Source organism: Nocardia carnea NBRC 14403 (assembly GCF_000308515.1).
Classification (GTDB): Bacteria; Actinomycetota; Actinomycetes; order Mycobacteriales; family Mycobacteriaceae; genus Nocardia; species Nocardia carnea.
This window is the reverse complement of sequence record NZ_BAFV01000057.1, coordinates 1-57671: the sequence shown is the minus strand read 5'-3', so window position 1 is coordinate 57671 and position 57671 is coordinate 1. Positions and strand designations below refer to the sequence as shown.

Sequence of the window (57671 nt, the reverse complement as noted above, 5' to 3'; positions counted from 1 at the left end):
ACGTCCTCATCGCGGCAACGGCCGAGCGGCACCGGGCCACGGTTCTGCACTACGATGGCGACTTCGACATGATCTCCTCGGTGAGCGGGTTGCAAGCCGAGTGGGTCGTCGAACCCGGCACCGCCGACTGAGCGACGTAGACCGCTCAGCACGCCGACCAGTTCAGTTGTTTGGTCGGCGCCGCGCGATGGCCGATTCGGTCAGCGCAGAAACCGGCACAAACCCTGCCAGGCACTTTCGCACTCGGATTCAGCTGGGATGGTGCAGCCGGCGCCGGGATTGCCGTGGTTTGCTTGTCGCCGTGAGCGACTGGAGGGGCGATCGCGTTCGGTCCGCGATCGAGGGCCGGAATCCGACCGTTTTCGCTGAGCTCGACACGGCGTTCGCGGAAGTCGGTGATACGCAGTTTTTGCCTGGTTACTCGCTTGCGCTGCCAAAAAGCCCGGTGTCGGCCGGCTCACCGATCTTCCGCGGTACCGCTTCGGCATCTAGCGGATCGGGATCTGCGAGGCGGTGGTTCAGCAGTGCACCGCTGAACCACATGAGGCCGTGCCGGCGGTGAATACGCGGTTGACTCAGGAGCAATCGCCTGGTTCGCCGATTTTTACGACGGACAGGACCGCATCGGCCTCACCGATGGGTACGCCGGCGGCGGGTGTCTGTGCGACGACCACCCAGTTGCGATCCATCACCTGTCTCCGGCCCGCGCCTGTCGCGTCTTCGCTGCGGGAGAAGAACACGCCTGCGGCCTGGATGCGGTCCTGGGCGTCCTGCAGGTTCATGCAGACAACGTCCGGCATCGGGACGGTTTCGGACTCGGTGGCTGTGCTCGGCTCGGTCGACGGCGGTTCGGCGGGGGCGGTCATCTGCGGCGGCATCGAGGTGCTGGCCGGTACGAGTGTCGCGACGGAATTATTGGTTTCTTGTTCGATGGCGGGCGTTTCCGTTGCTGCGCATGCGGTGGCGGCAGCCGCAGCGGCGATGGCCAGGTAGGCCGCGATTGTCTTCATGATGATGGTTGTCCTCACCCTGGGATCGACTGTGGCTCCGATCACTGGCAATCGCTTCGCGATGAGCGCGGCGTTACAGGGGGCTGTCGGTCCGTGGGCGGTGGCGGCTGATCGTGGTCAGGCCCGTACCGCCGCCACTGCCTCGTCGTAGAGTTCGGCGAGATCGTCGGCGCCGTCCGATGCGATCCATGCTTCGGAGGCCGTGTCCAGGCAGGAGAGTGCCGCCGCGACGATAGCTGTGGCGCGTAGCGTCGCCCGTTCGGCGGGGCCGTCCATTCGTGCTGCGAGCAACGGTACGAACATTTCCTGCCAGCGCAGCCGTTTCTCCATCAGTCGCGCCCGCAGTGACGGGGTATCGAAGAGCATTTTTCCCAGCGCGAGGTCGGCGCTCGTATCGGCGACGGTGGTTTCGTGGGCGGCGTGGAGGGCGGCCAGGAGGGCTTCCCACGGGGTTTCGCCGGCGGGCCGGGCGGCCAATTCGCCGGCGATCATCTGGCCGCGGGAGATCAGGCCGCCGAGGACGATGTCCTCTTTGGTGCCGAAGTAGCGGAAGAAGGTGCGCCGGGAAACGCCGACTGATTCCACGATGCGGTCGATCGGGGTCTCGTCGAAGCCGTCGGTCAGGAACATCTCGAGGGCGGTCTCGACGATTTCGTTCCGGACGGCCGCGCGCTGGCGGTCCCACACGGTTTCCTTCGCCATACGAGGAGCATAGCCCGTGCCAAACTGGCACTTGGTGCCAACCTGCCCTACGGTGGCAGTCATGTCGATTGCATATTCAGGTCAGACCGTGTTGATCACCGGAGCCAGTTCCGGAATCGGGCAGGAATTCGCGCGGGCGCTCGCCGCGCGTGGGGCAGCGGTGGTGCTGGTGGCCCGGCGTAGTGACCGGTTGGAGGGACTCGCCGCGGAATTGCGGTCCGCGCACAATGCGGTGGTCGAGGTGATTTCCTACGATCTCGCGTCGCCGTCTGCCGGACCGGATCTGCGGGCGGCGGTCGCCGAGCGGAATATGCGAATTACGAGCTTGATCAACAACGCGGGGTTCGGCACCTTCGGGAACTTCCGCGACGAGGATCCCGAACGGCTCGCGCAGGAGGTCGCGGTGGACGTATCCGCGCCCGTGCAGCTCAGTTCGGCATTCCTGCCGGATCTGGTCGCGGCGGGGAACGGATTCCTGATCAATGTGGCGAGTATGGCGGCCTATGCGCCGACGCCGCGGATGGCGGTCTACGGCGCGTCGAAGGCGTTCGTGCTCAACTTCACCGAGGCATTATGGGCGGAACTGCGCGGTAGTGGTGTCGCGGTTTTCGCGTTGTCACCGGGGGCGACCGATACCGAGTTCAATGCGGTCGTCGGTACCGATGACGCTACCGCGGGCGCACGAATGCGGTCGGCGGCCGAGGTGGTGGCGACTGCGCTGGCACATCTCGACCGCCGGTCGCCGGGACCGAGTGTCGTCGACGGAGTGAGCAATCGGTTCGCCGCGGCGATGAGCAGACTGCTGGGCCGGCGGACCGCGGTCGTCCTGATGGATCGGTTGTCGGACCCGAGCCGCCGGCGTCCGTCATGATGGGTGCGATGACAGTCGATGGATCCCGACCTACGCTTGGATGACCTCGACCCGCACCAGTGCGCCCGGTGCGTCGCAACTGGCCCAGGACTGATTCTGTCCGTAGTGCACCGGCCCGTACTTCCAATAGGTGAACGGGACGGGCCATGCGACACAGGTGAGCTTCACCTGGTGCCAGGCCGGTAGCTCGCAGTGGGCCATCCCTCCGGTGTTGAAGATGTTGTAGACGTGACAGTTGGCCTGCCACACCGGGACATCGGCCTGAGCTACACCGCCCCCTGCAAGTACAGTCCCGGCGGTTGCGGTGGCGACGATGGCGCCGGCGGCAAGCCGTTTCGCAGACAACATATCGGACCTCCTGAATCGATGTTGTATGGATCACATCGCTGAGAAGTCGCTCTTGTTACCTGGATCGGTCGTGACGTGCGCGGAGAGCGGTTGCTGCGCGGGCCCGTGCGGTAGCGCAGATCATGTCCGGTGCGGGAGCGCGAAGAGGGCTCGGCGCTTCAGTGTCTCCGCGCCGCTGGTCTCGGATATGCCGTACGACGCATCACGCCCCAGGCGGCGCTTCGCCGGTGCCGGTCCGGCGGCGTGACCCACGCAAGGCGGCGAGCAGGAGTTGCTTCGTTGTGGGGTGCTGTGGATTGCGCAGGACCTGCGCGGTCGGGCCCTGTTCGACGATTGCGCCGTCGGCCATCACGAGGACGCGGTCGCAGGTGTGGGCGGCGAGGGCGAGGTCGTGGGTGATGTGCAGGATCGCGGTGCCGTGGTCGCGGGCGAGGTCGCCCATGAGCTGGGAGACCTCGGCGCGGAGGGTGGCGTCGAGCATGCCGGTCGGTTCGTCGGCGAGGATGACCGCGGGCCGGGTCACGATCGCGCGGGAGAAGGCGACGCGCTGGCGTTCGCCCCCGGACAATTGGTGCGGGAACCGGCGGGCGTAGTGCGCGGGGTCGAGGCCGACCGCGTGCAGTGCCGATCGGGCGGCTTCCGTTCGGGTCGCGGTATCGCCGATGCGGTGGATGACGAGGGGTTCGGCGACGATATCCAGGATCCGGCGATGCGGCGGCAGGGACGCGTAGGGATCCTGCATGACGAGGTGCACGGCGCGGCGGGCCGCGCGGCGGACAGAGGTGGAGGCGGCGAGCAGATCGACGCGCTCGTATCGGTCGCCGCTGTTCGCCGAGATATCGAGCAGCGCGGACCCTTTCGACGGGATGACCAGCCCGGCAATTGCTTTGGCGATGGTGGATTTGCCCGCTCCCGAGCCGCCGACGAGGGCTACGGTCTCGCCGGCCTGGAGTTCGACGTGCACATCGCGGACGGTGACGGTTTCGCCGTACCGCACTGTCAGGTCGGCCACGCGGAGAACCGGCTCCTGCCGATGGGCCGGGTGGTCGTCACGTGCCGCCGCTGTCCGGATCATTTCGGTCGTCATCGTCACAGGGCCCTCTCGAACTCGCTCATATCGGGCATCGCGCCCATCAGGTCGCGGGTGTAGGGATGCTGCGGGTCGGTCAGCACGCTGCCGGCCTCGCCCTGTTCGACCACCGTGCCCGCCCGCATGACGGCGACGCGGTCGGCGGTCTGCGCGACGACCGGCAGGTCGTGCGTGACGATCAGCACGGTCAGGTGCAGCCGGGCCCGTAGTTCGTCGAGCAGGTCGAGGATCTCCTGCTGGACGAGTACGTCGAGGCCGCTGGTGGGTTCGTCGGCGACCAGTAGTTCGGGTTCGTTGGCCAGTGCGATCGCGATGACGACGCGCTGCCGTTGCCCGCCCGACAGTTCGTGAGGGAACGCCCGGTATCTTTCCGCCGGCAGGCCCACCATCCGCAGCAGTTCACGGGCACGTTCCAGGGCGCGATCGTGGGTCATCTCGCTGTGGACGAGGACCGCCTCGCAGATCTGGTCGCCGATGCGGTGTACGGGGTTCAGTGCCGACTGTGCTTCCTGTGGCACGAGACCGATACGTGAGCCGAGCAGCGCACGACGCTCGCGGTCGCCGAGGGCCGGCAGATCGAGGCCGCCGAGCCGGATTCGTCCCGAGATGATTCGGGCGGCCGCGGGCATGAGACCCACGATCGCGGCCGCGACCGTCGACTTACCCGACCCCGATTCCCCGACCAGACCGAGGACCTGCCCCCGCGGTATTGCCAGTTCGACGTCGGTGCACCCGCCACCTGCGTTCTCACCTTCGCCGTAGCGCACGGTGAGGCCCTCGATGCGGAGCAGGGTGTCGTCGGCACCACTATCCGGGACAGCGGCGGCCACCGGTGGGCGGCCGGGTTTGCTGCGCCGGACGAACTGGCGGGTGACCCCGGCCGTGGTGCGTTCCACGGCGCCACCGGCGAGCGCGAAACCCAGCACGGTCAGCCCGATGAGGACCCCCGGTGGTACGACCCACCAGAGCCAGGCGTCGGTGAGGAAAGCGCTGCGGCCGCCTGCGACACTCAGCATCATGCCCCAGCTCATGGAGGTGATATCGCCGAGACCGAGGAATGCGAGCGAGGCCTCCAGCAATACCGCGTTCTTGACCGCGAGCACGAGTTGCGGCACGACGAGTACGCCGACCGCCGGAACGATATGGCGGGCCAGGACGTAGCTGTGGCGGGCGCCCATGGCGCGCAACGCGTGGATATGGTCGCGTTCGCGCACACTCAGTACCTGGGCGCGCAGTTCGCGAGCCATCGGAGCCCAGAGGGCGATGGAGATGACGAAGATCTGCGTGACGATCCCGGGTCCGGCCAGGACACCGATCACCAGAGTGAGCGGTACGACGGGCAGCGACAGGACCACGTCGACTATGCGCATGAGCACGGTATCGGTGGCTCCGCGCAGGTAGCCGGCTGTGATGCCGACGGCCGTCCCGACCAGGGTCGCCGCGATGGCGGCAATGAATCCGACCAGCAGCGAAGGTCGCGCGCCGTAGATGAGAATGCTGAGCAGATCGTGGCCGACATCGTCGGCGCCGAGCAGATGCGCTGCCGACGGCGCGGCGAACGGCCGGGTAACGCGTTCGCCGGGGTCGTACGGAGCGAGCCACGGAGCGAAAATCGCGACCGCGCACAGCGTGAGCACGATGGCGATCCCGATACGGCTCGTGATCGACAGTGATCGCCAACCGGTGCGCAGGCGCGTCATGCGGGGACCACCTGACGTGCGTGCCGAACCCGTGGGTCGAGCAGGGGGTAGAGCAGATCGGCGACGATATTCGCCAGGATCACGCCGACCGTGGCGAGCAGGAACGCGCCCTGCAGCATCGGGTAGTCGCGGGCGGCGACCGCATCGGCGATGACCTTCCCCAGACCCGGATACGAGAACACGGTTTCGACCACGACGGCGCCGGAGACGAGGGCGCCGGCTGCCATCGTGGCGTTGGTCGCGATGGGCAGCAGCGCGGTGCGCAGGGCATGTCCGGTGGCGACGCGGCGTTCGGGCAGGCCTTTGGCGCGGGCGAGCCGGATGAACGGTTCGCCCAGCACGGTGGTCATCGATGCCCGGGCGAGCAGGTAATAGGTGCCGATCGAGGTGATGATCATCGTCAGCAGCGGCATGATCAGCCGGCGGCCGGATTCGACCAGCCAGGCGAAGGTTTCGTCGGGCAGCTCCGCCGACGCGTACGACGGCAGCCAGCCGAGCTGTGCGGAGAAGACCGTGATCAGCAGCATCCCGATCCAGAACCCCGGCATCGAATCGACGGCCAGGACCCCGACGAGTGTGCCCTTGTCCTGGCCGGGACGGCCGGCTTCGCGCCGCCATGCCGACCACGCCCCGAGCAGGGATCCCACGATGATCGCGCCGATGAGCCCCAGCCCCACCAGAGTCAGCGACCAGGGCAGTCGTTCCATGAGGACATCGGCCACCGGCCGGTTGTGGACGGTCGAGAGACCGAGATCGCCGTGCAGTAGATCCGTCCAGAACCGCCAGTACTGGACGAGAACCGGATCGTCTAGCCCGTACAGCGCGCCGAGCTCGGCGAGCTCTTCCGGGCTGGGATCACCCTCGCCGGTGAACATGACCAGGGCGGGGTGGCCCGGAGCCAGCCGCGGCAGCGCGAAGTTGAGGGTGACGGCGACCCACAGCACTACGGCGTACTGCCCGAGCCGCGAGAGCCAGGATCTGTCCGGCCTCTTCATCTTCGGTCCTCTCGATGAGCGCAGACGACCGGCCGCCCTCATCGCGGCCGGTCGCCCGATCGTCAGTGCCCGTGCTCTTCCGAGGCCGGGGGCTCGGTGACATCCGTGGCCGGAGCGGTACCGCTGAGCTCGGTGATCGCGTCGATGGTGCTCGAATGAGCCGCTTCGACAACCTCTTCCGGCAGGAACGACCATTTGTGGACGATGCCGTAGCCGGGGCTCTCGGCCCACCCGCCGTACGTATGCGAGACGGCCCAATGCTCTTCGGGGTAGAACAGCGGAACGGTTGTCGGTGCCGCGTTGTGGACGGTCTGCAGACCCTGCATCACGCGGATACGGTCCTCATGGGTGGTCTGCGCCAGCCATTCGGCGTATTTCGTGTCCCACTCGCCCCAGGCGACCTTCGTCGCCCAGAGATAGCCCGAGCGATGCGACATGATGAACTGGTCCGGATCGGCGACACCGTGCGCGCCGATCGAGCCGACGAGCAGGTCGTAGGTCTTCTCGGCCGACCGCTCCGACAGCGCCGCGGCGTCCATCCCCTCGATCTCGACTTCGATACCGACCTTGCCGAGGTCTTCGGCAACCAGTTCGGCGGCCCGGACATCCTGGGGAAGGCCCGAATCCACGTACATCCTGAGCACGAGCGGTTTGCCGTCGATCTCGCGGACACCGTCACCGTCGGTATCGGTATAGCCGAGTTCGTCGAGTGCGCTGCCGGCGGCCGCGCGATCGGTCGGCGTCGAGTTGCCGGGGTTCGCGAAGGGCGCGTCGGGATGGGGGTAGCCCTGGGTCGCGGCCCGGCCCTGGCCGAGCGCGACCACATCGAGCATCTGTTCCTTGTCGACCGCATCCGACAGGGCGCGCCGGAACTTCGGCGTGTCCAGCGGTTTCCGCAGGAAGTTCATTTTGATCTCGGGGAAGCTCAATGCCTGCGTCGTGAGCGAGTCGAGGTTGCCCGACTGCTCGAACTGTGCGACGAGCTCGGGGCTGAGTGCGCGGGTGGTCGCATCGATCTCGCCGGACTGCAGCGCGGTGAAGGTTGCCGACTGATCGGTGATCACCGGCATTTCGATCGTATCGACCGTGGGTTTTCCGGCGAAGTATTTCTCGTTCGCGGTGAGCGTGTACCCCTCGGTGGGGCTGTAGGCCGTCAACTGGTACGGGCCGGTGCCGATCGGCAGGTCCTGCACCGTTTTCGCCTCGGCCGGGTCGATATCGGCCCAGATGTGCTCGGCGACGATCGGGAGATCGGCGAGCGTGACGCGGGCGAGTGAGGGGCAGGCGTCGCGGCATTCGAAACGCACGGTGTCGTCGTCGACCTGCACCACACGGTCGACGTACGGGGTGTCGTTGACATGGTGCGTATAGCGGCCGGTGGGTGCGTTGTGCATGTACTGGAACGAGAAGACGACGTCTTCCGGCGTGAACCGCTCACCGTCCTGCCAGGTGACATCCGTGCGCAGATCGGCTTCCCAGACGGCCGGGTCGAGCTGGCGCACCTCGGTGGCCAGCCACGGCTGCGGATCGTCGACATAGGGCGAGGGGGCCAGCAACTTGTCGTAGACGAGTTCGACGAGCTGATCGCTCGCTCCGGCGAACAGGTTGATGGGGCCGGAATCCTTGTCGAGCGCGATGGTCAGCTGCTCGGCGGTGGCGGGACCGCTCAGGTCGCCGAACGCCGCGGTCCCGGAGCCGGAGTCGGAGCCGGCGGTGCAGCCACTCAGGGCGACCGTGAGTGCGACCGCGGCGCCGACGCCGGTGGCGGCGCGGCTCGGACGGTTGATCATGGATCCTCAATTCGGGGAGTCAAGGACGGCCGGGGTGCGGGCGGTGGGGGTGCCGTCACCCCGCCGGTGACTGGAGGTTAGCCTAACCTCATGTCAATTGTGAAGTTTCTGCGGTTCAGAAACTCGATCCCGTGCTGCGCAGTGGCCTGGCTCCTCGGCTAGGTTAGCCTAACCTTTATATCTCGTGCCGTTCCGTTACCGGTGAAGGAGTCTTGATGCCCCCGGTTCTGCAACTCGTCCAACGTCGCACCTCACCATCGGAAGACACGCCCCGTATCGCCGTCCGCGATGTGTACGACCTCGACGGGATCGACCTCGACGCCTACGTCGGCATCATGGTCAGCGGAGCCTGCGATCAGCGCTTTCTCGCCGCCCGCACCGACCGGCTGTCGGCCTGGGTGCGCGCCGGCGGGCGCATTCTCGTCAACGGCCATCCGCTGGAGCGGTTCGTCGAGAACATGCCCGAATACCGCAAACTCGACTTCCATACGACCCGCGACCTATGGCTCACCGAAATGGGATCGCACCCGATCTGGGACGGAGTCGACCGCCGCGACGTGCTCTTCAATACCGGGGTGCCCGGCACGCACACTTTCGAAGATCTCGAACATATCGGCGTCGCGGGGTTCTATGCCCACGCCTACCTCGTCGACCTGCCCGAAGGGGCTGTCGTGATCACCGGGATCGGCCAGGGTCGCCTACCGGTCGACGTGGCCTACCCGCTCGGAACCGGCGAGGTCATCCTGCATCTCGGCAACGATATGCAGGCTTTCAGTCGCCCCGGCACCTCCGCCGCCGACCTCGGCGAACGTACACTCACCTACCTCGAGGGCGCCGCGGCGCTACAGGAGACGGCCCGATGACCCGCGTCGCTTTCGTCCACACCGCCAGCTTCTTCCACCTCGCGGACCTGCGCGATCCCGCCGTACGCGCCATGGACCCGGTCGATGTCTACGCACCCGATCTCGAACCGGGCGGGCTCGACGGTTTCGACGCCGTCTACGTTGCGGCCAGACTGCATCCGGGTGTGCTGGCCCGTATCGCCCCGATCCTCGTCGGCTTCCTCGATACCCCCGGCGCGCGGATGTACATCGACGGCGAGAACACCGTCGGCGACTGGCTACCCGGCACCACCGAAACCGGCCGCGGCACGAACTTCTGGGCCTGGCGGATCGGCGAGGATGTCGGACGCCGCTCGGTCAACCGGGAACACCCGTTCTGGGACGGCCTCGCCGACGACGCCGTGCACTGGCATTATCACGGGGTTCTCACCCACCCCGCCACGGCCGTACCGCTCGTCCGGCTCGAAGAACTGCCGGACCATGCGGATACCGAGATCGAAGACCCCTGGGGCACCCCGTACCGGGCCATTCCCGGGCACAGCAACACCGTGATGTACTACGACGCAGGCACATTCGCCGCAGAAATCGTCGTCAGCACCATGGACGCCTCCTATCACCACGGCTCGGGTTTCATGCCCGGCGCCACGCAGCTGATGTACCGGATGATGCACTGGCTGCGCGGCGCACACGCTGTCCCCCGTGAAACGGTGGAGGCCCGCTGAAGTCGCGGTGACAGCTGTATCCGTGCCGATCTCATCCCGGAACCGGACGCACATCGGGCTCGCTTCGGCCGCATGCTGTCCGCCGTCTCACTACTCGAACCGAGTGATGAGGATGCGCATCGGCTCGGCTACGACGTGGAGAGCCGGCCGGCCGCCGTTGTGGTGCCCCGGGGCGGAGCCGGCCGCGGACTGTCCCACACTTCGCGCACACCGCTGGGCCCCTTGCCGCGATCTGTCGCGATGATCAGTACCGCGCAACCGAGACCGGACAGGACCAGGCTCGACCCGAACAGGGCCGGGTAGCCGAGGAGTTCGCCGACCGTCCCCGCCGCGAAACCCGCGATCCCCTGCACCGTCACGACCGCGCAGGCCAGCAGGGTGTAGTCGCTACCGGCGTGGTCGCGGTCCGAGGCGTCCATCATGAGGGTGAACACCGCGACGGTCGCGGCGCCGCCGAGGATGTGCTCGGCGAGGCTCGCGGTGACGATCAGGCCGAAACCGCCGGTTCCGAGTGAGGCGATCAGATAGAGAGCCAGGCCGGCTGTCTGGGTGACCCCGCCGATCAGCAGGGCGCGGCGGCGGCCGTACCGGAAGCACAGCCAGCCACCCAGCGCCGCGCCCGCGAGCGCGCCGGCCGATGACAGCGCGCCCTTCACGAGGGCTATCTGGCCGAGGGTGAGTCCGGCATCGGACATGAACGGGCCGACCATTGCCGAGCCCATCGAATCCCCGAATTTGAAACCGCCGATGAGCAGGATGAACGTGAGCATCCCCGGTCGTCGTAACCGTTTCCACCACCCGGTCGTCAAAGCGGTCGGGCGGGGCGGTGTCTTCTGTTCAGTGCGTTCCGGGGTCCGCGGTAACCACCACACCGGGATAGTGGTCAGCAGAAGCAGAATCGCCATCGCGGCGAACAGGCTCCGCCAGCCCGCGAGCGCGAACAACCAGAGCAGCGCGCCGCCGCCGACGATCATGCCGATCCGGTAGGCGCCGACCTGGATCCCGTTCCCCAGACCGCGTTCCTGCGGACCCAGCAGCTGGACGGCGAGTCCGTCGGTGGCGACATCCTGGGTCGCGGATACGGCGTTCACCACGGCGATCCCGATGAGGAGCCAGCGCAACGACGAGGAGAGGTCCAGGCAGGCGAGCCCGAAAGCGATCGCCGAACTGGTGAGTTGCAACGTCAGCAGCCATTGCCGCCGGGTGCCGTAGCTGTCGACATAGGGCGCCCACAGGAATTTCAATGCCCACGGCGCGAACAGAACACCGGTGGCACTGATCTCGATCAGGGAAAACCCGGATTCGCGGAGCACCACGGGCAGCGCCTGGGTGAAGAACCCGTACGGCAGCCCCTGCGCGAAGTAGAGAGCGGTCAGCAGAACCAGAGTCCCGGCGGAGATCGTGCCGGGTCGCGCCATGGTTCTCATGCGGTCATCCTGGCAGACACCGGTGCGGTGCCGGATATCCTGCAGGCCGGTGGCGATGGAAGGTCGGGATGAGCTCGAGCGGCGGAGAGAGGTTGCCGGTGGCCGGTGGTGCCGCGGCGAGGATGTGGGTCGCCTTCGCGGCGCTGGCCGGCGTCACCGGCGTGCATCTGGTTGCTCAGATCGCGGCGCCGGAGGGGGTCGTCTCCGATATCACGCAGGTGCTCCTCATGCCATTACTCGCCGCGGCACTGTTCGCGGGGACGAACGGACCCCGTAGCCGGCTGGTCCGGCTGGTCCTGGTCGCGCTGTTCTTCTCGTGGCTCGGCGATACGGTGCCGCGTTTCGTTGCCGGGGACGGCGGATTCCTGGCCTTGGTGGGCTGCTTCCTGGTGGCGCAACTGTTCTACGCCGCGGCTTTCTGGCCTTACCACCGGCAATCACTACTGGCCCGGCCCGCCGCGGTCGCGGTGTACGCCGTCGCGCTCGTGATTCTGGTGGCGCTCTGTCGGGAGCAGGCCGGCACGCTTCTGGTGCCGGTCATCGTGTACGGCCTGGCATTGGTGACCATGGCGGTGCTGGCGACCGGGCTCGGCCGGACGGCCGGGGTGGGCGGCGCGATCTTCCTGATCTCCGATTCCCTGATCGCCCTGCGCGCATTCACCGATATGGAACTACCCGGGCACGGCTTCTGGGTGATGCTCACCTATGTGGTCGGGCAGGTTCTGCTCGTGATCGCTGTCGTGACCGTCGATCGGGCACCGGCCGGGAAGTGACGCGGCCGCCGGCGGCCCCGGGACCCGAAAGTGCGGTAGCGTCCACGGAGTTCGCCGGACAGAAGGAGTGACAGTGCTGGGGGTGGGTGCGACCTTCGCCGGATACCAGGTCGAGGGGGTCCTCGGCCGTGGTGGGATGGGGACGGTCTACCTCGCCCGGCATCCGCGGCTGCCGCGCAGTGTCGCATTGAAACTGCTGAACCGGGAGGTGTCCACCGATCCCGAACTGTCCCGTCGCTTCGAACGCGAGGCCGATGTCGTCGCCCGGCTGGAACATCCGGGGATCGTGGGGGTGTTCGATCGCGGAACCGACGACGGGCATCTGTGGATCGCTATGCAATACATCCGCGGAACCGACGCCGCATCCTGGGATGCCAGGGCGTATCCGCCCGCGACGGCGGTGCGGTTGCTCGGCGAAACCGCGGCGGCGCTGGACTACGCGCACAGCTGCGGAGTGCTGCACCGTGATGTGAAGCCGGCCAACATTCTGATCGCGGGAGCGGACGCATTCCGCGAATCCCACGCGGTGCTCACCGATTTCGGTATCGCCCGGCTCACCGATGCCACGAATACGAAACTCACTGCCACCGGGACCTTCACCGCAACACTGGCCTACGGGTCGCCCGAACAGTTGACCGGGGAGCCGGTGGACCACCGTAGCGACCAGTATTCGCTGGCCTGCACGCTTTTCACCATCTTGGCCGGGCGGTCGCCGTATGCGGCGACGAACCCGGGGCAGGTGGTGATGGGACATATTTCGCAGCCGGTGCCACGGCTCACTGCCGCTCGCCCCGATCTTCCTCCGGCCATCGACGCGGTCCTCGAACGCGGGATGGCCAAAAAGCGTGAGGACCGGTTCGTCAGTTGCGCCGAGTTCACCACGGCAGCCCGCGACACGCTGGAAGGCCGGCATATCGCGGCGCCTGTTTCCCGGTCCGTGCCGACTGTGGTGAACCGGCCACCGCACGTGCCGAGGACCCCGCCCGCCGCTGAGCCTGCCCCGCCGCCATCCGCTCCATCCGCCTGGCCGCTGCCCGGGCCCGAGATAGGCCGACATCCCTACCCATATCGGCCTGACATGGGCGGCCGGCAGGAATGGGCAGGGCCGAAGCCATCCAGGGTTGCACCCTTCACCGCGGCAATCATCACCTTGCTCGCCGGACTGGCTCCCACCGGTCTGTTCTTCGTTCTCCTGGTGTTTTCTATTGATCTCGCTACCGGCGATGATCCTTTTCGCGAGCTGGATACGGCGATTATCGGGTTGCTGGGGGCGGCGATGGCGATGCTGCTGTGGACCGCCGCCGGAATGTATCTGTTGTCGGGTAACCGTATCGGGCGCATTCTGACGATCATCTGCTCTGTCATCGGAATGCTCATCCCGGCGATCGGTCTCGTCGGGCTCACCTTCGACGGAGAACTGGTTCCGATAGCCGTCGTAGTGTTCGGGAGTCTCATGATCATTACCGGGCTTGCATTGGTGTGTGCTTCGTCCAGTTCGACCGGGCGCTGGATCCAGTACCGCACCGCCATCCGGAACGCGCGCATTCGGCGCTGACCGCGTTTCAACTGCGGCGATGCGGGCGGCGGGCACCCAACCGGATCCGGCGTAACCGGGTGCCTTCGACCATCGCGTCACTCCCCGGGCTGCCTCGTATCCGACCTGTTTATTGCGTCGCCGATGAACGTGTCACCGCCGACTGCCGGCCGATGGCGCCGTCCTCATCGCCGGCACCGGTGCGCCGGCTCGCGCTCGGCCGCGTGAGCATGAACAGGCCGCTGCCGAGGAGCACGACGAGCGGCGCGAGTGGCAGGTAGGACACCCACATCGGTCCCTGCAACGCCAAGGTGGCGGTCGTGACGGCAATGCTCACCACGAAGAAAGCGGCCGCCGAACGGTGCAGCGCCCGCACTCCGGTCGAACGAACTCGAGCACGGCGAGGCCCGGTCTCTGCGGTCGGCTTGCCGACGTACGGCCGCACGTACAGATACAGGCCGGAGAACAGGAGCAGGGCGAGTGGGGGCAGTGGGAGATAGGAGACCCGGACCGGTCCCTGCGCGGCCATGACCGCGACCGTGACGACGACGGTCGCCACGAATGCGATCGCCACCACCCGGTGCGTCTGCCGGGTTCGTTTGTTCCAGTTCATCTCGTCCTCCTCGGCCGGTTCGCGTCCGGCTGGGTGCCCCGCGATCTCGATGAGGACGACGTTAATGACGGTGCGGTGACCGGTGCTTCTCGATTCCTGACCACTCTCGCGGGCGGTGCCGGCGGGTGCGCAGACCTCTTATCAACAGCCCGACCATTCGCCGCGCGTGGTAGCGGGGATCACCACCGGCGCCGACACAGAGGTTGCCCACGCCGCGCATCAATTCGTAGGGCTCGATATCGGCCACGATCTCGCCGGCGTCCACGGCCGCGTCGAGCAGTTCGGTGCAGACCGGAAGCAGCCGGTCGATGAAGTAGGCGTGCAGGGATTCGAAGGCGGCGTTGTCGGATTGGAGTGCCTCGGCGAGACCGTGTTTGGTGACCAGGAAGTCGACGAACAGGTCGATCCAGCGGGTCAGGGCGGCGTGCGGAGTGGGGCCTTCGGCCAGTAGTTCGGGGCCTGCTGCGGCGCAGGCTTCCACCTGGTGGCGGTAGACCGCGACGATGAGGTCGGCGCGGGTGGGGAAGTGGCGGTAGATGGTGCCGACGCCGACACCGGCGCGGGCGGCGATATCGCGGACGGGTACGCCGACTCCGGATTCGACGAATGCGGTGGCGGCCGCGTCGAGCAGGGTTTGCTCGTTGCGCCGGGCATCGGCCCGTTTACGTGGGGCCGGTTCGGGGGTGTCTTTTTCGGCCACTGGGCAGCGACCTCCGTCCTTCCGGTTGGCAAACGGAACATTGTTCCGTATGTTGGTTATCGGAACGTTGTTCCGCTTTCAGGATGCCAGGGTCGCACCGCCGGAGTCGAGCGGGTCGCGTTCCCACTCTCATGGAGGAAAAAATATGCAGTACCGCAGCTTGGGCCGGACCGGCGTACAGGTGAGCACCCTCGTACTCGGTGCCATGAACTTCGGGGGTATCGGGAAAACGACTCAGGACGAGGTCACGGCCATGATCGACGTCGCGCTGGACGGCGGTATCAACCTCATCGACACCGCGGATATGTACAGCCAGGGCGAATCGGAGCGGATGGTCGGCAAAGCCATCGCCGGGCGTCGCGACGATATCGTGCTGGCCACGAAAGCGACCATGCCGATGGGCGACGAACGCAACCATCGAGGCAGTTCACGGCGCTGGCTGATGACGGCCGTGGACGACAGCCTGCGCCGGCTGAACGTCGACCATATCGACCTCTACCAGATGCACCGGTGGGATCCGGACACCGGCGACGACGAGACCCTGTCGGCGCTGACCGACCTGCAACGCGCGGGCAAGATCCGCTACTTCGGTTCCTCGACGTTCCCCGCCTACCGGATCGTCCAGGCGCAATGGGCGGCGCGGGAGAACCGGCTGAGTCGCTACGTTACCGAACAACCTGCCTACTCGATCCTGCAACGCGGGATCGAAGCCCACGTACTGCCCGTCGCCGAGGAGTACGGGCTCGGGGTACTGGCCTGGAGCCCACTGGCCTCGGGCTGGCTGTCGGGCGCCATCCGGGCGGACCGGAAAATCTCGACCAGCCGGTCGGCGATGCTCCCGGACCGTTTCGATACCACGATTCCCGCCAACCGTGCGAAGTTGGATGCCGTCGAGAAACTGGCCGTTCTCGCCGCCGACGCCGGGTTGTCCCTGATCCGGCTGGCACTCGGTTTCGTGACCGCGCACCCGGGCGTGACCAGCGCGATCATCGGCCCACGCACCCTGGATCATCTGCAATCCCAGCCGGCAGCGGTCGATACTGTGCTCTCCGCCGATGTCCTCGACGCGATCGACACCATCGTTGCCCCCGGTATCGACCTCGCCCCCGGCGAAAAGTTCGATACGCCACCCGCATTGCTCGATCCGGCGCTGCGCCGCCGGTGAGCTCCGCGCTCCGGCCGGTCTCTGCGTTCGGCCGAAAGGACTGATCCCATGCCGCAAACAACGCCGACCTTCGGCATCATGACCGCGCCCATGCAGGTCGACTACCAGGACATTGTGCGTGTCTGGCAGGAAGCCGACGCAATCCCGGAAATCCGGCACGCCTGGCTGTTCGACCATCTCTTCCCGATCGCGGGTGAAATGACGGGACCGATCTTCGAAGGCTGGACCCTGCTTTCGGCCCTTGCCGCGCAGACCTGCCGCCTGCGCCTCGGGCTGCTCGTCACCAGCAACCGTTTCCGGCCCCCGGCGATGCTGGCCAAGATCGCCACAACCGTCGATATCGTCTCGGGTGGCCGGCTCGATTTCGGGATCGGCGCGGGCTCCCGGCCCGGCCTGCCCATGGCTCGCCGCGAATACGATGCGCACGGCCTGCCCTATCACGGCTTCGGAAGCTCGGTGGAAAACCTGGACGAGGCCTGCACGGTGATCCGGCGGCTGTGGACCGAACCGGAACCGTTCGATTTCCAGGGAAAACACCTCCGGCTCGCCGGTGCGTTCGGCAACCCCAAACCGGTTCAGCGGCCGTATCCGCCGATCATGATCGGCGGTCGCTCGGACGCGGTGTTGCGGGTGATCGCCGAACATGCCGACCTGTGGAACATTCCCGGCGGCGATACCGCCGAGATCGTCGAACGCGGCGCCCGGCTGGACCGCTACTGCGTCGCCATCGGCCGCGACCCGGATTCGATCGTCCGGTCGACTTTCCTTCCGGTCTCCTACGACCGGCCCGGCGCCGTCCGTGCGGCGATCGCCGAAGCCTTCGAGGCCGGTATCCGGCATTTCGTCCTCGGTCTCGAATCGCCGTATCCGGCGGGTGTCGCGCAGTGGGTCGCCGACGAACTCATCGCGCCGTCGTCGTAATGGCGGACCCGCGTGTGCTTTCGACGCGGCGGTCCCGGCGCTAGGGTTCTCGCGATGTCCGAGTACATCCGTTTCCAGAGCGCGGTTCCCAACCGCCACGGGCGATACCCGGGAGTTTTCGCCATGGCGAACGGTCTCGCCCGCAACGGTCTGCTCGGCCCCGCCGACGGTGAATGGTTACGGGTGGCGAACGCGTATATGGAGATCGCGTATCCGGATCCGACCACCATCACGCCCGATTGCTATGACCCGCACGAAAATCCAGGCGCCCGAGCGTGGTTCAAGGGTGATGCGTCGGACCTGCTCGAGGCAACCCGGGGCTATCTGGACTTGCTCGACCGTTCCGGAGTCCGGTGGGTCGAGTTGCGTACGGCCCACCCTGGGCGAGTCGTCCACGAGGACGCGGTGCAGGTCGTCGCCGTGCCCTACACCTACTCCGGCGACTGGCCGTTGGTTTCGCCGTGATCCGGGCGAAGCGAACTGTCGGCAAGCGCTGCGGGTGTCAACCGTCCGCAGCGGCGTCCGGTCGTGCCGGCTCCCTATTGACCTGAACTTATGTTCAGGTCTTAGCGTTTCCGGCGGAAGGGAGCTGACAGTGACGATATTGGTAACGGGCGCAACAGGAAATACGGGACGGCATGTGGTGGCCGAGCTGCTGAGACGAGGGTATTCGGCTCGGGCGCTGACCCGGGATCCGCAGCGGGCGGAGGCCCTGCTACCTGCGGGTGCGGAAATAGTGGCGGGCACCCACACCGAGCCGGGCACGCTGGATGCCGCGTTGGACGGTGTCACCGGGATGCATATCACCGTGACCGCCGGAGTGGCCGAGACCGGGCCGGAACTGGTGCGCCGGGCTGTCGCCGCGGGGGTCGAGCGGATCACCATCCTGTGGGGTGGATACGTCGGGCCCGCCGAAACCGCGGTCGCAGAATCCGGTGTGGCCTGGACCCGGCTCGAACCCCAGGAGTTCATGTCGAATGCGCTGACCTGGCGGGAATCCATCCGAGCGGAGGGGGTGGTGCGGGAGCCGTTCGATCTGCCGAGTGCGGTGGTGCACGAAGGCGATCTCGGTGCGGTGGCCGCGCTCGCCCTCACCGAGGAAGGACATGCGGGTCGCGTATACAACCTCAACGGGCCGGAGGCGCTGACCACGCAAGCACGGGTGGATATCCTTTCCGCCGCGCTGGGCCGGGAGATCGCTTTCGAGCAGATCGGCGGCGCAGCGGCCGTCGAAAGATTGCTGAGCGAAGGGGTCTCCCGTGCAGATGCCGAGTATGTCGTCGGATGGCATGCGGATCCGCCGGCGGCGGCGCGGATTCCGGACGGCACTGTCGAACGGCTTCTGCGGCGCCCCGCCCGGACGTTCGCCGATTGGGTGATCGAGCACAAGGATCGTTACTGAGCTGTAGGTTCCGAGCTCGCTGCCGTCGTCGCCAGGCCGGACGGCAGTAGCGGGCCGGGCTCGACTCTGTGCGCCTTCGACCCTCCGCGATCGGACTGGGTAACGTCGGAACCGATCCGACCAGCACAGAAAGGTGGAGCGTGTTCGATATCGCGAACCTGGCCGTTCCGATCATCGCGGCGCCGATGGCGGGCGGACCGTCCACGCCGGACCTGGTGGTGAGTGTCGGCGAAGCCGGTGGTCTCGGCTTTCTGGCGGGTGGATACAAGACCCCGGACGCGCTGGAAGAACAGATCCGGGAAGTGCGGGCACGCACGGATGTGGCGTTCGGGGTGAATCTGTTCGTTCCACAGCAGCCTGCTTACGATGCGGCCGCCGTCCATGAATACCGCGACCGGTTACGGGCGGCTGCTCAGCGGTACGGGATCGAACTGCCGCCCATCCGGGAACGGGACGACGACTGGTTCGCGGCAAAGGTCGAGCTGCTGATCGAACAGCGGGTACCCGTGGTTTCGCTGACGTTCGGCCTGCCGCCGGTAGCTGCCGTCGGTCGGCTGCACGCAGCCGGAGCATTGGTGATCGCGACGGTCACCACGGTCGCGGAGGCTCGTGCCGCAATGGACGCGGGAGCCGGAGCGCTGTGCGTCCAAGGACCGGAGGGTGGCGGGCATCGTGGAACGTTCCGGGTCGAGGACGAACCGGAGTCGACGCCCCTGCCGGTCCTGCTCGATGAGATAACGGCGTGGTGCCCGCTGCCGGTGGTGGCCGCCGGTGGAATCGGTGACGGGGCCCGGATCGCGGAACTGCTCGCCCGCGGGCCGGCGGCCGTACAGCTCGGTACCGCGTTCCTCCGGAGCCCTGAATCGGGCGCGAAAACGGCGTACAAAGAGGCACTGAGCGATCCGCGGTTCACCCGCACAGTCGTGACGCGCGCGTTCTCCGGACGAGCGGCCCGCGGCCTGGACAACAAGTTCATCGCCACCTACGGCCCGGCCGCCCCGGCGGCATATCCCCAGGTCCATCACCTCACCAGCCCGGTTCGTGCGGCCGCGGCCGAGCAGAACGCGCCGGACGATATGGCGCTGTGGGCCGGCACCGAATATAGGTCGACATCCGCGGACCCGGCCGCGACGATCCTGCGGCGGCTCTGGAGCGAGGCAGTTGCACACGGGGCCGGTGGCGGTGACGGCGCCGATCAGGTGAAGCGCTGATCCGAGGAATCCTCGGGGCCGCCCGAATCACCGGCATCGGCCGGTCACCTTGCTGTGCCCGCAAACATCTGCCGCTCGGGGGCAACACTCCCGGCCCGCCCTACGGATGCCTGCACCGAACCGCCGATACGCTGTGCAAACGGTGGCGAACCCCTATCGAGGTAGGGACAACCCTGGCTCTGACGGGCGGTCTCGGCGGCGGTTGTGATCGCCGAACTGTCGACCGATGACGGAAATCGTCGTAGCGTCGGTGTGGTGACCATGCCAACAGACCTGCCCGCCACCGCGGGCGCGTTGCGGGCGGCCGGGTATGTGCCGCGAAGCGTGAAGGCCGAGATCCGGGAGAACCTGCTGGCCCGGCTGGGGTCGGGAGAGGACCCGTGGCCGGGGATCGTGGGATTCGAGCGGACCGTGCTGCCGCAGCTGGAGCGGGCGCTGCTGGCCGGTCACGATGTGGTGCTGCTGGGGGAGCGCGGGCAGGGCAAGACCCGCCTGCTGCGGACACTGCTCGGGTTGCTCGACGAATGGACCCCGGTGATCGAGGGCCTGGAACTGGGCGAACACCCACTCGAACCGATCAGCCCACAGGGGTTGCGGCTGGCGGCCGAACTCGGCGACGATCTGCCGGTCACCTGGCGGCATCGATCGCAACGGTATGCGGAGAAACTCGCCACCCCGGATACATCCGTGGGTGACCTGATCGGCGATGTGGATCCGGTGAAGGTGGCCCAGGGGCGCAGTCTCGGCGATCCGGAGACCATCCATTTCGGGCTGGTGCCGCGGGCGCATCGCGGCGTCGTCGCCGTGAACGAACTGCCCGATCTGGCCGAACGGATCCAGGTTGCACTGTTGAATGTCATGGAGGAGCGCGATATCCAGGTCCGCGGTTATACGCTGCGATTACCGCTGGATGTGCTGCTGGTGGCCACGGCCAACCCCGAGGACTACACCAACCGCGGCCGGATCATCACCCCGTTGAAAGACCGTTTCGGCGCGGAGATCCGGACCCACTACCCGCTGACCGTGCCCGCCGAGATGGCACTGGTGCGGCAGGAAGCCGACCTCGTCGCCGAGGTGGGCGATCCGCTGATCGAGGTGCTGGCCCGGTTCGTGCGACGGTTGCGGGAATCGCCCGCCATCGATCAACGTTCGGGTGTGTCGGCGCGTTTCGCGGTGGCGGCGGCCGAAACGGTGGCCGCGGCGGCGTTGCGCCGGGCCGCGCTCACCGGGGAGAATCCCGCCGTCGCCCGGCCGGTCGATCTGGAATCGGTACCGGCCGTCCTGCGCGGCAAACTGGAATTCGAATCCGGTGAGGAAGGGCGGGAGCAGGAGCATCTCACCCATATGCTGCGGCGCGCGTTCGCCGAGACCGCACGGGAACGGCTCGGCGGGCTGGATCTGCGGCCGCTGGCGGAAGCTGTCGAACAGGGACATCTGGTGACCACCGGTGAGCGGGTGCCCGGGGCGCAGGTACTGGCCGGTCTTCCGGAGCTGCCGGTACTGCACGAGGTGGCCGCCCGACTCGGCGTGGACGCCGGGGAGGCGCCTGCGCGGATCGCGGCCGCGGTCGAATTCGCCTTGGAATCTCTGTATCTGGCGCGCCGGGTGGCCAAGGATTCCGATGATGAGGGTACAGCGGTGTACGGCGCGTGAACGTTGTACCGGCCGGAGAAGAGGCGGCATGACAGCGGCGGACAGCTATTCCTACGGGCCATATCACGACGGGCCGGATCCGCTCGCGCCTCCGCTCGACCTGCGTGAAGCGTTGGCCGATATCGGCCGTGAGGTGATGGAGGGCTCCTCCCCGCGGTCGGCCCTCGAGGAACTGTTGCGGCGTGGAACGACCGGATTGCCGGGGCTCGAGGAGCTCACCCGGCGGTTGTGGGAACGGCGGGCCGAGATCTCCCGTAACCATCGGCTGGACGGGACGCTGCAAGAGGTTCGGGAGCTGCTGGACAAGGCGCTGGAAGCCGAACGCCGGGCACTGTTCCCCGACCCCTCCGACGACGCCCGGTTCGCCGAAATGCAGCTGGATGCCCTGCCGTCGAGTACCGCGGGTGCGGTCCGCGAACTCGGTGAGTACCAGTGGCGTTCGGAAACCGGACGCGAGAACTACCGGCAGATTCGTGATCTGCTGGGCCGGGAATTACTGGAATCCCGCTTCCAAGGTATGAAACAGGCGTTGCAGAGCACGACCCCCCAGGATGTCGAGCAGGTCCGGCAGATGATGTCGGATCTCAACGACCTACTGGCCGCGCACGGCCGCGGCGAGGACACCACCGCGCAGTTCGCCGAGTTCATGGCCGAACACGGCGAATTCTTCCCCGAGAACCCTCGCAATACCGAGGAATTGATCGACAGCCTGGCCGCCCGCGCCGCCGCCGCGCAGCGGATGCTGAATTCGATGTCGGATCAACAGCGGTCGGAGCTGAACGAACTGCTCGGGCAGGCGTTCGGCGATCCCGCACTGGCGCAGCAGATCGCGGCATTGGACGCCAATCTGCGCGATCTGCGCCCGGGCGAGGACTGGGAATCGGGCCGGCGGTTCCGCGGCGAGGATCCGCTGGGTATGGGGGACGCTGTGGAGGCGATGCAGGACCTCGGTGAACTCGACGAACTCGCCGCGCAGCTCGCGCAGTCGTATCCGGGTGCGCGGCTCGAGGATATCGACCTGGAAATGCTGGAACGACAGCTCGGCGCCGACGCCCGGGTCGATGCCGCCCGCCTGGCGGAACTGGAACGTGAGCTGCGCCGCCAAGGCCTGTTCGAGCGGGCGCCCGATGGATCGTTACGTTTGACCCCCAAGGCTTTACGGCGGCTCGGTGAGGTGGCGTTGCGAGATGTCGTCGGCCAGTTGCGCTCCCGCAAAGGCGAGCGGGAAACGGCCCGAGCCGGGGCCTCCGGGGAACCGACCGGGGCGAGCCGGCCGTGGCAGTTCGGCGATACCGAACCGTGGGACGTCTCACGGACAGTGCGCAACGCGGTGCTGCGGACGGCATCCACCGGGAGCCCCACGGTGACCTTGGATGTCGCGGATGTGGAGATCGCCGAGACCGAGCAGCGCTCCCGTGCGGCAGTCGCGTTGTGTGTGGACACCTCGTGGTCGATGGTGCAGGACGGGCGCTGGGTTCCCATGAAACGCACCGCGCTGGCGCTGCAACACCTGATCAGCACCCGGTTCCGCACCGACGCACTCGAACTGATCACCTTCGGCCGCCATGCCACCACGGTGGAGATCGGGGAACTGACCGCGCTGGAACCGGTCTGGGAACAGGGCACCAATCTGCACCACGCACTACTGTTGGCCGGCCGGCATCTGCGCCGCCACCCCGACGCCGTGCCCGTGGTACTGGTGGTGACCGACGGTGAACCCACCGCCCATCTGGAATCCGACGGGACATCGTTCTTCAACTGGCCACCGGACCGGCGCACCCTCGCGACCACCATGATCCAGGTCGATTCCCTGGCGAAACTGGGTGCATCCATTTCGGTGTTCATGCTCGGTGAACAGCCGCGGCTGGCCGCCTTCGTGGATATGGTGGCCCGGCGCAGCGGCGGCCGGGTGGTGGCGCCGGATCTGGACGGTCTCGGTGCGGCCGTGGTCAGCGACTACCTGCGAGGCCGGCGGCGCTGACCCACGGGTGTGGACGCGAGGAGAGCGGATGCGGTTGGACGAACGGCAGGCTCGGGAGCGGTTCGCTGCGGCCCGGGTCGCCCGGCTCGCCACGGTGACCCCCGAGGGCGGCCCGCATATCGTGCCCATCGTTTTCGCTGTCGACGGCGATACGATCTACACGGCCGTGGACGCGAAACCGAAATCGACCACGGCCCTGCGCCGGCTCGCGAATATCACAGCGAACCCGCAGGTCGCAGTGCTCGCGGACTTCTACGACGAAGACTGGGCCCGCCTGTGGTGGGTACGCGCCGACGCCGCCGCAGCCACGGTCACGGGAGTGCAGGCGCGCACCGGTATCGAGCGATTGACCGCGCGATACCCGGTCTACCGGGACCAGCCGCCGCCCGGGCCGGTGCTCGCGCTCGAGGTCACCCGCTGGTCCGGCTGGTCCGCCGGGCCGACTTGATGTGCCGAATCCACACCCCGCGGGTATCACAATGAATGACGGGCCGGACGCCGAGCTGTTCGCCGCGGATGCCGATTCGGCGATCGAGGATACGGCCCATGGATTCGCCTCGGCGACGGCCGGTTCCGATCCGGTCCAGGGGCGCGCCCCGGCCGTTCGGGTCAGATGTTCCCCACCCGCTCCGGGTGCCGGGCCGCCGCATCCCAGGCGACAATCGCGCCCCGATCGTGGCCGACCAGGTGAACTTGCCGCGGGCCCAGCGCATCGGAGAAGCGACAGGCAACGCCGGCGGGGGAGCCGGCGTATGCCCGTTCAGGTCTTGTTCACTGACCGCCCATGGCGAACCGCAGCAGCGCCTGCTTATCGCCCTGCTTGATCTTGCCCTTGCGGTTCAGCACTTCCAGCTGCCAGGCATTGCCGTTGCGGAACGCGCGGGCCACGGCGTTCGCATTGTCGGCCCCCAGCAGCGACGGCCAGATATCGGCCACCTGCTGGCTGCTGCCACCGGACGCGTCGTACACCTTGAAGGAGATATTGTTCGCCTTCTCGAAGGAGGTTCCCTTCTTGAACGCGGCCGCGACGAAGATGACCGCGTCGATACCGTCGGGAACATCGCCGAACGTGACGTGCACGGTTTCGTCGTCCCCGGCGGCCGCACCGGTCTGCTCGTCGCCGGAGTGCAGCACCGAGCCGTTGCCCAGCGGGTCCAGCGAGTCCAGGCCGGCGAACCGCACCGGTTCACTGCCCTGCATGAGGATGGCGATGAGGTCCAGGTCCACCCCCTTCTTGCGGCGCGCCCAGCCGAGCGCGCCACCGCTGGCGCCCGCGGAGGGATCCCAGCTGACGCCGACACTCAGCTTGGTCATCCCCGCGAGATCCGCAGCGCCGTCTTCTTTTTTGAGCGTGATCATGGGCTCAACGGTACCGGCTGCCGGAGAACACCACGTGACCGGCGAGTTCGTTCTTATCGACCGCCCGAACGCGCGGGCCGGTACGGGCGCGGCCAGGGGTGGCGCACGACTCCTTCGACGCTTTCGTTGAACCGCTCCATCAGCCGGACCAGCTGGTCGATTTCGTCGTCGGGCCAGTCGGCGAGCATATTCGCGACTCCGCTGCGCTGCAGTTCGAGATCGGCCTCGATGAGCCGGATTCCCTTTTCGCTCGGCCGGATCTTGCGTGCTACCCCGCCGTCGGGGTCGGGGACTCGTTCCACCAGGTCCTGTTCGATCATCGCGGCAACCTGCCGGTTGATCGTGGAGACATCGAGACCGAACGCCTCGGCCAGTTCGCGCAGCGACAGCGGTGCCCCGAGCTGTAGGCGGGTCAGGATCAGATACGCGGATCTGTCCAGCTGGAACGGGGTTCTGCGGCGCGCGGCGGGATGGTGCCGGGACAGCAGGGTCAACTCCAGGACGAGCCGTGCAAGGACGGTCGGATCCCGGTGATCCGCCGCACCGGCGGGCAGAGCCGAATCGGACATTCGGCCACTATGGCGTCTGATTCGTCCGATTGCAAAATTGTGCACCATACACAGGCTATGTAACGTGCATAGGCGTGACCGCCGTTGCCGATGACCCCTCCAGATCCGGCGAACGGGGTCGTCCGGGCGTATCGCCGACCATCCTGATCGCGACGCTCAGCACCATCGGCATCGTCGTCTCGCTCATGCAGACACTGGTCGTCCCGCTCATCCCGAGCCTGCCGGCCCTCCTGAACACCACGCCCACCAATGCCTCCTGGGTGATCACGGTGACCCTGCTGGCTTCGGCGGTGTGCACGCCGATCAGCGGCCGTCTCGGCGATATGTTCGGCAAACGCCGCATCCTGCTGTTCGACCTGCTCGCGATGGTCATCGGCTCGGTGCTGTGCGCGATGTCGTCGTCGCTGATTCCGTCGGTCGCCGGGCGCGCGCTCCAGGGGGTGGCGATCGGTGCCATCCCGTTGGGGATCAGCATCCTGCGCGACGAATTACCGCCGGAGCGCGTCGGTTCGGCCATGGCGGTGATGAGTTCCACGCTGGGCGTGGGCGGGGCGATCGGATTACCGCTGGCCGCCGTCATCGCCGAGCACGCCGATTGGCATGTGCTGTTCTGGGCCGCGGCCGCCATGGGCACGGTCGGGGCGGGGCTGATCTTCCGGTTCGTCCCCGAATCGCCGGTGCGCACACCCGCCCCGTTCGATTTCGGTGGTGCCGCGGGATTGGCTACCGCCCTGCTGGCCCTGCTCATCGCGATCACCCAGGGCGCGCAATGGGGTTGGACCAGTTCCTCGATCCTCACCCTGTTCGCGATATCGATCCTGGTCTTCCTCGGCTGGGGCCGATACGAGATCAGCCGCCGGCACCCGCTGGTGGATCTGCGGGTATCCGCGCGACCCCGCGTGCTGTTCACCAATATCGCCTCGATCGCCGTCGGATTCTCCCTCTACGGCATGTCGCTGACCTTCCCGCAGCTGTTGATGGCCCCGGCCGAAACCGGCTACGGATTCGGCTTGTCCATGGTTGCGGCCGGGCTGGCGCTGGCACCGAGCGGCTGCGTGATGATGCTGCTCTCCCCGGTATCGGCGCGGATCTCGGCCCGCTTCGGCCCGAAACTGACCCTCGGGATCGGGTCGGGCGTGGTCGGTCTCGGCTATCTGTGCGCTTCGGCGATGATGAACAGTGTCTGGCAGATCATGCTGGCGTCGGTCCTGGTCGCGGGCGGTGTCGGGCTGGCTTACGCCGCGATGCCCGCGCTGATCATGGGTGCGGTCCCGGTCACCGAAACCGCGGCCGCGAACGGGTTGAACGCACTGATGCGTTCGGTCGGCACATCCACCTCGGCCGCGGTGATGAGTGCGGTGCTGGCCAATATGACCATCACCCTCGGCAGTCAGGCCCTGCCGTCCCGGGATGCGTTCCACACCACCTTCCTGATCTCCGTCGCCGCCGCCTGCGCGGCCATCGCGCTCACCGCGCTGATCCCGAAACAGGCCGACGTGGCGGATACCGCATGATGAAGCGGTGCGACCCTGTGGTTACCGCGGCGCCCGGTGCGTACGCTCCGTGCCGTGTGTTCACGAACAGGGCATCGGATCCGAAGCAGCAATGGTGAACACGAATAACCGATACGCCCTCCCGCGGAGTCGGCCGGCGCGACGCGCGGCAATTTCCTGGTGTGCCCTGGTAGCCGTGATGGCCGCGGTGTCAACCGGTTGCGCGCTACCCGGATCCGGCGACGGTATCGTCGGGGATCGGCTCACCGAATTTCCGGCCGTCGACCGGTCCGCACTGACATCGGCGCAGGCCAGGATCGTCGACGCTGCCGCGGCCGAGTTCGCCGCGCCCCGCTCCGGGCCCGGATACTCCGAAGGTGCCACCGAACCCTGGTGCGCGAACTTCGTGAGCTGGGTGTTTCGCGCCGCCGGGATGCCGCTGGTCAACCCGAATTCCGGCTCTTGGCGGATCCCCGGCGTGTACACCCTGCAGGAGTACTTCCAGAGCCAGGGCCGGTTCGTCCCGTATCGGCCGGACTACCGGCCGGACACCGGAGAAGTGATCCTGTACGGCCCGGACAGCAGGTTCGGACAGCACACAAACATCGTGCTCGTTTCCGAAGGCGGAGTCCTGACAACGATCGGCGGCAACGAAGACGACGAGGTACATATCGAACGGTGGAATCCGGCCGTCACCGCCGATATCGCGATCGTCGGATACGGCCGGTTGTAGCCGACCGGGACAGCTCCACCGGGCCGAAACCTCGATCGCGTAGCGTGAGCTCCAGCGGTGGAGGTGAAGGTGTCGGAACGGCTCATGGAACCGGTCGAAGCAGTCGAGATGGAATGGATCGACTACGCCGAATTCGGCGAACGATTCGTCACCCACGCGGTGACCGAATCCCGGATCGAGGCGGCGGTCGCCGGGATCACCGGACGTGGGCTGAGTATCGGCCCGTTCAATCTCGGCCCGGCCGGGCTCGCCGGTTTCCGGGCCGAAGGCCGGATCGGCCGGCCCGAGGTGGTGCGCCGCGGTTCGCGGGTCAGCTTCGATGTCCGGATACCGGTCTCGCTGGCCGCGAAAATTCTGCTCGGTGGCCGTCGGCTCGGGCTGGAAACGGTGGTCTCGATCGACCTCACCTTCCACGCCCGCACCGCTGACCCGCTGCTCATCGTGATCGATATCCCCGAGGTCCGGCGGTCGGATGTACGGGTGCTGTTGCGTCTGGCCGCGGCGGATTCGGTGGCCGAATGGATGCTCGACCCGATCTCCGGACTGCTGCAGAACGAGGTGGCGAACCGGGTGAATGCGATGCTGTGCGATCCCGGTGTCATGCGCAGCCGGATCTACGATGTCGAGGCCATCGTCGACGGCCGGCGTTCCCCGCATCGTCGCCGCACCGAATTCGAGTGGATCGACTACGCCGAGTTCGGCCGCCGTTTCTTCCCGTGGATGGTCACCCGGGAACGTCTTGGCGGTTTCGTCGCGTATCTGGCCGGCCGGCCGATCGAAATCGGCCCTTTCCGCACCGGTCCCCGCGCGGCTGCCGAGGTCACGGTGCGCGGCGAGGTCGGGCAGCCGCTGCTCACCGACCTACCGGCGGCGCCGGCGGCGGACGGCGATATCGCTTTGGTGCGTTTCGATCTCACGGTCCCGGTATCGCTCGACATCACCGTCAACGTCCTCAAGGACAACCGCTACCGGGCCGACCTGGAGATCCCCCTGGTCCTCACCGCCCACGCCGCCGACCCGCTGCTGATCGTGGTCGAGGTGGATCCACCCGCCCGCGAAGACGTCCGCCTCGAATACGCGGCCCAGGGTATGCGCGCGGCCGCTCTGGGAGTCCTGGGCGGAATCAGGAAACAGATCATCGCCCAGGTGGTGCGAGTCGTCCGTGCCGAACTCTCCGACCCGGCCACCCGCACCCTGGATGTAGCCGCACGGATCGACCGTCTGCTGTAACACCGCCGCCGAGTACCGCAGGGCCCCGCGCGTCAGCGTGGTAGAGCACACCGCACGTGTTGCAATGGTTTCCGCGTTCGAGGTTGTCGATGCGCACTGTGGCGGGACGGCACCCGAACGGACTTTTGCGGTTTCCAGCGGGTGCGAAGGAGTCTTGGATGGTTTCGCTGTCACGACGTGCGCTGCTCGGGTACACCGCCGCCGGTGTCGCGGCGGGAGCGGTGGGTTCGGTGTTCGGGGCCCGGCCCGCCGCGGCCGCACCGCGGGGGACGTTGCTCGACTATGCGGCGGGTGTCCCGTCGGCGGCGGCGATCAAGGCAGCAGGGCACGCGGGTGTTATCAGGTATGTGTCGGATCGCCGCCCGGGAGCGGAGTGGATGGAAGGGAAACCGCTGCTGGCCGTGGAGGTCTCGGCATTACGCGAGGCCGGGCTCGCGATAGTGTCCTGTTACCAGTTCGGCAAGGGACCCACCGCGGACTGGCGGGGCGGGCTGGAAGCCGGGAAGCGGCATGCCGAACGCGGGCTGGAATTGCACCGTGACGCGGGCGGTCCGGAGAATCGGCCCATCTACGCGTCCATCGACGACAATCCCACGCCGGTCGATTTCGCGACCATGATCCTGCCGTACCTGCACGGCTGGCAATCGGTGGTGGGGCGCGAGAACACCGGTGTCTACGCCAATGCCCCCACCATCGAACTGGCCCGGATCGCGGGGTGGGGGCATGGTTCTGGCAGCACGATTGGGGCACCCCGGAGGGATTCGTCCATCCGGCGGCGAATCTGCACCAGTTCGAGATCGACGATCGCACGGTGGACGGGGTGGGGGTGGATGTGAACAATATCCTCACCGCGGAATACGGCGCCTGGTGAGCGGCGGTTACCTCGTCGCAGGCTTCGGCCGGTTCGCCGCCACATACATGTAGATCAGCGGTACCACCGCCCCGCTCAGGAACAGCAGCAGTGTCGGCAGATCACTGCGCAGCGGGTAGTCACCGCCCGGACCCCGGCTGGCGGCGATCAGGAACGCGGCCAGCCAGGCGCCGACCGGCAGGAAAAGTACCGACAGCCGGGTGCTCACCGTCGCAACCGCCCACACCAGCGCCAGATTCACCGGTCCGGCCAGGATCGCGGTGATCGGTACCGGCACCGTGCCGATATAGAGCGGGAGATAGAGCACCTCGAGGATCAAGGCGATCACCGCGTCCATGACGAGTACGGCGATGATCAGCGGGCCGGGTATCCCGATCACGGCAGCCGCGGCCCAGCCGCCGATCCGCGACCGCGGGCTCCGGGCCGGGGCCGCCGAATCGTCCACGGTGGCGGTCACCCGCGCGGCCGAGTCGCCGGCGGTGCACCTGCTGTCACCCGTGCCGCGCGGGCCGGGCCACCCTCGAATTCCCAGTACTGCATGCGGACGAGTGTATTCGGCGCCGCGGTACGCGGCGGCTACGCCAGTCCGGCGAACAGATCGTCTTCGCGGCCGTCCTCGGCGCGCGGCCCGATCCGGCCGCGGGCCAATATGTAGTGCTCCTCGGGAAGAACCGGCTGGGCGACCATATTGGTGAGCGCGAACTCGCGCCCCGAGGGCGCGACGGCGAGCTGGGTGGCATGGGCCCGCAGCGCGGCACGTTTACCGGGCAGCACCTCGGCAACATCGATCGTCGTGGTCACCGAAGCGCTCGGTACACAGGCCAGTTCGTTCTCGGCCGCGAGCCGCCAGCCGGGGGGCAGGGCGCCGGGCAGGCCGTCGACGGTGCGCCGGGCCAGTGCCCGCAGATGATCGTGCAGGATATCGGCGTCGGTCACGGTCCAGTAGAGCTTGGGAGTGTCCCAGCCCGCGGCTGCCGCGGCCGTCACCGCGGTGGTGGTGACCTGATGTGCCCGGATATGGTCGGGATGCCCGTAGCCGCCGTGGGGGTCGTAGGTCACGACCACGCGGGGCCGCAAGCGCAGGATCACCTCGACCAGCGCTTCGACGGCGGCGTCACCGGACCGGACGAAGGCACGCGGATGTTCGGCGGCCGGGGTGCCTGCCATACCGGAATCGCGCCAGCGGCCGGCACCGCCGAGGAAACACGGGGGCCCGGCGCCGAGTTCGGTGAGGGCGCGGGTCAGTTCGCCGATGCGGTAGCCGCCGAGCTGGTCGGCGTGATCGGCGGCCAATCCGGCCCATTCGTCGCCGATGATCTCGCCTTCTTCACCGAGCGTGCAGGTCACCACGGTGACCGGGTACCCGAGTCGGCGGTAGTGCGCGATGGTCCCGCCGGTGGTGATGCTTTCGTCGTCCGGGTGGGCGTGCACCAGCAACAGCCCGCCTTCTCGCCCGGCGCCGGACCGGTCGGCGGACGTCACGGTATCCGCCGCCACATCGCCGCGTCACCGAAGATGCCCGCCTGGATGGCTCCGCTGAGCGAGGCGCCGTCCACCGAGGGGCCGGCCGCGGCGACCACGTTGTCCTGCACGATCGGCAATACGATGGATTCGCCCCACAGCCGTGGTTCGGCGTCGGCCAGGGTGCGCGGCACCTCGACCCCGTGCAGGGCGCCGGCGATCGCCGGCTGGAATTCCGGATCGCAGACACCGGACAGGTTGCTGGGCGCCTGGCGCGCCGCTTCCACGGCGGCGGGCACCTCGGTTTCGGTTTCACCGTCTTCGCGCGACCCGGCGGGGGCCGCGGGCGGACAACCGTAGCGGGAGGCCAGTGCTGTGGCGGGGTCACCACCGGTCGCCTCCCAGCCGACCACGGCGTCGATGGTGTTCTCGACCAGTTCCTTCCCGTACAGCTCGTCGGCCGGCAGGCTGCGCACCGAGGCATCGATACCGGCGCTGCGCAGCTGGTCGGCGGCGGTATTGGCGACGGCCAGGGCAGTATCGTCGCCGGTCACCGCGCCGATTCGCAGGACGAGTGGTTCACCGTTGCGGGCCAGTGAACGCGGTCGCGGTGCGGGGGAGGTCGCCGAGACCGGGGGTGGTTCCGGTGCCCGGCCGAAACCGGCCTCGGCCAGCAATCCGAAGGCCTGGTCGGCATTGAGCGGCGGTGGCTGGGTGGATGTATAACCGGGGTCGGAGGGGGAAAGCACCTGTGCGCGAACCGGTTCCACCCAGTTCCCGGTCTGGGCGCCGACGGTGGCCAGTAGTGCCGGGTCGAGCAGGGCCAGTACCGCCGTGCGCACCCGGTGATCGGCGAGGACACCGTCGCGGCCGTTGAGGGTCAGCCGTAGCTGCCGGGATTGCGGCATGATCGCGGTCCGCACCGAGGGGATCGCGGCGAGCTGGGCTTCGGTGGCGACACCGCCGTGTACGAGTGCCATCTGGGTATCGCCGTTGCGCAGCGAATCGGCGAGCTGGGCGGTGGTGCCGCCGCGGCGCAGCAGGATTTGGTCGGGCCGGGCGGGGGTGCCCCAGAACCGGTCGTTGCGCTCCAGCAGGATCTCGTCGCGGCCGGGGTCGGCGGATTCGATGGTGAAATTACCGCCCGATACCGGGATCTGCTCGACCAGTGTGCGCTGGAAGCCGCCCGGCGAATCCTTCATCAGATGTGAGGGCAGCAGATTCGCGAACAACTGCGACCATGCCGGATACGGCTCGTTCAGGACAACGGTGACGGTTTTTCCGCCGCCCGACGAGCGGACATCGGAGATGAGCCGGTACCCGGCGGGGTCGATCACTCCGGGCTGGGTGATCATCTGCTGCCACAGGTACCAGAAATCCTCGGCCGCGATGGGCGCGCCGTCGGACCAGTTGGCCTGGTCCTTCAACTGGTAGGTGATGGTGAACGGCGCCTGTGAGGTGACCGTCGCCGATTCGAGCAGGGCGGTATCCGGTACCCACAACGTCGCGCCGGGCGCGGCCGGATCCGGGGTCGGCCGGAAGGGACTCGGCAGCACCATGGCCGCGACCGCCGACGTCGCCGGGGACTGGTTCGACCGCAGATGCGGATTGAACCCGATCCCGATATCGTCGACGGCCACCACCACCGTGTTCTTGGTCGGCTGCGCCGGTTCGGTTTTCGGGCTGTCGGTACTGGCGATGGGCGGCGGTGGGTCGGCGGTGCAGCCGGCCAGTACCGGAACGAGCACCGCCAACAGCACCAGCAGCCCGCGCCACACCGCGCGCCTCCCCGAAATCATCTTCGGCACTCTACCCAACGCCCGGCAGTCACGTCCGGCGGCGAAACCGGTTACAGCGCGGCCCGGTCGCGGGCCTTGCGGCGGGACAGATCCCGGGCCCGTTCATTGGCGCCCAGCGTCACCTTGCGCACCCGCACGACCTCCGGGGTCACCTCGACGCATTCGTCGGCCGCGCAGAATTCCATGGCCGCTTCCAGATCCAGCTGCAGCGGTTTGGCGAGCGTCTCCATCACATCGGCGGTGGAGGAGCGCATATTGGTGAGCTTCTTCTCCTTGGTGACATTGATATCGAGGTCCTCGGCGCGCGGGTTGACCCCGACGACCATGCCCTCATACGTTTCCGCACCGGGCTCGACGAAGAACTGCCCGCGATCGGCGAGCTGGATCATGGCGAACGGGGTCACACTGCCGGCCCGGTCGGATACCAGCGATCCGGTGTGCCGGGCGCGGATCTCGCCCGCCCAGGGTGCGTAGCCGTGGAAGACGGCATTGGCGATACCGGTACCGCGGGTCTCGGTGAGGAAATCGGTACGGAACCCGATCAGCCCGCGTGAGGGCACGATGAACTCCATCCGCACCCAGCCCGCGGCATGGTTGTTCATCTGCACCATCTTGCCCTTACGGGCGGCCAGCAGCTGGGTGATGGCGCCCAGGTATTCGTCCGGGCAGTCGATGGTGAGCTCTTCGAACGGCTCGTGCACCTTGCCGTCGACCTGCCGCGTCACCACCTGCGGTTTGCCGACGGTCAGTTCGAAACCCTCGCGCCGCATCTGCTCGACCAGGATGGCGAGGGCGAGTTCACCACGGCCCTGCACCTCCCAGGCGTCCGGGCGGCCGATATCGAGCACCCGCAGCGAGACATTGCCGACCAATTCCTGGTCGAGTCGCGATTTCACCATGCGGGCGGTGAGCTTGTGCCCCTGTACCCGGCCGACCAGCGGCGAGGTATTGGTCCCGATGACCACCGAGATGGCGGGCTGGTCCACCGTGATCCGGGGCAGCGCGACCGGCTCGTCGGGGTCGGCGAGGGTATCGCCGATCATGATGTCGGAGATACCGGCGACGGCGACGATATCGCCGGCCACCGCGACCTCACCCGGCTGCCGCTCGACCCCGACGGTCTGCAGCAGTTCGGTGATCTTGACGTTCTTCACGCCGTCCGCATGCATCCACGCAACGTTCTGCCCCTTGCGGAGTTCGCCGTTGTGGATCCGCACCAGCGCGAGACGGCCCAGGAAGGCCGAGGCGTCGAGGTTGGTGACATGGGCCTGCAGCGGTGCGGCCGGGTTGCCCTTGGGGGCGGGGATGTTGTGGAGCAGCACATCGAACAGTGCGTCCAGGTTGTCCGCGTTCGGCACCTCGCCGTTCTGCGGCTGTTCCTTGGACGCCTTGCCCGCGCGGCCCGAGGCATAGAGCACGGGCAGATCCAGGGCCAGTTCGGCGGCCTCGGCGGCGTCGTCGTCGAGATCGGAGGCGAGGTCCAGCAGCAGATCGTGGCTTTCCTCGACGACCTCGGCGATGCGGGCGTCGGGGCGGTCGGTCTTGTTGACCACCAGGATCACCGGCAGGCAGGCCGCGAGGGCCTTGCGCAGCACGAACCGGGTCTGCGGCAGCGGCCCCTCGGAGGCGTCCACGAGCAGCACCACACCGTCGACCATGGACAGGCCGCGTTCGACCTCACCGCCGAAATCGGCGTGGCCGGGGGTGTCGATGACATTGATGACGGTGACGCTGCCGTCCGGATGGTGCCGGTGTACGGCGGTGTTCTTGGCGAGAATGGTGATTCCCTTCTCGCGTTCCAGATCGCCGGAATCCATCACTCGATCGACGAGTTCGGCGCGTTCGGCGAAAGCGCCGGACTGCCGCAGCATGGCGTCGACGAGCGTCGTCTTGCCGTGGTCGACGTGTGCCACGATGGCGACGTTGCGAAAATCGCGTGCAGACGACACGCCGGTTCCTCCTGCTGGTTGGCTTTTGCTTATCGGCCGGACCCTGAGATCGGGGAGATACGGACTTACCGGCATCTGGGCCGTTTACACCCTACCGGGGTCGAGGTCGCCTACTCGCGCCGCCCGAAGGTAAGGGTATGCTAACCCGCATGGGCAAGGTCAAGGCGAAAGAGGTATCCGGCCTCAAGCCGAAGAAAAAGTGCTGTCGGAAGAAGACGCGCTGCGTGAAATGCCCTGTCGTCATCATGCGGATGAAACGCCTGGAAGCCGCGGGCGCCACCGGCAAGGAATTGAAAAAGGGCCTGAAGAAAGCGCGCGCCGCCTGAGCCGACTTCGCCGACGGCGAATCGTCGGCGGCCACTGTTGTGAGAATGTGAATTCGCGGGGTACCACGTGCGTATGACCACACCACTGCTCACCGAAACCGAGATCACCGACGCCCTCGATTCGCTGCCGGAATGGTCGCGTGCCGGCGATGCGATCAATCGCACCGTGCAGGCATCCTCTTTCCTCGCCGGTATCGAGCTGGTACGGCGCGTCGCGGAGGCCGCCGAGGCGGCGAATCACCATCCGGATATCGATATCCGCTGGCGCAAGGTGACCTTCGTCCTGTCCACGCATTCCGCGGGCGGGCTCACGGCACAGGACGTGGCGCTGGCCCGGGAGATAGATCGGCTGGCGGGGCGGTGATCCGGGATACCTTCCGGCCCGCCCAGATGGTCCAGGCGTAGAGCGCGAGCACACCGATCATATCGACGGCGCCCAGCCACGACCACAGCCCCCACCGCGAGATCGTCCAGATCGAATCCTGCAGGAACGACAGCACCCAGGGAGCGCCCACCAGAGTGGTGAGCAACCAGTACCCGGCCAGGATCTTCGCCCCGGCCACCTCCCGGAACGGTCCATAGAGCAGCCAGAGGACCGTCGGCAGCAGCCAGCCCCAGTGATGGGACCAGGAGATCGGCGAGATCAGCAGTCCGAACAACTGCACGATCAGCGCGGTACCGAGCAGGTCGTCGCGGCGCAGCGCCCGCCAGGCGAACCAGCCCAGTGCCGCCATCACCACCACGCCGGCGATCCACCACGGCCCGGTGCCGACATCGGTACCCAGCAACCGGCTCAGCGCTCCGCGCAGGGACTGGTTCCACACCGATCCCACCGGGCCGATCCGGTCGGCATCACCGAGCAGGGTGCCGAAGTAGCGCCGGGTCTCCTGCGGATTGATCAGGAAACTGGCCCCGACCGTCAGGCCGAAGGCCACCGCCGACCAGGCCGCCGCGAGCCAGCGACGCCGCGCCAGGAAATACAGACCGCTGATCGCCGGCGTCAGCTTGATCCCCGCGACCACCCCGACCAGCGTCCCCGAGATCCACCACCGCGTACTGCGGACGGCGAGCATCACCCCGAGCATCAGGAAGACGTTCACCTGCCCGTAGTCGATCGTCGTGCGTACGGGTTCGAACCACAGGCCCACCGCCGTCCACGCCACCGCGGCGGTCCGCCACCGCGGCTCGGTCAGTGCCTCCGGGCCCAGCATCAACTCGAACGCGATCCGCACCACCCAGTAGAGGGCGGCGACGATCGCGAACAACCACAGCACCGCGACCACGGTGAACGGCAGGAAGTGCAGCGGGAAGAAGACGACCGCGGCGAACGGTGGATAGGTGAAGGGGAGCGGGAAATCGGGGGTCTTCTCGGCGTAGGTGAAATCGTAGAGACGGTCGGTGAGCAGCGACGCCGAACCGTCCACGTAGACGTGCAGATCCACCAGGTTCATACCGTTGGGCGTCAGCAGCATCCACAGCAGGCGAACCGCCACGCTGATTCCCAGTGCCGCCAGGGCCAGGCGAAACGGTGTGAACCCCCGAAGGTCGGTCCGGGCGCTGGGCTGATTCAAGACATGGGCTTTCGAGTCGGTCCGGGTCGGTGGCCGGACCCGGCGCGGCGGCAGGAGTTTCCGGCGCGGAATACATTAACCCGACCGTGTGGGAGCGCTGTGCGACCGGTTGGCTGGATCGTCCGCGGGTGTCGGCGAGCGGAAAACCGGCGACGCCCGGAAACATCGGGCTACCCACGCGACACACATATACATTCGACTCAAATTTCACACATGTCACAATGGTTACCCGCTACTGTCTGGTATCACAGCGAAATAGGGGTCGCAATCGCTACCCCGGTGCTGTACAACGCGCGCCAGTGTCCTTAGAGTGACCCCGAAACGACGGCTTTTCAGCGTCGCCCAGATGTACCCGAGGTAAGGACGGCTAGACCAGTGCTTCGCACCCGAGGATCGCGGATCGCAATGTCCGCGCTCGCCATTGCGGCGGGCGCCTCCCTCGTGGCGCCCGCGACGGCCGTCGCGGCCCCGGCCACCGAGACATCGGTGAACAGCGTCCCGATGGTCCCCGAAGGGGTCCCGGTCGACGTTCTCGCCGCCCTGGCCCCGGTTATCGTCAATCCGCCGGCGGCGCCCATCGCCCAGGATGTCGCCGCGCCGGGTAGCCCCCAGGCCGCGATCCTGGCGCAGGCCCGCGTGCTGCTGGACACGGTGAATCTGCCCCCGCAGATCAAATCGACCCTCGAACGGGTCATCACCTTCCTGGACGGAAGCGGTGGCGGCGGTCCCGATATCCCGGAATCCGGACCGGTGATCGCCCAGTTCCTCTACCCGACGATCGGTAAGGACTGCATCGCCCCGTCCGGCGATTCCGTCGGCACGGCCCTCGCGGTCCCCGGTCCGGCGCAGCTGCCGCCCCCCGGCCCGGCCGCCGGCCAGACCGGTTTCGTGTTCACCGCGCTCGGCACCGAACGTCCCACGGCCGAACAGCCGCAGCCGATGACGGTGCAGTGGCGCAATATCGATACCGGAGCCGTCGGCACCGAGGTGCTCACCGACGAAGCGAAGATCAACCCCGACGGTCCCGCGACGCTTTCGGCGATTGCGAACACGGGCACCGGACGCGTTGTCGCGGTCATCGGCGGCGGGCTCACCACCCAGGCCACCGAAACCGAGGCGCGCACCTGCTCCTTCGCCCCGACACTGGGCTTCTTCACCGTCGGCTAGTCGAACCCGCTGTATTTCCGGCGCATTCGTGCGCCGGAAAACAGTCCCGGTTGTGGTAAACCGGGGATATGGCGACTGTCGAGCATTCGCACAGGTCGATCCGGAGTCGGCGCGCGTCGCGGTCGATTCTTTCCATCAGGTCCGAGGGGTCGATCCTGTCGATCGGATCGGCGTACTCCATCCTGTCCATCGGCAGTGCCGGATCGGTGTTGTCGATCGGTTCGATCGGATCCTTCGGATCGCTCATCTCCAGCGGGTCGTTCCTGAGCCTCGGTTCGGCGCTGTCCGGGCTGTCGCGCTGGTCGCTGCTGTCGTGGATGGGTAACCATTCGAGTCCGGACGAACGACCCGGGCTGCGGGTGGTCGCGGACGAACCCGATCTCCGGGTCGCCCCGACTTGTCACTGCCAAACCTGAGGTGTGTTTGTTCGTGGCGTCTTCGGCGCCGAAACCTAGAGATCAGGGGTGACCTTTTCGATCAGGGGGCGAACCTGCTCGAGAGGGATGTCCGGGATCGAATAGACCTTCTTGCCGGCGGCGGTGGCCGCCGAGAGCGTGGCCAGACCGGCGCGGCGCTGCCAGAAGGTCTGCCGGACCGTCCAGCCGATGATGCCGGGTGCTTCCAGGCAGGAACGTTCCCGGTCGAGGGAGCCGGAGCGGACCACCAGCCAGGTCGGTGCGCCGGCTTCCGCGGGCAGGACCGCGTGGCCGAGGCCGCGGTAACGATCCTCGGCGAGCAGCGCGCAGATCGGGACGAGTGCGATCGGGATCAGCCACCACCACACCGCGATCTGCCATCCGGCGGCCGTGGGAATTGCCAACGCCGCCAGCACCAGTGGTACCGGCCAGCCTGCCCGGATATGGCGGCGGCGCCGAGCCGCCGGTCCGTGCGGGGTGAGCGGGATCCGGGCGGGTGCCCGAAGATGCGGTAGCGCCTCGAGATCCGGGGCGGGCTGATCACGCCGGGGGCGGAGCAGATCGGCGAGGGTGCGTTCGACGGCCGCTCGTGGGGATTGCGGCAGAATTTTCTGCCTCGGGTTCTCGCCGGTCATGATCGCTTCGAGCTGGGCGGCGCCGGCCGAGCGCAACAGCAGCGGTTCGATGATCGTGGCCCCGCGCAACCGGGCCGTATCGAGAGTGATCTGCCGCAGCGTGAACAGGCCGCGCCGGACCTGCAGGGTGCTGCCGTAATCGGTGACGCGCAACCCGAAGTACGTGATCAGATAGTGCGCACAGGCTGCCACGCTGACCACCACCACGATGGCGGCCAGGAGCAGTACGCCGAGGATGATGAGCGCCGCGACGCCGACCCCGCGCACCGTATCCACGGTCTCGCGGTCGACCCGGATCGCGGTGGAGCCCAAGCCGAACTGGGTGGCGATACCGAGGGCGGAGGCGGCGAGGGCGAACCCGGTCAGCGACAGCGGTGCGTAGCGCACCCACTCGGCCCGCCAATGCCCGATTTCGCGGCCCGCTGCGGTATCGATCCCGTGGTCCGTAGCGGAATCGGTGTCACCGCCCACCGCCGCGCCCGCGTGGCCACCATCGGCGCCGGCGGGAGCGCTGGTGTCGTCCGGATCGAGTTCGGATATTCGCGGGCCGTCGGCGGAGATATGGGGCCGACGGGTGTGTGCGAGCAGTTCGGTCCGCAGCGGGCGCACCTGATCGGCGGCCAGTGCGTCGAGAGTGAACCGGTCGTCAGCCCCGGCTTCCTGCCCGGTACCGATCACCACCGCGGCCAACCCCAGGACCCGGTGCAGCGGGTCGGCCTCGATATCCACCGACCGGATCCGGGCCCGCGGCACCGATAGTCGTTTCCGCTGGATCACACCGGTGCGGAGTTCGACGTGGGTGGGACTCATCCGGTAGGTGGTGGTGAACCAGAGTGCGAGACCGTACGGGATGACGATGACCGGGCCCAGCAGGGCCCACAGTGGATTCCCGGAGCTGACCCCGAGTATCGCGCCACCGATCACCGCCGGCAGGAATTTCATGACCGCCTGCACCGGATGCACCAGCAGCATGCGGCGGTCCAGGCGCTGCCAGGGGCCTTCGCCGGTGGTCACCGCCGCCGGCGCGCCGGTATCGGGACGGGCTGCCGGCTGCTCGTCGGCTGGGCCGCTCATGTCGCGTCCCCACGGTGCCGGGCCGCGATCTCGGTCAACTGCGCCACGGTTTCGTCGGCGAGCGATTTGTCGAGCAACCCGATACGTACGGCGCCCGCCGAGGATGCCGTGGTGACGGTGATCGTCGACAGGCCGAGCAGCCGCTCCAATGGGCCACGTTCGGTATCCACGGTCTGCACCCGGGAAATGGGCGCGACCCGGCTCTCCAGGGACAACCAGCCCACCCGGGTGTACACCGCCTCGTCGGTCACCTCCCAGCGGTGCACCCGATAACGCCAGCGGGGCACTACGATCGTCGCCAGCACGGCAACGGGAACGACGACCACCGCCGCGGCCACCTGCCAGGGGCGGCGGTCGGGATCGACAACCATCCATGCCACCAGCGCGGCGATGAGGACCAACCAGGTCAGGGCGATTTCCACCGTCCACAACGTCTTCGCGCGGGGGCTGGGCCGCCGAGCGGGATCGAGCAGCGGATCGGTGGACCGAGGCGGGCTGTCCGGCGACATGTACTCATGGTCGCACGCTTGTTCGGAGTTTCGGCCCGGACAAGATCGAACGGTGGTCCGGCGGTTCCCGCGCACAGCCCCGACCTGCACGGAATAGCCCGCGTTACAGCGGGGTTGTGAACGCTCGACGACCTGGGAGGAGACAGTTCCGGATGTGTACCGCATGATCGAGGGCGTGACCGAACTACCCGAACCGACCGTCCCGACCCCTGTGCCCACGCCGTCCGCGATGCGACGGGCGTTGCGCCGGGCGCGCGACGGGGTCACGTTGAACGCCGACGAAGCCACCGTGCTGCTGCACGCCCGCGACGATGATCTGGCGGATCTGTGCCGCAGCGCCGCCCGGGTGCGCGATGCGGGTCTCGAATCGGCCGGCCGGCCGGCCACCATCACCTACTCGCGCAATGTCTTCATCCCGCTCACACACCTGTGCCGGGACACCTGTCACTACTGCACGTTCGTCACCGTGCCCGGCAAATTGCGGGCAGCGGGTCGCGGGATGTTCCTCGAACCCGACGAGGTGCTCGAGATCGCCCGGCGCGGCGCCGAACTGGGCTGTAAGGAAGCGCTGTTCACCCTGGGCGACCGCCCCGAGGCGCGCTGGCCCGAAGCCGCGCAGTGGCTCGACGAACGCGGTTACGATTCCACGCTGGACTATCTGCGCGCGGTCTCCATCCTGGTGCTCGAGGAAACCGGCCTGCTGCCGCATCTGAACCCCGGGGTGATGTCCTGGGAGGAGATCTCCCGGCTGAAACCGGTCGCCCAGTCGATGGGGATGATGCTGGAGACCACCTCGACCCGGCTGTTCACCGAGAAGGGCAACTGCCATTACGGCAGCCCCGACAAGGATCCCGCGGTACGGTTGCGCGCGATCACCGACGCCGGCCGGCTCTCGGTTCCCTACACCACCGGGATCCTGGTCGGTATCGGGGAGACCATGGCCGAGCGGGCGGATACGATCCTGGCGATCCGCAAGCAGCACAAGGCCTTCGGTCATATCCAGGAAGTCATCGTGCAGAACTTCCGCGCCAAGGACGATACCGCCATGCGGCACGCCCCCGACGCCGATATGTCCGAATTTCTGGCCACCATCGCGGTGACTCGGCTGCTGGTGGGCCCGGATGTCGCGGTGCAGGCGCCGCCGAACCTGGTGTCCGGTGCGGAGTGCCGGGCGCTACTCGAGGCCGGAATCGATGATTGGGGCGGCGTCTCGCCGGTCACCCCCGATCATGTCAACCCGGAACGGCCGTGGCCCAACCTCGATACGCTCGCCGAACTCACCGCGAGTGCCGGGTTCGAACTGGTGGAACGTACTTCCACGCATCCGAAGTACGTTCGCGCCGGCAACCCGTGGATCGATCCGCGGATCGGCGTCCACGTCGCCGCGCTCACGGATCCGGAGACGGGGCTGGCGAAACCCGGTGCGCTGCCGACCGGCCTGCCCTGGCAGGAACCCGACGAATCCTGGGAATCCGTGGGTCGCACGGATCTCAACACCGCCATCGACACCGCCGGGCGTAATACCGATACCCGCAGCGATATCGACAATGCGTTCGGCGACTGGGACACCATCCGCGAACAGGTCCGCGATCTTGCTGCCGCGCCGCAGCGGCTGGACGCCGATGTATTGGCTGCGCTACGTGCCGCCGAGAAGGACCCGGCCGGCCTCACCGATGCCCAGTACCTGGCGTTGGCGACCGCGGACGGGCCCGACCTCGAAGCCGTCGCGGGTCTCGCGGATCAGTTGCGCCGCGATGTCTGCGGCGACGATGTGACCTATGTGGTGAACCGGAACATCAACTTCACCAATATCTGCTACACCGGCTGCCGGTTCTGTGCGTTCGCGCAGCGTAAAGGCGACGCCGACGCGTTCACCCTCAGCACCGACGAGGTTGCCGACCGCGCCTGGGAGGCGTACGTCGACGGCGCCACCGAGGTCTGTATGCAGGGCGGTATCGACCCCGACCTGCCGGTCACCGGTTACGCGGATCTGGTGCGGGCAGTGAAGGCCCGCGTGCCGTCGATACATGTGCACGCGTTCAGTCCGATGGAAATCGTCAACGGTGCCTCTCGCGGCGGCGAAAGCGTCCGCGACTGGCTGACCGCCCTGCGGGAAGCCGGGCTCGGCACCATTCCCGGTACTGCCGCCGAAATCCTCGACGACGAGGTCCGCTGGGTGCTCACCAAGGGCAAACTGCCGGCGTCGGCCTGGATCGACGTTGTCACCACCGCGCATCAGGTCGGGATCCGGTCGAGTTCGACCATGATGTACGGGCACGTCGACAATCCGAGCCATTGGGTGGGGCATCTGCGCGTACTGCGCGGCATCCAGGACGAGACCGGCGGTTTCACCGAATTCGTGCTGCTGCCGTTCGTGCACCAGAGTGCCCCGCTCTACCTCGCCGGCGCCTCCCGTCCGGGCCCCACCAATCGCGACAACCGCGCCGCGCACGCCCTGGCCCGGATCATGCTGCACGGCCGGATCGACAATATCCAGACCAGCTGGGTGAAACTCGGTACCACCGGAACCCAGGTGATGCTGAGCAGCGGCGCCAACGACCTCGGCGGCACCCTGATGGAGGAAACGATCTCCCGGATGGCCGGCTCCCAGCACGGCTCAGCGAAAACGGTGGCCGAACTCACAGAAATAGCCGAAGGAATCGGTCGCCCCGTCCGCGAACGCACCACCACCTACGGAATCCCCCCGAGCCGCGGCCCGGTCCCCGGACTGGAACTGGTCTGAGCAGGGTAACCAGCGCGGACGCGGTCACTGCGCTGGCCCCTCCGGCCCCTTCGACTTCCCTGGACCGTTCACCTCCCCCGGGGTGGGGCCCGCCCGGTTCTGGAGCGACGGAGCGGGGGAGCGAAGCGGAGGAGCGGAGGAGTGAAGAACCGGGCCCATAAGGGCCCCACCCTCGAGACGCGGAGCGTCTCCAAAATTACAGAGCGTCTCCAAAATTACAGCCCGCCCCTTCGCGGATGGACGACCTCGAGAAGGGGCAACCGGTCCCGGCCGCGCCGGCGTAGGTGGCGCAAAATATTAGGACAGGCTCACCGGGGGTAGCGTTTGTGGCGCCAGGGATACTTGTGTGCGGGCGCAGTTACCCGGAGAAGAAGGAAGACTAGGAGAGCGGGAGTGACCTACATCATCGCCGAACCGTGCGTTGACGTGTTGGACAAGGCGTGCATCGAAGAATGCCCCGTGGATTGCATCTACGAGGGTGGCCGCATGCTCTACATCCATCCCGACGAATGCGTCGACTGCGGCGCGTGTGAACCGGTCTGCCCGGTGGAGGCGATCTTCTACGAGGATGACACCCCCGATCAGTGGAGCGGTTACGTGAACGCGAACGTCGATTTCTTCGACGAACTGGGTTCGCCCGGTGGCGCGACCAAACTGGGCAAGGTCGATTACGATCCCCCGTTCATCAAGGAACTGCCGCCGATGGCCGAGGAATAAGAGCGTCCGGTAGATGAGCACTGAGGTAACGCATCGCCGTCGGGTGAGCGCGGCACTGCCCGATTTCCCGTGGGACACCCTCGCCGAGGTGAAGGCGAAGGCGGCGGCGCATCCCGGCGGGCTGGTCGATCTGTCGGTCGGCACCCCGGTGGATCCGGTGGATCCGCTGATCCGGGCGGCTTTGAGTTCGGTCGCCGAGGTGCCGGGGTATCCGACCACCCACGGCACCGCGGAGTTGCGGGCGCATGCCGTGGCCGCACTGGCCCGGCGGTTCGGGATCACGGGTGTGGCCGAGGCGGCCGTGCTGCCGGTGATCGGTACCAAGGAGCTGATCGCGGGTCTGCCGCGGCTGCTGGGGCTGGGTGCCGCGGATCTGGTGGTGATTCCCGAGGTCGCGTATCCGACCTACGAGGTCGGTGGCCTGCTCGCCGGCACCCGGATTCTGCGTGCCGACGGGCTCACCCGGCTGGGGCCGGAGAAGCCCGCGCTGATCTACCTCAATTCCCCGGCCAACCCGACCGGCAAAGTGCTGGGTGTGGAGCACCTGCGCAAGGTGGTGTCCTTCGCTCGGGAACGCGGCGTGATCGTGGCCTCCGACGAGTGCTACCTGGGCCTGGCCTGGGACGAACCGGCGGTATCGATCCTCGACCCCCGGGTGTGCGATGGCGACCACACGGGCCTGCTGGCGGTGCATTCGCTGTCGAAGACATCGAATCTGGCCAGTTACCGGGCCGGTCTCGTCACCGGCGATCCGGAGCTGGTGGCCGAACTGCTGGAGGTGCGGAAACACTCCGGCATGATGGTGCCGTTCCCGATCCAGGCCGCCATGTCGGCGGCGCTTGCCGACGACGAGCACGAAGCCGTTCAACGGGAGCGCTATCGGGCGCGCCGCGAAACCCTGCGCTCCGCGTTGCTGGGCGCGGGTTTCCGGATCGACCATTCCGAAGCCGGCCTGTACTTGTGGTCCACGCGCGACGAACCCTGTCGCGACACCCTGGACTGGCTCGCCGGTCGTGGCATCCTCGCCGCCCCCGGCGATTTCTACGGTCCCACCGGCTCGCGGCACGTCCGCATAGCCCTCACCGCCACCGACGAACGAATCGCCGCCGCCGCCGACCGTTTGTGAGCCCGGCCCCTGCGGCCGGGTCGTCCCGAGTTCGTATCGGCCCTCAGGTGACCGGCGGCGGTGCCGAGTCTTACGAGGCCCTGAGAGGTTTTGGGACCAAGGGGGGCCAAAACCCGCGTCGACGGAGGCGGCGCCAAAAAATACAGCTAGCCTTGGGGTATGGACGCTGTCACAGTTGTCCCGACCCCCGTGAACGAACCGGTGCACACCTACGCACCGGGTAGCCCCGAGCGGGAGCGACTGCTCGGCAAGCTGGCCGATATCTCGGGCACCACCCTCGACATTCCACTGGTCATCGACGGTAAGCACCGTCCCGGGATCGGTGAGCGCCGCGAGATCGTCGCACCGCATCGGCATCGGCAGGTGCTCGGGACCTATACGAATACCACTCACGACGAAGCCGCCGCCGCGATCGAGGCCGCGACCGCTGCCGCACCTGCCTGGCGTTCCCTGCCGTTCGACGAACGCGCCGCGGTGCTGCTGCGGGCCGCGGATCTGCTGTCCGGTCCGTGGCGGGAAACCGTGGCCGCGGCGACCATGCTGGGCCAGTCGAAATCGGCGGCGCAGGCCGAAATCGACGCGCCGTGCGAATTGGTCGATTTCTGGCGTTTCAACGTGTCGTTCGCGCGCGGCATCCTGGCCCAGCAGCCGCAGTCGAGTCCGGGGGTATGGAACCGCCTCGATTACCGGCCGCTGGAGGGTTTCGTCTACGCGATCACCCCGTTCAATTTCTCGGCCATCGCCGGGAATCTGCCCACCGCGCCGGCGCTGATGGGCAATACCGTCGTATGGAAGCCGTCGCCCACTCAGACCCTCGCCGCCTATTACACGATGAAGTTGCTGGAGGCCGCGGGGCTGCCGCCGGGCGTGATCAATATGGTCACCGGGGACGGGAAAGAGCTTTCGGAAGTGGCGCTCACCGATCCACGGCTGGGCGGTATCCATTTCACCGGGTCGGCGCCCACGTTCCAGTATCTGTGGAGTCAGGTGGGGGCCAATCTCGGCCGGTATCGCGGCTATCCGCGTCTGGTCGGGGAGACCGGCGGTAAGGATTTCATCGTCGCGCACCCCTCCGCGGACCCGGCGGCCCTGCGGACGGCGCTGGTCCGGGGCGCGTACGAGTATCAGGGCCAGAAATGTTCGGCCGCGTCGCGCGCCTATCTGCCGCGTTCGCTGTGGCAGGAGATGGGTGACGATTTTCTGGGGGTCGCCGATTCGCTGAGCTACGGGGATGTGGCGGAACTGTCGAATTTCGGCGGTGCTCTGATCGACCGGCGTGCTTACGACAAAAGTGTCCGGGCGATCGAACGGGCCCGTTCGGCGAATGTGCCGATCCCGGTGGGCGGCACCTGTGACGACAGCGAGGGCTGGTTCGTCCGGCCGACGGTGCTGCTCGCGGAGGATCCCCGCGACGAATCGTTCGCCACCGAATATTTCGGCCCGATTCTGTCGGTGTATGTGTACGACGACGCTGCGCCCGGCGCCTGGGAGAGGGTTCTGGCGGAAGTGGAATCCGCGGCCCCATACGCGCTGACTGGCGCCGTTTTCGCGCAGGACCGGCAGGTGGTCGAGAAGGCTTCCGACCGGTTGCGGTTTGCGGCCGGCAATTTCTATGTCAATGACAAGCCCACCGGCGCCGTGGTGGGCCAGCAGCCGTTCGGTGGTGCTCGTGCCTCGGGTACCGACGACAAAGCCGGGTCCCCGCTGAACCTGCTGCGCTGGGTGGCGCCGCGAGCCATCAAGGAAACCTTCGTCCCGCATACCGACCACCGCTATCCACATATGGAGCGGGAATGAGCAGGCGAGCTTCCGCCGCCGGTGCGGTCCGGTGCAGGCGGGAGATCCGGTGAACCCGCTGCGACCGGCGATCCTCGCGGCAGCCGGGTCGGACCGGGTGAAGAGGACGCTGACCACCAGCCCGATGACGGCGGGTCTCGTCCGGCGTTTCGTGCCGGGAGAGACGCGGTCCGAACTGGTCGCCGCGGCCCGGGAACTGCTGGCGAGCGGCCGGGCGGTGAGCGTGGATTTCCTCGGTGAGTACACCACCGATCGTGCGCAGGCCGAGGCCGCGGTCGCCGAGTATCTGGGGCTGATCAACGATCTCGCCGCACTGGATACCGCCGCGGTCCCGGCCGGGGCGGCACCGCTGGAGGTCTCGGTGAAACTGTCGGCGCTCGGCCAATGGCTGGGGCCCGACGGTCCGGCGATCGCCACCGAGAACCTGCGCGTGCTCTGCACCAAGGCCGCGGAGACGGGCGTGTGGGTCACGGTGGACGCCGAGGACCATACGACCACCGCGTCCACCCTCGCCGCGATCCGGCAGGTTCGTCCGGAATTCCCCTGGTTGGGCACGGTGATCCAGGCCTATCTGTACCGCAGTGTGGACGACTGCCGTGACCTCGCGGACGCGGGCGCGCGGGTGCGCCTGTGCAAGGGTGCCTACCGGGAGTCGGAGACCGTGGCCCACCAGCACCGTGCCGATGTGGACAGTGCATATCTGCGCTGTCTGCGGGCGCTCGTTCAGGGTGCGGCCCGCCCGCTGGTGGCAACGCATGATCCCGCGCTGATCGCCGCCGCGACCGATCTCGCCGCCCGGACCGGCCGCGGCCCCGGCGAGCTGGAGTACCAGATGCTGTACGGCATCCGCACCGACGAGCAAGAGCGGCTCGCCGGCCGGGGCAATTTCGTTCGCGTCTACATCCCGTACGGCAACCAGTGGTACGGCTACCTGATGCGCCGCCTCGCCGAACGCCCCGCCAACCTCGGTTTCTTCCTCAGAGCCGTGGCGACCCCGGTGCGGAGCTGACACCCATCCGACCGGCGTACAGATCGACCCGATCCTGGACCTGACGTAACCAGCGGCGGCGCCGAGTCTTACGAGGCCCTGAGAGGTTTTGGCCCGTCCCTGCTGTCAGTGCTCGATGCGATGCGGCGCAGCCGCGAGTGTCGAGTGCTGACAGCAGGGACCAAGGTGGGCCGAAACCCCGCGCCGACGGAGTCGGCGCCAAAAATACAGCTCAGACCAGCGGTTTGCCCTTGCGCATGCGACGGCGCATATCCCACAGGTAGTAGTTCATGGGGAACTGGCGGAGGAAGCGGGGCTGGATTTTCAGGGCGAAGCCGATGATCTTCATCGTCCGGTCGAACCAGCGCTGGTTGCCCGCGGTCCAGTCCATGTACATCGCCTGCCGGATCTGCGGGGGCAGGCAGCCGGAGACGACGAACCGGTGGAACTTCGCCGATACCCACCGCACCGGTAGCGGCAGCATCTTCAGATCGATGAGGTCGTTGAAGTAGGCGCGGGTGGTGTCGTCGATTTCGAGGTTGTCCAGGTTGTCTTCCCAGAATTCCCAGAACGCGGCCCGGTTCGGCGGCCACATTTCCGGGCGCACCTGCAGAGTGGTGCCGAGCCGGATGCTGTGCGCGTAGAAGGTGTCGGCGGTGGCGTCGTCCATGGGGCCCTGGACTTTTTCCAGGAGGTCGACGAAGCCGAAGTACAGGCAGGCCGCGACCCAGAGCTGGAGTTTGGGGTCGAAGGCGTTGTACTTGACCGGGCTGGTGGGTTTGGTGCGGATATGCCGGTGGGAGGTGTTGACCGCGAGCCGGTAGGCGTTGCGTTCCTCCTCGGTGCCCAGCATGGCGACCGACAGGTAGGTGAGGGTGGTCCGGAGCCGTTTGAACGGGTGCACCATCACGTTGCCGCTTTTGACGTCGCTTTCCATGACGCCGTAGGCGACCGGCCGCAAACCCAGCTGCATGATCACGTTCGCGGTGCCGCCGAGGAACGCGGTGATTCCGACGATATGGTCTTCGACATCGAAATCGGGGGCGTAGAGCGGGCGGGGTTCGGGTTCGCTCTGTGACATGGGCTGGGGAGCGGTCATCGGTGACCTCTTTCCTATGAGAAGATTATATGATAACCATCTCATTCACTCGATGTTGCGTCAACCGCCATCGTAGTTGTGCGACACTTACTGTGTCATTGCATCACCGAGCGCGAGAGGTGCCGAGATGGGTGCGCTGGCTCAATTGTTGCCACTGGTGCGATCGTCGCGCCGCGATCAAGATCAATCGGTTTTGTCCGCCGCACTGCAGGCGTTTCTCGATTTCGGAATCAAACGCACCAGCATGGTGGAGGTCGCCCGCCGCGGCGGGCTCTCGCTGGCCACGCTGTACCGCCGGTTCTCCAGTAAATCCGACCTCATCCAGGCCGTGGGATTGCAGCAGACCCGTGAGTTCATCGAGGGTGTCGATGCCGCGGTGCAACAGCAGATCGACCGCGATGCTGGCGCCGAAGACCAGATCGTCGAACTGTTCGTGGCCTTCCTCGACGGCCTGCGCAGTAACCGGCTGCTGGACCGCCTGCTCGATACCGAGCCCGAGATCGTATTGCCCTACCTCACCACCAAAGGCGCCCCGGTGATCGAACTCGGCCGCGACTACCTCGCCGAGTTCGTCACCCGCCTGCAGGCCGAAGGGAAATTACCGGCCTACGATCCGCTGCCGGTGGCCGAAATGGTCGCGCGTACCGCATTGTCGCTGGCGCTGACTCCGCAGACGGTGATTCCGTTGGACGACGATATCGCCGTCCGGAAATACGCGCGAGATCATGTCGCCGTCTCGTTCCGGGTGCCGGGCGCGGATTCCTGAATTCGAACCGGGCTGTTTCGCATGCGTATCCGAGCCCAGGCGGTTACCGGCACACCTCGCGACGGGGGTAGGCCCACTGAGCCGCGGAAGCGCCGGGCGCTAGGTTGGGGCCATGTCCCTCGCGCCGCGTCTGCTCCGATCGCTGGACCCACTGGCTGTCGCCGCGGGAGCCGATATCCCCGACGCCGTCACCATCGACGGAATCACCCTCTCGCGCAGTGATCTGCTCGGTGCGGCCACATCTGTCGCGGAACGGATCGCTCGGGCGGAACGGGTCGCGATACTGGCCCGCCCCACGGCGTCCACCGTGCTCGCCGTCCTCGGCTGTCTGATCGCCGGGGTCACCGTTGTTCCGATACCGCCCGATTCCGGTACCGCTGAACTCGACCATATGCTCACCGATTCCGGGGCGCAGGCATGGCTGGGTGAGGCCCCGGAAGGGACCGCGCTACCGGTGGTCCCGGTCCGGCAGCATGCCCGGTCCTGGCATACCTACCCCGAGCCCGACCCCGCCGCAGCGGCTTTCGTGCTGTACACGTCCGGAACCACCGGTTTGCCGAAGGGGGTGGTGCTGGGCCGCGGCGCGATCGCCGCCGGCCTGGACGCGCTCGCCGAGGCCTGGTCGTGGACCGCGGCCGATGTGCTGGTACACGGTCTACCGCTGTTCCACGTACACGGCCTGATCCTGGGTCTGCTCGGCCCGCTACGCGTCGGCAGTCCGCTCGTCCACACCGGAAAACCGACGCCCGCGAACTACGCCGCGGCCGCGGGCACCATGTATTTCGGCGTCCCCACCGTCTGGACCCGGATCACCGAGGACCCCGATACCGCGAAACAGTTGAGCGCCGCCCGGCTGCTGATCTCCGGTAGCGCACCGTTGCCGGCACCGGTATTCGAGCGGCTCGCCGAACTCACCGGCCAGGAGCCGATCGAACGCTACGGGATGAGCGAAACGATGATCACGCTCTCCGCGCGGGCCGACGGTGAACGCCGGCCGGGCTGGGTCGGGGTGCCGGTGCAGGGGGTGCAGACCAGATTGCGGGACGAAGCGGGACAGCCGGTACCGCACGACGGTTCGAGCATCGGCGGACTGCAGGTACGCGGTCCGATGCTGTTCGACGGATACTTCGGCCGCCCGGAGGCCACCGCCGAATGCTGGACCGAGGACGGCTGGTTCCGCACCGGTGATGTCGCGGCGATCGATGCGGACGGGTTCCACCGGATAGTGGGCCGCGAATCGGTGGACCTCATCAAATCCGGCGGGTACCGGATCGGCGCGGGCGAGGTCGAAACCACGCTGCTGGGTCATCCCGGTGTCGTCGAGGTAGCGGTGGTCGGCCTGCCGGACGCCGATCTCGGCCAGCGGATCGTCGCCTTCGTCGTTGCGCGCGATACCGCGCCGAGTGAACAGGAACTGATCGACCATGTGGCCGGCGAACTCTCGGCCCACAAGCGGCCACGGGAAATCCGCTTCGTCGCATCCCTGCCACGAAACGCCATGGGTAAGGTGCAGAAGAAGCAGCTCGGTTAGGTGGCCCCGGACACCCAGCGGCTACGGAATCCCCAGTGCTACAGCGAGTGCGCGATTCACCGACACGATCGAGCTCGGCGACAACGTGCCGAGGTAGTCGCCGAGCTCATCTTTTCCGAGCGTCTCGATATTGTCGGTGTTGACATAACCGCCGAGCGGATCATTGGACCCGAGGGGGACCCAGGTCGGCAATTCCCGGGCGGTCGTAGTCAATCGCACCGCGAGCACATCAGCCGTTACGCGGTTGCGCTGGTTGTTCGAGACGATCAGCCACGGCTTGGCGCCATACCCCAGATCAGCTCGATATACCTGACCGCGAACCGGTGCCGCCGTCACGCGTTCGCCTGCTGCCGCGCATTACGGCGCGTCCGCAGGGTCGCACGCTCCTGTTCATTCTCGTACGGATAGCTCGGTGACTCTGCCACTGCGGCCTGATACGCCTGGAGCAGCTTCTCTTCCTGTAACCGTTCCCATGCGGTACGGATTGCTTCGACAACCGCCGCCGAACGCGACGGAGCGGACTTCTCCAACTCCTCGAGCCGCTCGAACGTCTCGTCGTCCAAGCGGACTGTCATCGCATGTGTCATACAGAGATGATACCGAGAACTGAACCGGATGGCGAATACGCTACTGAGCGCTACTAGTTGTGGGCGTGGAGAGCCTCATTGAGCTCGATCCCGGTACCCGAGCGGGGAACGACCTCCACCGCACCGGTCTGCGAATTACGGCGGAACAGCAGGTTGTTCGTGCCGCTGAGCTCCGCGGCCTTGATCACCTTGCCGTCGGGCGTGGTGACCTTGGTGCCGGCGGTGAGGTAGAGCCCCGCCTCCAGCACGCAATCGTCGCCGAGCGGGATACCCAGGCCCGAGTTCGCGCCGAGCAGCGAGCGTTCGCCGATCGAGATGACGCTGGTTCCGCCGCCGGACAGGGTGCCCATGGTGGACGCGCCGCCGCCGATATCGGAGCCGTCACCCACGACGACGCCCGCCGAGATACGCCCTTCCACCATGGAAGTGCCCAGGGTGCCGGCGTTGAAGTTCACGAAACCCTCGTGCATGACGGTGGTTCCGGCCGACAGATGCGCACCCAGCCGGACCCGGTCCGCGTCGCCGATGCGGACACCGGCGGGGACCACGTAGTCGACCATGCGCGGGAACTTGTCGACGCTGTACACGGTGACCGGACCGCGGGCGCGCAGTTTCGCCCGCGTGGTTTCGAACCCTTCCACCGCGGCCGGTCCGTGGTTGGTCCACACGACATTGGCCAGCAGGGCGAACTGCCCTTCCAGGCTCACCGAATGCGGACGGACCAGGCGATGGGACAGCAGGTGCAGGCGCAGGTACACATCGTGCGCGTCGGCCGGGGCGGCGGACAGATCGGCGATGGTGGTGCGGACGGCGATCACCTCGACACCGCGCGCCGGGTCGGGGCCCACCAGATCGGCCAGTTCGGCGGGCGCCTCGGCGAGCCGCTCGGTACCGGTCTCGGTGAACTCACCCAGCTGCGGGGCGGGGAACCAGGTATCCAGAACGGTTCCGTCCGTGGTCACGTTGGCGATGCCGATAGCGGTTGCTCCCTGAGTGCTCACGACACCGCAGCCTACCCACCAGCGTCTCCGCAGTGGTGGGGCACCTCTACGCTCGTATCCCGTGACCCTCGACTTGTACGCCGATCCCGTCGCGCTGACCGCGGCCCTCGTCGATATTCCGAGCGTATCGCGGGAGGAAGCCGCGATCACCGACGCCGTCGAAACGGCGCTGCGCACCCAGACCAGCGGTTTCGAGGTGGTGCGCCGCGGCAATGTGGTGCTCGCGCGGACCGACCGGGGCCTGCCTACCCGGGTGGTGCTGGCGGGCCATCTCGACACGGTGCCGATCGCGGACAACGTACCGGGCCGGTTCACCGTCGAGAACGGGTCCGAGGTGTTCTACGGCTGCGGTTCGGTCGATATGAAATCGGGGGACGCGGTATTCCTGCATCTGGCCGCCACCATCGCCGAACCCGCACACGACCTGACCTTGATCTTCTACGACTGCGAGGAGATCGCCGCCGAATTCAACGGCCTGAACATCGTCGAACGCGAACTACCGGAATGGCTGGATGCCGATCTCGCGATTCTGGGTGAACCCTCGGGCGGCTGGATCGAGGCGGGCTGCCAGGGCACGCTGCGGGTTCGGTTGAGCACGGCCGGGGTGCGGGCGCATTCGGCGCGAGCCTGGCTCGGTGACAATGCGGTCCACCGGCTGGCCCCCGCCCTGACCCGGCTGTCGGAGTACCGGGCGCGTGCGGTCGATATCGACGGCTGCCTCTACCGGGAAGGTCTGTCGGCGGTGCGTATCGAGGGCGGGGTCGCCGGCAATGTGGTGCCGGATGCGGCCGCGGTAGAGGTGAACTTCCGGTTCGCGCCGGATCGTACGGTCGAACAGGCCACCGAACACGTCCGGGAAGTCTTCGCCGGCCTGGAACTGGAGTTCACGGTGACCGATGCGGCGCCCGGCGCGCTGCCCGGGCTCACCGCCCCCGCGGCGAAGGGACTCGCCGACGTGGTCCGGGCGCACGGTTCGGCGGGGATCCGCGCCAAATACGGCTGGACCGATGTCTCCCGGTTCGCCGCCCGCGGTATACCGGCGGTGAACTTCGGCCCCGGCGATCCCAACCTCGCGCATAAACGCGACGAGCATGTCCCGCTGGCCCAGATCACCGCCGTCACCGAGATGCTGCGCGCCTACCTGGAGGGGAACCAGTGAATCCACGACCGTTCGCGCTCTGTGTGTACTGCTCCGCGAGTACCACCGATTCCGACCAGCTGACCCTCGCGGCCCGGGTGGGCACCGAAATAGCCCGGCGCGGCTGGCAGCTGGTCTCCGGCGGCGGGCATGTGTCGATGATGGGGGCGGTGGCCACCGCGGCCCGCGCCGGTGGCGCCAACACCATCGGCGTCATACCGAAACATCTGGTGCATCGCGAGGTCGCCGATGTCGACTCCGACGAGCTCGTGGTCACCGACACCATGCGCCAGCGCAAACAGGTGATGGAGGACCGCGCCGATGCCTTCCTCACCCTGCCCGGGGGGATCGGCACGCTCGAGGAGTTCTTCGAGGCCTGGACCGGCGGTCACCTCGGCCAGCACACCAAACCCATGGCGATTCTCGACCCCGGCGGCCATTACACCGGCCTGTTCTCCTGGCTTGCCGAACTTCGCGACCGTGGTTTCGTACCGCAGGCAGCGCTCGATCGCATCACCGTCACGCCGGATCTGACCGAGGCCTTCGCCGCGCTGAACCCCGAGCCACCCCAGGATGGGGTGCTGCGGGCGATCTGACGACGACTCCGGGCGGGCCGAGGGCCGACCGATATCTCGGCCCGCATCCGGGCCGAAGCATCCTGCGGTGCCGCTCGCGGAGAGTGCCTCCGGTAGCGGTGCCGGCCGCCCCACCGACTGTGACAGCGAAATGCTCTCGGCAGCGCTTCAGGGACGGGCGTGACTGTTACCTGTTCCAAAATCGTGCGCGCGCTTTGCACCGGTCGGAAGCATCCGGGGCGATTCGGGTCGCGGAGATCAGCAGGAGAAGCCGACGGTCTCACTCCGCGCGGAGCCGGGCGACCCCGGCGACGGCGCCCGGATTCGGCGAGGCCCTCGAAGGTTTCGGCCCGCGCTGTCGATCCGTTCCCTGGGCTGTGCGGCGCAGCTGTGAGTGCCGGGGACGCAACGACAACGCCGAGGGGGGCCGGAACCCGCGCACCGTGGGCGCGCAAATAAGCTCGGATCATGTTCGATCCTGTCCGTCCGGCGCCGACATTGTGCGGCCGGGCGGTGGCGACGGACCGTGCGCTGGTCATGGCCATTGTGAACCGGACGCCGGATTCGTTCTACGACCGGGGCGCCACCTTCGGTGACAGTGCTGCGCTGGCAGCGGTGGACCGGGCCGTGGGCGAAGGCGCCGATCTCGTCGATATCGGTGGTGTGAAGGCGGGCCCGGGGGAGACGGTGGACGCCGCGGAGGAATCGCGGCGCGTAGTGCCGTTCGTCGCGGCGATCCGCGCGAAATATCCCGACCTGCTGATCAGTGTCGATACCTGGCGTTCGGAGGTCGCGCGGGCCGCGGTCGCCGAAGGCGCCGACCTGATCAACGACACCTGGGCGGGGGCCGATCCGGAACTGGTGCCGGTGGCCGCGGCGACCGGAGCCGGGATCGTCTGCAGTCATACCGGCGGCGCGGTCCCGCGCACCCGCCCGCATCGGGTTCGTTACCCCGATGTGGTGGCGGAAGTGACCGATACCGTCGTGCGTGCCGCGGAGGCGGCGGTGGCCGCGGGCGTACGCAGGGACTCTGTGCTCATCGACCCGACCCACGATTTCGGCAAGAACACTTACCACGGGCTCGCTCTGTTGCGCGCAGCGGACGTTCTTGTAAAAACCGGGTGGCCCGTCTTGATGGCGCTGAGCAACAAGGATTTCATCGGAGAGACATTAGGTGTCGGACTTTCCGAACGGCTGGAGGGCACATTGGCAGCAACTGCGTGGGCCGCCGCGGCCGGTGCCCGCGTTTTCCGGGTGCACGAGGTCGCCGCGACCCGGCATGTGGTCGACATGATTGCCGCGATCCAGGGTATCCGGCCCCCGGTACGAACTCTGCGAGGTCTCGTATGAAACTCTCACACCACGAGCCCGGCTGGGCCACGACGAATACCTGGGACACACCCGAGTGGGCGGTGGGCGATCTGATCGCCGCCAAGGCCGGACGCACCGTTTCGGTGGTGCTGCCGGCGTTGAACGAGCAGGACACGGTCGCCGATGTGGTGGCCAGTATCCGGCCGCTGCTGGGCAGCCTCGTGGACGAGCTGGTGGTCCTCGATTCCGGATCGACGGATGCGACCGCCGAACGTGCCCGTGCCGCCGGCGCCGAAGTGGTCAGCCGGGAGCAGGCCGTACCCGAACTCGAACCCGTACCGGGCAAGGGCGAGGTGCTGTGGCGTTCGCTGGCGGTGACCAGCGGCGATCTGGTGGCCTTCGTCGATTCCGACCTGATCGACCCGGATCCGGCCTTCGTGCCGAAACTGCTCGGCCCCCTGCTGACCACCCCGGACCTGCATCTGGTCAAGGCCTACTACCGGCGCCCACTCCGCCACGGCGGTGAGGTGGACGCGCACGGCGGCGGGCGGGTCACCGAACTCGTGGCCCGGCCCCTGCTCGCCGCGCTGCGGCCGGGGCTGACACCGGTCCTGCAACCGCTCGGCGGCGAATACGCGGGCACCCGGGAACTGCTCACCGCGGTACCGTTCGCGCCCGGGTACGGAGTCGAGATCGGGCTGCTGCTCGACACCTACGACCGTTTGGGCCTGCCCGCCATCGGACAGGTCAACCTGGGTGTGCGGACCCACCGCAACCGCCCGCTGGCCGATCTCGGGGTGATGAGCCGGCAGATCCTGGGCACCGTACTGGCTCGCAGCGGGGTACCGGATTCGGGCGCGGCACTCACCCAGTTCCCACTGGTCGGCAACGAGTTCACCCCCCACAGCACCGCCGTGGACCTGGTCGACCGGCCACCCATGAATACGATCCGCCCGGACGTGGCCGCCGCCTGAGCCGGGGGCCGGTCTGCCGGCGGCGACGGTGACGGCGGCGCAGGTGCCTTGCAGACGGTCGCGGCCGCGAGCTACAACGACCTACGAAGATCGATCGTCCGTGGACTTCTTCGTCGCCGGATCCGGGGCGTCGGGCGCCGGCTCCGCTACGTCCTGATCGGGCTCTTCCTGATCTGCCTTACCTGACGGCCCGCCTGCGGCCGTGGTTTCGTCGGTGGCCTCTGTGGTGTCGCCGATGGTGGTGTCACCGTCGGTTCCGGTTTCCCGGGGCGTTCCGGAGCCGGAGCCCGTGGCGGGGGTTGTCTCGGGCTCGGGCTGGGCGGCCGCCCGATCGGTGGCGCTTGCCGCGGGAGGCTCGCCGCCGGTGGTCGACGCGGATTCGGGTGCTGTCCCGGATTCGGTCGTCGGGGATACGCCGGACGTGTCCTCGGCGGCCGACGTGGCAGTGGCGGCGGACGGGGGTGTGGTCTCGGCCGCGGTACCGGACTCCGATGAGGTAGTGGTCGGTTCGGTGTCGCCGTCCGTGCGGTCGGAGGATTCCGCGGATTCGTCCGGCTCGTCGTGTTCGTGTTCCAGGCGGGCCTGGAGTTCGGCGACCGTGACGTATTCGGTGTCCGCCGAGCCCGGACTACGCAACCACAGGATCACCGAGACCAGCAGCCCGGCAACGACCAGAACCACCGCCACGATGATCAACGCGTCCACC

General features: G+C 67.5%; 55 protein-coding genes and 3 pseudogenes (1 of these 58 running past the window's edge). 33 read left to right on the top strand and 25 right to left on the bottom strand.

All coding sequences use genetic code 11. The features are described 5' to 3' along the window. Positions 1-131: the 3' end of a PIN domain nuclease gene (locus ON22_RS21235; protein WP_033243358.1), read on the top strand. 286 nt of this gene lie to the left of the window's left edge; 131 of the gene's 417 nt are visible here — the last part of the coding sequence; the start codon falls outside the window, past its left edge; it ends in the stop codon at positions 129-131. Between the two features lie 444 nt (positions 132-575). On the opposite strand, the gene ON22_RS21230 is transcribed toward ON22_RS21235, so the two are convergent. Both ON22_RS21230 and ON22_RS21225 read right to left on the bottom strand, forming a co-directional pair. Further along, a complete protein-coding gene (locus tag ON22_RS21230) occupies positions 576-1010 on the bottom strand; it encodes a PASTA domain-containing protein (protein WP_033243357.1) in 435 nt (144 codons plus the stop codon). Between the two features lie 117 nt (positions 1011-1127). Beyond that, positions 1128-1712: a TetR family transcriptional regulator gene (locus ON22_RS21225; RefSeq protein WP_033243356.1), complete on the bottom strand. Its 585-nt coding sequence runs from the start codon at positions 1710-1712 to the stop codon at positions 1128-1130. Positions 1713-1773: 61 nt separating this feature from the next. Here ON22_RS21225 and ON22_RS21220 point away from each other — a divergent pair, with 61 nt between their 5' ends. Then, positions 1774-2583 carry an SDR family NAD(P)-dependent oxidoreductase gene (locus tag ON22_RS21220; protein WP_033243355.1) on the top strand — a complete coding sequence of 270 codons (810 nt, stop codon included), beginning with the start codon at positions 1774-1776 and terminating at the stop codon, positions 2581-2583. A gap of 30 nt (positions 2584-2613) precedes the next feature. Here ON22_RS21220 and ON22_RS21215 read toward each other — a convergent pair whose 3' ends face one another. The 5 genes from ON22_RS21215 to ON22_RS21195 all read right to left on the bottom strand — a co-directional run bounded on the left by ON22_RS21215 (position 2614) and on the right by ON22_RS21195 (position 8506). Continuing rightward, the gene (locus ON22_RS21215; RefSeq protein WP_033243354.1) at positions 2614-2931 is read right to left on the bottom strand and encodes a hypothetical protein; all 318 of its coding nucleotides are present in this window, start codon (positions 2929-2931) and stop codon (positions 2614-2616) included. Between the two features lie 202 nt (positions 2932-3133). Then, on the bottom strand, positions 3134-4018 hold the full coding sequence (locus ON22_RS21210; RefSeq protein ID WP_051157901.1) for an ABC transporter ATP-binding protein: 885 nt from the start codon (positions 4016-4018) through the stop codon (positions 3134-3136). 2 nt (positions 4019-4020) lie between these two features. Then, complete coding sequence (locus ON22_RS21205; protein ID WP_033243353.1) at positions 4021-5721, bottom strand: dipeptide/oligopeptide/nickel ABC transporter permease/ATP-binding protein; 1701 nt, start codon at positions 5719-5721, stop codon at positions 4021-4023. Further along, complete coding sequence (locus ON22_RS21200) at positions 5718-6716, bottom strand: ABC transporter permease (protein WP_033243352.1); 999 nt, start codon at positions 6714-6716, stop codon at positions 5718-5720. The genes ON22_RS21205 and ON22_RS21200 overlap by 4 nt, the downstream gene beginning before the upstream one ends. A gap of 62 nt (positions 6717-6778) precedes the next feature. Beyond that, a complete protein-coding gene (locus tag ON22_RS21195; protein ID WP_051157900.1) occupies positions 6779-8506 on the bottom strand; it encodes an ABC transporter substrate-binding protein in 1728 nt (575 codons plus the stop codon). 215 nt (positions 8507-8721) lie between these two features. Here ON22_RS21195 and ON22_RS21190 point away from each other — a divergent pair, with 215 nt between their 5' ends. Next, positions 8722-9369, top strand: a complete 648-nt coding sequence (locus ON22_RS21190) for a hypothetical protein (protein WP_051157899.1) — start codon at positions 8722-8724, stop codon at positions 9367-9369. Next, entirely contained in the window at positions 9366-10070 is a 705-nt protein-coding gene (locus ON22_RS21185; RefSeq protein ID WP_051157898.1) for a hypothetical protein, read from the top strand. The genes ON22_RS21190 and ON22_RS21185 overlap by 4 nt, the downstream gene beginning before the upstream one ends. A 128-nt stretch (positions 10071-10198) precedes the next feature. Here the strand turns inward: ON22_RS21185 and ON22_RS21180 are convergent, their stop codons facing one another. After that, positions 10199-11497 carry an MFS transporter gene (locus ON22_RS21180; protein ID WP_033243351.1) on the bottom strand — a complete coding sequence of 433 codons (1299 nt, stop codon included), beginning with the start codon at positions 11495-11497 and terminating at the stop codon, positions 10199-10201. A 68-nt stretch (positions 11498-11565) separates the two neighbouring features. On the opposite strand from ON22_RS21180, the gene ON22_RS21175 reads away from it, so the two are divergent. Both ON22_RS21175 and ON22_RS34800 read left to right on the top strand, forming a co-directional pair. After that, positions 11566-12270: a lysoplasmalogenase gene (locus ON22_RS21175; protein ID WP_231508500.1), complete on the top strand. Its 705-nt coding sequence runs from the start codon at positions 11566-11568 to the stop codon at positions 12268-12270. Positions 12271-12343: 73 nt separating this feature from the next. After that, complete coding sequence (locus ON22_RS34800; protein ID WP_051157897.1) at positions 12344-13825, top strand: bifunctional serine/threonine protein kinase/MFS transporter; 1482 nt, start codon at positions 12344-12346, stop codon at positions 13823-13825. A 109-nt stretch (positions 13826-13934) separates the two neighbouring features. On the opposite strand, the gene ON22_RS37610 is transcribed toward ON22_RS34800, so the two are convergent. Next, positions 13935-14417 carry a hypothetical protein gene (locus ON22_RS37610; RefSeq protein ID WP_063820623.1) on the bottom strand — a complete coding sequence of 161 codons (483 nt, stop codon included), beginning with the start codon at positions 14415-14417 and terminating at the stop codon, positions 13935-13937. A gap of 61 nt (positions 14418-14478) precedes the next feature. Beyond that, a complete protein-coding gene (locus tag ON22_RS21160) occupies positions 14479-15117 on the bottom strand; it encodes a TetR/AcrR family transcriptional regulator (RefSeq protein WP_051157896.1) in 639 nt (212 codons plus the stop codon). 145 nt (positions 15118-15262) lie between these two features. Between ON22_RS21160 and ON22_RS21155 the strand changes: the two genes are divergently transcribed. From ON22_RS21155 to ON22_RS21120, 8 genes are all read left to right on the top strand, one after another. After that, a complete protein-coding gene (locus ON22_RS21155; protein ID WP_033243349.1) occupies positions 15263-16282 on the top strand; it encodes an aldo/keto reductase in 1020 nt (339 codons plus the stop codon). Positions 16283-16330: 48 nt separating this feature from the next. Further along, entirely contained in the window at positions 16331-17203 is an 873-nt protein-coding gene (locus ON22_RS21150) for an LLM class flavin-dependent oxidoreductase (protein ID WP_033243348.1), read from the top strand. A gap of 54 nt (positions 17204-17257) precedes the next feature. Continuing rightward, positions 17258-17668: a hypothetical protein gene (locus ON22_RS38090; protein ID WP_033243347.1), complete on the top strand. Its 411-nt coding sequence runs from the start codon at positions 17258-17260 to the stop codon at positions 17666-17668. Positions 17669-17798: 130 nt separating this feature from the next. Next, complete coding sequence (locus tag ON22_RS21140; protein ID WP_033243346.1) at positions 17799-18605, top strand: NmrA family NAD(P)-binding protein; 807 nt, start codon at positions 17799-17801, stop codon at positions 18603-18605. Positions 18606-18745: 140 nt separating this feature from the next. Beyond that, positions 18746-19816 (top strand): nitronate monooxygenase, encoded by a 1071-nt coding sequence (locus ON22_RS21135; RefSeq protein WP_051157895.1) that lies wholly within the window; start codon positions 18746-18748, stop codon positions 19814-19816. A gap of 255 nt (positions 19817-20071) precedes the next feature. Continuing rightward, positions 20072-21469 carry an ATP-binding protein gene (locus tag ON22_RS21130; RefSeq protein WP_197039645.1) on the top strand — a complete coding sequence of 466 codons (1398 nt, stop codon included), beginning with the start codon at positions 20072-20074 and terminating at the stop codon, positions 21467-21469. A gap of 28 nt (positions 21470-21497) precedes the next feature. Next, positions 21498-23450, top strand: coding sequence for a vWA domain-containing protein (locus tag ON22_RS21125; RefSeq protein ID WP_033243345.1), 1953 nt, complete (start codon positions 21498-21500; stop codon positions 23448-23450). 34 nt (positions 23451-23484) lie between these two features. Beyond that, positions 23485-23898 (top strand): TIGR03668 family PPOX class F420-dependent oxidoreductase, encoded by a 414-nt coding sequence (locus ON22_RS21120; protein ID WP_033243656.1) that lies wholly within the window; start codon positions 23485-23487, stop codon positions 23896-23898. Positions 23899-24059: 161 nt separating this feature from the next. On the opposite strand, the pseudogene ON22_RS36795 reads toward ON22_RS21120, so the two are convergent. From ON22_RS36795 to ON22_RS21110, 3 genes and pseudogenes are all read right to left on the bottom strand, one after another. After that, positions 24060-24161 (bottom strand): annotated as a pseudogene (locus tag ON22_RS36795) (alpha/beta fold hydrolase); the annotation flags it as partial. A gap of 60 nt (positions 24162-24221) precedes the next feature. Further along, positions 24222-24809, bottom strand: a complete 588-nt coding sequence (locus ON22_RS21115; protein WP_033243344.1) for a TerD family protein — start codon at positions 24807-24809, stop codon at positions 24222-24224. Between the two features lie 53 nt (positions 24810-24862). Continuing rightward, positions 24863-25378: a MarR family winged helix-turn-helix transcriptional regulator gene (locus ON22_RS21110; protein ID WP_051157894.1), complete on the bottom strand. Its 516-nt coding sequence runs from the start codon at positions 25376-25378 to the stop codon at positions 24863-24865. Between the two features lie 74 nt (positions 25379-25452). Here ON22_RS21110 and ON22_RS21105 point away from each other — a divergent pair, with 74 nt between their 5' ends. The 4 genes and pseudogenes from ON22_RS21105 (at position 25453) to ON22_RS21090 (ending at position 29705) form a co-directional block, all read left to right on the top strand. Further along, positions 25453-26892: an MFS transporter gene (locus ON22_RS21105; RefSeq protein ID WP_033243343.1), complete on the top strand. Its 1440-nt coding sequence runs from the start codon at positions 25453-25455 to the stop codon at positions 26890-26892. A gap of 178 nt (positions 26893-27070) precedes the next feature. After that, on the top strand, positions 27071-27604 hold the full coding sequence (locus tag ON22_RS21100) for a CHAP domain-containing protein (protein ID WP_231508499.1): 534 nt from the start codon (positions 27071-27073) through the stop codon (positions 27602-27604). Between the two features lie 69 nt (positions 27605-27673). Then, on the top strand, positions 27674-28834 hold the full coding sequence (locus ON22_RS21095; protein ID WP_231508498.1) for a hypothetical protein: 1161 nt from the start codon (positions 27674-27676) through the stop codon (positions 28832-28834). Between the two features lie 158 nt (positions 28835-28992). Continuing rightward, a pseudogene (locus ON22_RS21090) lies at positions 28993-29705 on the top strand (DUF1906 domain-containing protein). A 7-nt stretch (positions 29706-29712) separates the two neighbouring features. On the opposite strand, the gene ON22_RS21085 reads toward ON22_RS21090, so the two are convergent. The 4 genes from ON22_RS21085 to typA all read right to left on the bottom strand — a co-directional run bounded on the left by ON22_RS21085 (position 29713) and on the right by typA (position 34914). Beyond that, complete coding sequence (locus ON22_RS21085) at positions 29713-30162, bottom strand: hypothetical protein (RefSeq protein WP_033243341.1); 450 nt, start codon at positions 30160-30162, stop codon at positions 29713-29715. Between the two features lie 119 nt (positions 30163-30281). Beyond that, a complete protein-coding gene (mshB, locus tag ON22_RS21080; RefSeq protein WP_033243652.1) occupies positions 30282-31187 on the bottom strand; it encodes an N-acetyl-1-D-myo-inositol-2-amino-2-deoxy-alpha-D-glucopyranoside deacetylase in 906 nt (301 codons plus the stop codon). Then, entirely contained in the window at positions 31184-32965 is a 1782-nt protein-coding gene (locus ON22_RS21075) for an ABC transporter family substrate-binding protein (protein WP_033243340.1), read from the bottom strand. The genes mshB and ON22_RS21075 overlap by 4 nt, the downstream gene beginning before the upstream one ends. A 50-nt stretch (positions 32966-33015) precedes the next feature. Beyond that, the gene (typA, locus tag ON22_RS21070; RefSeq protein WP_033243339.1) at positions 33016-34914 is read right to left on the bottom strand and encodes a translational GTPase TypA; all 1899 of its coding nucleotides are present in this window, start codon (positions 34912-34914) and stop codon (positions 33016-33018) included. A 149-nt stretch (positions 34915-35063) separates the two neighbouring features. Between typA and ON22_RS37260 the strand changes: the two genes are divergently transcribed. Together ON22_RS37260 and ON22_RS21065 are read left to right on the top strand one after the other, a co-directional pair. Then, complete coding sequence (locus ON22_RS37260; protein WP_086007781.1) at positions 35064-35240, top strand: hypothetical protein; 177 nt, start codon at positions 35064-35066, stop codon at positions 35238-35240. A 73-nt stretch (positions 35241-35313) separates the two neighbouring features. Continuing rightward, positions 35314-35604 carry a 4a-hydroxytetrahydrobiopterin dehydratase gene (locus tag ON22_RS21065; protein WP_033243338.1) on the top strand — a complete coding sequence of 97 codons (291 nt, stop codon included), beginning with the start codon at positions 35314-35316 and terminating at the stop codon, positions 35602-35604. Here ON22_RS21065 and ON22_RS21060 read toward each other — a convergent pair. Next, positions 35549-36811, bottom strand: a complete 1263-nt coding sequence (locus tag ON22_RS21060) for a mannosyltransferase (protein ID WP_081595735.1) — start codon at positions 36809-36811, stop codon at positions 35549-35551. The two genes, ON22_RS21065 and ON22_RS21060, sit on opposite strands and share 56 nt — an antisense overlap. 405 nt (positions 36812-37216) lie before the next feature. On the opposite strand from ON22_RS21060, the gene ON22_RS21055 reads away from it, so the two are divergent. After that, on the top strand, positions 37217-37978 hold the full coding sequence (locus ON22_RS21055) for an Rv1157c family protein (RefSeq protein WP_231508497.1): 762 nt from the start codon (positions 37217-37219) through the stop codon (positions 37976-37978). Between the two features lie 68 nt (positions 37979-38046). Continuing rightward, a complete protein-coding gene (locus tag ON22_RS21050; RefSeq protein WP_033243336.1) occupies positions 38047-38394 on the top strand; it encodes a hypothetical protein in 348 nt (115 codons plus the stop codon). Positions 38395-38429: 35 nt separating this feature from the next. On the opposite strand, the gene ON22_RS21045 is transcribed toward ON22_RS21050, so the two are convergent. After that, entirely contained in the window at positions 38430-40103 is a 1674-nt protein-coding gene (locus ON22_RS21045) for a PH domain-containing protein (protein WP_033243335.1), read from the bottom strand. Further along, positions 40100-40612, bottom strand: a complete 513-nt coding sequence (locus ON22_RS21040; protein ID WP_033243334.1) for a PH domain-containing protein — start codon at positions 40610-40612, stop codon at positions 40100-40102. Before ON22_RS21040 ends, ON22_RS21045 begins: the two co-directional genes overlap by 4 nt. A 163-nt stretch (positions 40613-40775) precedes the next feature. On the opposite strand from ON22_RS21040, the gene ON22_RS21035 reads away from it, so the two are divergent. The 5 genes from ON22_RS21035 (at position 40776) to ON22_RS21015 (ending at position 48004) form a co-directional block, all read left to right on the top strand. Continuing rightward, a complete protein-coding gene (locus ON22_RS21035; RefSeq protein ID WP_033243333.1) occupies positions 40776-43355 on the top strand; it encodes a bifunctional FO biosynthesis protein CofGH in 2580 nt (859 codons plus the stop codon). 393 nt (positions 43356-43748) lie between these two features. Then, positions 43749-44072 (top strand): ferredoxin, encoded by a 324-nt coding sequence (gene fdxA, locus ON22_RS21030; protein WP_033243332.1) that lies wholly within the window; start codon positions 43749-43751, stop codon positions 44070-44072. A 13-nt stretch (positions 44073-44085) separates the two neighbouring features. Continuing rightward, positions 44086-45198, top strand: coding sequence for a succinyldiaminopimelate transaminase (gene dapC, locus ON22_RS21025; protein ID WP_033243331.1), 1113 nt, complete (start codon positions 44086-44088; stop codon positions 45196-45198). A gap of 159 nt (positions 45199-45357) precedes the next feature. Next, positions 45358-46995 (top strand): L-glutamate gamma-semialdehyde dehydrogenase, encoded by a 1638-nt coding sequence (pruA, locus tag ON22_RS21020; protein WP_033243330.1) that lies wholly within the window; start codon positions 45358-45360, stop codon positions 46993-46995. A gap of 49 nt (positions 46996-47044) precedes the next feature. Then, a complete protein-coding gene (locus ON22_RS21015) occupies positions 47045-48004 on the top strand; it encodes a proline dehydrogenase family protein (RefSeq protein WP_373280884.1) in 960 nt (319 codons plus the stop codon). A gap of 211 nt (positions 48005-48215) precedes the next feature. Here ON22_RS21015 and ON22_RS21010 read toward each other — a convergent pair whose 3' ends face one another. Continuing rightward, positions 48216-49082 carry an oxygenase MpaB family protein gene (locus tag ON22_RS21010; protein ID WP_033243328.1) on the bottom strand — a complete coding sequence of 289 codons (867 nt, stop codon included), beginning with the start codon at positions 49080-49082 and terminating at the stop codon, positions 48216-48218. Positions 49083-49209: 127 nt separating this feature from the next. On the opposite strand from ON22_RS21010, the gene ON22_RS21005 reads away from it, so the two are divergent. Together ON22_RS21005 and ON22_RS21000 are read left to right on the top strand one after the other, a co-directional pair. Next, a complete protein-coding gene (locus ON22_RS21005) occupies positions 49210-49848 on the top strand; it encodes a TetR/AcrR family transcriptional regulator (protein ID WP_033243327.1) in 639 nt (212 codons plus the stop codon). A 112-nt stretch (positions 49849-49960) separates the two neighbouring features. Further along, positions 49961-51379 carry an acyl-CoA synthetase gene (locus ON22_RS21000; protein WP_033243326.1) on the top strand — a complete coding sequence of 473 codons (1419 nt, stop codon included), beginning with the start codon at positions 49961-49963 and terminating at the stop codon, positions 51377-51379. A gap of 21 nt (positions 51380-51400) precedes the next feature. On the opposite strand, the gene ON22_RS20995 is transcribed toward ON22_RS21000, so the two are convergent. Genes ON22_RS20995 through dapD form a run of 3 tightly spaced genes read right to left on the bottom strand, consistent with a single transcriptional unit; the run spans position 51401 to position 52967 of the window. Continuing rightward, complete coding sequence (locus ON22_RS20995) at positions 51401-51715, bottom strand: type II toxin-antitoxin system PemK/MazF family toxin (RefSeq protein WP_033243325.1); 315 nt, start codon at positions 51713-51715, stop codon at positions 51401-51403. Next, positions 51712-51966, bottom strand: a complete 255-nt coding sequence (locus ON22_RS20990) for a ribbon-helix-helix domain-containing protein (RefSeq protein WP_062973244.1) — start codon at positions 51964-51966, stop codon at positions 51712-51714. Before ON22_RS20990 ends, ON22_RS20995 begins: the two co-directional genes overlap by 4 nt. Positions 51967-52019: 53 nt before the next feature. Then, complete coding sequence (gene dapD, locus ON22_RS20985) at positions 52020-52967, bottom strand: 2,3,4,5-tetrahydropyridine-2,6-dicarboxylate N-succinyltransferase (RefSeq protein ID WP_033243324.1); 948 nt, start codon at positions 52965-52967, stop codon at positions 52020-52022. A 61-nt stretch (positions 52968-53028) separates the two neighbouring features. Here dapD and dapE point away from each other — a divergent pair, with 61 nt between their 5' ends. The 4 genes from dapE to ON22_RS20965 all read left to right on the top strand — a co-directional run bounded on the left by dapE (position 53029) and on the right by ON22_RS20965 (position 56965). After that, positions 53029-54126, top strand: coding sequence for a succinyl-diaminopimelate desuccinylase (gene dapE, locus ON22_RS20980; RefSeq protein WP_033243323.1), 1098 nt, complete (start codon positions 53029-53031; stop codon positions 54124-54126). Continuing rightward, on the top strand, positions 54123-54701 hold the full coding sequence (locus ON22_RS20975; protein WP_033243322.1) for an LOG family protein: 579 nt from the start codon (positions 54123-54125) through the stop codon (positions 54699-54701). Before dapE ends, ON22_RS20975 begins: the two co-directional genes overlap by 4 nt. A 447-nt stretch (positions 54702-55148) precedes the next feature. After that, positions 55149-56030 (top strand): dihydropteroate synthase, encoded by an 882-nt coding sequence (folP, locus tag ON22_RS20970; RefSeq protein ID WP_033243321.1) that lies wholly within the window; start codon positions 55149-55151, stop codon positions 56028-56030. After that, a complete protein-coding gene (locus ON22_RS20965; RefSeq protein ID WP_033243320.1) occupies positions 56027-56965 on the top strand; it encodes a glucosyl-3-phosphoglycerate synthase in 939 nt (312 codons plus the stop codon). Before folP ends, ON22_RS20965 begins: the two co-directional genes overlap by 4 nt. A gap of 81 nt (positions 56966-57046) precedes the next feature. Here ON22_RS20965 and ON22_RS20960 read toward each other — a convergent pair. Next, positions 57047-57671 (bottom strand): annotated as a pseudogene (locus ON22_RS20960) (hypothetical protein); the annotation flags it as partial.

Coding starts and splice junctions, on each gene's coding strand:
- dapC (WP_033243331.1), top strand. CDS start 44,086: ATGAGCACTGAGGTAACGCATCGCCGTCGGGTGAGCGCGGCACTGCCC.
- ON22_RS37260 (WP_086007781.1), top strand. CDS start 35,064: ATGGGCAAGGTCAAGGCGAAAGAGGTATCCGGCCTCAAGCCGAAGAAA.
- ON22_RS21230 (WP_033243357.1), bottom strand. CDS start 1,010: ATGAAGACAATCGCGGCCTACCTGGCCATCGCCGCTGCGGCTGCCGCC.
- ON22_RS21125 (WP_033243345.1), top strand. CDS start 21,498: ATGACAGCGGCGGACAGCTATTCCTACGGGCCATATCACGACGGGCCG.
- ON22_RS20990 (WP_062973244.1), bottom strand. CDS start 51,966: ATGACACATGCGATGACAGTCCGCTTGGACGACGAGACGTTCGAGCGG.
- ON22_RS21180 (WP_033243351.1), bottom strand. CDS start 11,497: ATGAGAACCATGGCGCGACCCGGCACGATCTCCGCCGGGACTCTGGTT.
- ON22_RS21200 (WP_033243352.1), bottom strand. CDS start 6,716: ATGAAGAGGCCGGACAGATCCTGGCTCTCGCGGCTCGGGCAGTACGCC.
- ON22_RS20965 (WP_033243320.1), top strand. CDS start 56,027: ATGAAACTCTCACACCACGAGCCCGGCTGGGCCACGACGAATACCTGG.
- ON22_RS21000 (WP_033243326.1), top strand. CDS start 49,961: ATGTCCCTCGCGCCGCGTCTGCTCCGATCGCTGGACCCACTGGCTGTC.
- ON22_RS21075 (WP_033243340.1), bottom strand. CDS start 32,965: ATGATTTCGGGGAGGCGCGCGGTGTGGCGCGGGCTGCTGGTGCTGTTG.
- ON22_RS21150 (WP_033243348.1), top strand. CDS start 16,331: ATGCCGCAAACAACGCCGACCTTCGGCATCATGACCGCGCCCATGCAG.
- folP (WP_033243321.1), top strand. CDS start 55,149: ATGTTCGATCCTGTCCGTCCGGCGCCGACATTGTGCGGCCGGGCGGTG.
- ON22_RS21155 (WP_033243349.1), top strand. CDS start 15,263: ATGCAGTACCGCAGCTTGGGCCGGACCGGCGTACAGGTGAGCACCCTC.
- ON22_RS37610 (WP_063820623.1), bottom strand. CDS start 14,417: ATGAACTGGAACAAACGAACCCGGCAGACGCACCGGGTGGTGGCGATC.
- ON22_RS21185 (WP_051157898.1), top strand. CDS start 9,366: ATGACCCGCGTCGCTTTCGTCCACACCGCCAGCTTCTTCCACCTCGCG.
- ON22_RS21110 (WP_051157894.1), bottom strand. CDS start 25,378: ATGTCCGATTCGGCTCTGCCCGCCGGTGCGGCGGATCACCGGGATCCG.
- ON22_RS21050 (WP_033243336.1), top strand. CDS start 38,047: ATGGCGACTGTCGAGCATTCGCACAGGTCGATCCGGAGTCGGCGCGCG.
- ON22_RS21220 (WP_033243355.1), top strand. CDS start 1,774: ATGTCGATTGCATATTCAGGTCAGACCGTGTTGATCACCGGAGCCAGT.
- ON22_RS21065 (WP_033243338.1), top strand. CDS start 35,314: ATGACCACACCACTGCTCACCGAAACCGAGATCACCGACGCCCTCGAT.
- ON22_RS21055 (WP_231508497.1), top strand. CDS start 37,217: ATGTCCGCGCTCGCCATTGCGGCGGGCGCCTCCCTCGTGGCGCCCGCG.
- ON22_RS21225 (WP_033243356.1), bottom strand. CDS start 1,712: ATGGCGAAGGAAACCGTGTGGGACCGCCAGCGCGCGGCCGTCCGGAAC.
- ON22_RS21100 (WP_231508499.1), top strand. CDS start 27,071: ATGGCCGCGGTGTCAACCGGTTGCGCGCTACCCGGATCCGGCGACGGT.
- ON22_RS38090 (WP_033243347.1), top strand. CDS start 17,258: ATGTCCGAGTACATCCGTTTCCAGAGCGCGGTTCCCAACCGCCACGGG.
- ON22_RS21040 (WP_033243334.1), bottom strand. CDS start 40,612: ATGTCGCCGGACAGCCCGCCTCGGTCCACCGATCCGCTGCTCGATCCC.
- ON22_RS21005 (WP_033243327.1), top strand. CDS start 49,210: ATGGGTGCGCTGGCTCAATTGTTGCCACTGGTGCGATCGTCGCGCCGC.
- ON22_RS21175 (WP_231508500.1), top strand. CDS start 11,566: ATGAGCTCGAGCGGCGGAGAGAGGTTGCCGGTGGCCGGTGGTGCCGCG.
- ON22_RS21210 (WP_051157901.1), bottom strand. CDS start 4,018: ATGACGACCGAAATGATCCGGACAGCGGCGGCACGTGACGACCACCCG.
- ON22_RS21115 (WP_033243344.1), bottom strand. CDS start 24,809: ATGATCACGCTCAAAAAAGAAGACGGCGCTGCGGATCTCGCGGGGATG.
- ON22_RS21205 (WP_033243353.1), bottom strand. CDS start 5,721: ATGACGCGCCTGCGCACCGGTTGGCGATCACTGTCGATCACGAGCCGT.
- ON22_RS21010 (WP_033243328.1), bottom strand. CDS start 49,082: ATGACCGCTCCCCAGCCCATGTCACAGAGCGAACCCGAACCCCGCCCG.
- ON22_RS21215 (WP_033243354.1), bottom strand. CDS start 2,931: ATGTTGTCTGCGAAACGGCTTGCCGCCGGCGCCATCGTCGCCACCGCA.
- ON22_RS21045 (WP_033243335.1), bottom strand. CDS start 40,103: ATGAGCGGCCCAGCCGACGAGCAGCCGGCAGCCCGTCCCGATACCGGC.
- ON22_RS21190 (WP_051157899.1), top strand. CDS start 8,722: ATGCCCCCGGTTCTGCAACTCGTCCAACGTCGCACCTCACCATCGGAA.
- ON22_RS21035 (WP_033243333.1), top strand. CDS start 40,776: ATGATCGAGGGCGTGACCGAACTACCCGAACCGACCGTCCCGACCCCT.
- ON22_RS21195 (WP_051157900.1), bottom strand. CDS start 8,506: ATGATCAACCGTCCGAGCCGCGCCGCCACCGGCGTCGGCGCCGCGGTC.
- pruA (WP_033243330.1), top strand. CDS start 45,358: ATGGACGCTGTCACAGTTGTCCCGACCCCCGTGAACGAACCGGTGCAC.